The following is a 56051-nucleotide window of genomic DNA, read 5'->3' on the forward strand; positions in this document are numbered from 1 at the left end:
GGAATGAAGCGAGTCTACCATATTCTGCTAGGAACGTAATCGACTCCTCTCCCTTTGCACCCCGCATTCTACCGCATGGGCGCGTAAAAAACACACGGCGGGCGCGGCCGTGGTGGTTGGGGAAGTACGGAGGGGAGGGGACGACCGGAGCCTTCTGCGCCACCTCCACACTTGTGAGAATTTTGCGTGGAATCGCCGCCTATGATCACGGCGATGCTGTCACATCTCACACAACTGGTCGCGGACGTGGACGGAGCCTGGGCGGCGGCCATCGGCGGGCTGGACGGGCTGCTGGTGGAGGGCCACGCGGCGGCGAACACCGACCTCAACCTGCTGGTGGCCGAGCACGCGGGGCTGATGCGGGCCTCGGGCGCGGCCTACGGCGACACGCTGAACGGCGGCAACGTGCGCGAACTGTACCTGCGCGGCGAGCGCCTGAGCGTCTACCTGCATCCCATCACGTCCGCCTTTTTCCTGCTGCTGGCGATGGACGCCCGCAGCAACCTCGGGCAGGCCCGGCTGTACGGCCGCGCCGCCGCCCACCGTCTGGAGGCCCTGCTGTGAGCGCCCGTTTCGATGCCCTACGGTCCCTGCCCGGTGTGGTGGCCGCCGCCCTGGTCGGCCCCGACGGCCTGCCGATCGAACTGCTGGGTGAGGGCGGCGACGCCCTGGCCGCCGAACTCACCGCCCTGCGCGTCAGTCTCGACCGGGTGTGCCGCCGCCTCGGGGCGGGGGAGGTGACCCGGCTGGCCTTTACCAGCGAGCGCGTGGAGGTCGTTGCCGTCACCAGCGGCGACTTCGTCCTCGGCGTGGCGCAGACGCGCGGCACCGACACCCGCGCCGCGCAGCAACTCCTCGCCCGGCTCGCGCTGGAGCTGACCGATCTGCCCCGGCCGGAGTTCGCGTGATCTCCGAACTGCTGGAGGTGCGCGGGGTCCGGCACGTCGCCCTGCTCGACGCGGCGGGCAAGGTCGTGACGAGCGCGGGTGCGGGGGCCGACATCACTGTCGTACCCCCTGCCCGCGCGGTCGTGGGCAGCCTGAAGGCCGCGCTGGGCACGGGCGAGTGGCAGGACCTGCTGCTCGACTTCGGGGATGGCCCGGTCCTGCTGACCCCCCACGGCGACGGGGTGCTGCTGACCGCCTTCGACGAGGTCGCCAACCTCGGCCGGGTGCGCTTCGCGGTGGGGAGGCTGCTGGGGTAGGGCGGGTGGTGTAGGGGAGTAGCCTGGTGAGGGCTTACACGCCCGGCTCCTCCACGCCTTCGCCCCCCGGCACCCCGTCGAAGAGGCCCCGCAGCGGGTAGCGGGCGATCGGCGTGCGCGTGCCGCCGATGCTGAAGCCCTCGGTCCCGAGCATGCGGGTTTCCATTTCGGCCCGTTCCTCCGGCGTCATGCGGCCCAGCAGGCTCTCCGCGCCCGTCTGGGTGCCGTGGGCGGCGAGGGCTGCTTTCTTGTTCTCCGCGTAGGCGGCCACGTTCATCCGAACAGCCACCGTGTCCGGCGAGACGCCGTAGACCAGCGGATCGAGGTCCTGCCCCATCCGGGCGATGCCCTCGGCCGCCTCGTGGGACATCGCGGTGTAATACAGGCGCTGCGGGCCGCCCCCCGGCAGGTGCCCGGTGCTAAAGAAAGCGGCGGTCGTCGCCCGGTGAATCTGGAGGTGGTCCACATGCCCGTAGCCGCCGTGCGGGTCGAAAGTCACGATCACTTGCGGCTGGACCTCCTCAATCAGCGCCCGCAGTTTGACCTCCACGTCCAGCGGACTCACGTTCATCAGCGCGAGCGGATCGTCATGGCGGGTGCGCTCGTAGCGGCCGGAGTCGTGGTAATCCAGAAAGACCGGCTCCCCGATTTCCAGCGCCCGGCACGCCTCGCGCAACTCCTGCTCGCGCTGCTGTCCGAGGTCGTCCACGGTCATGCCCGGCACCGTGATCTTGCCCGCCTCGCCCCGGGTGGCGCAGGTGAGAACCACCCGCACCCCCCGGCGGGCATAGTGGGTCAGCGTGCCGCCGACGCTGAAGGCCTCGTCGTCGGGGTGAGCGAACACGGCGAGCAGGGTGGGCTGTCGGGTGGCAGTCATGGGCGGCAGTGTACGGCGGGGCGGGAACGTGGGGCACCTGCGGGGCGTACTCTCTGCCATGCGAGCCGCCCTGCACAGCCTCTGGACGGTCATTCGGGAACTGTTCCTGGGGGCCATCGGCCAACCCCGGCCCGGAGCAAGTGCGGCGGACCGGGCACGCCTCGCGGCGAAGCGGGAGCGGGTGGGGAAGGCCCCGCCGTCCGGCCCCCTCACTGCTTTGAAAACCCTACTGCGCGAGGCTGCCCTCGGATTGCTCGGTCAACCCTCGCCCAACTCGTCCCGCAGGCGCAGGCCCCGCCGGTAGAAGTCCCAGAACTCGTCCGGCCAGGTCGCGTACAACCGGCGGCGGTTGCCCAGATCGGCGGCCTCCAGGGCTGCACCCAGCGCCCGGTAGAAGCGGCTGCCCTGCTCCTGCATGGCCCGCGCGGTCCAGTACACCTCGGCGCTGAGGAGGGTGGCGAGGCGGTCCTCAGTCGGGTGATCGGGCATGGAGCCAGTCTAGGGTCAGGTCCGCATTCTGTCCCCGGCGTACTCAGGTATCATCGGCCCCGATGACGGCGGCGCCCACCACCCCCCAGCAGCAGGCCCTAGACGTGCTCAAACGCGTCTGGGGGTACGACGCCTTCCGGGGCGTGCAGGCCGACATCGTGCGGACGGTGGCGGGGGGTGGCAATGCGCTCGTCCTGATGCCCACGGGCGGCGGCAAGAGCCTGTGTTACCAGGTGCCCTCGCTGCTGCGGCCCGGCGTCGGCATCGTCGTGTCGCCCCTGATCGCGCTGATGAAGGACCAGGTGGACACCCTGCGGCAGCTCGGGGTGCGGGCTGCTTTCCTGAACTCCACCCTCAGCCTGGAAGGGGTGCGGGAGGTGGAATCGGCGCTGCTCGCAGGCGAGTTGGACCTGCTGTACGTGGCCCCCGAGCGGCTGCTGCTCCCGCGCACGCTGGAGTTGCTGGGACGCGCCCCGGTCGCCCTCTTCGCCATCGACGAGGCGCACTGCGTCTCCCAGTGGGGACACGACTTCCGGCCGGAGTACGGGCAACTGGGCGTGTTGCCGGAGCGATTCCCCCATATCCCCCGCCTCGCCCTGACCGCCACCGCCGACGAGCGCACGCGGGCGGACATCTTGCGGGTGCTGGGGCTGGAGGGGGCGCCGCAGTTCATCTCGTCCTTCGACCGCCCCAACATCCAGTACCGGGTCGCGGCGAAGGAGGGGCCGAAGTCGCAACTCCTCGACTTCATCCGAGGTGAGCATCCGGGCGACTCGGGCATCGTCTACTGCCTGTCGCGCAAGTCGGTGGAGGAGACGGCGAAGTGGCTCCAGGCGCAGGGGGTGGACGCGGTGCCCTACCACGCGGGCCTCTCGCCGCGTGAGCGCAACACGGCGCAGGAACGCTTCCTGAACGAGGAGGGGCTGATCGTGGTGGCGACGGTCGCCTTCGGCATGGGCATCGACAAGCCCAACGTGCGCTTCGTGGCCCACCTCGACCTCCCCAAGAGTCTGGAGGGCTACTACCAGGAGACGGGCCGCGCCGGGCGCGACGGGCTGCCGAGTACGGCGTGGATGGTCTACGGGCTGGCTGACGTGGTCAACGTGCGGCGGATGCTCGCGCAGAGTGCGGCCCCCGAAGACGTGCGCCGGGTGGAGGCCGCCAAGCTCGACGCCCTACTGACCTATTGCGAGGCCGCGACCTGCCGCCGTCAGGTGCTGCTCTCGTACTTTGGAGAGACGCTGCCGGAGCCGTGCGGCAACTGCGACGTGTGCCTCGCCCCGCCGCGCGTGCGCGACGCCACGCGCGAGGCGCAGATGGCGCTCTCGGCGGCGATTCGCACCGGGAACCGCTTCGGGGCCGCCCACCTCACCGATGTGCTGCTGGGCCGTGACACCGAGAAGGTCCGGGCGATGGGGCACCACCAGCTCCCCACTTTCGGCGTGGGCCGGGCACACGACGAGAAGACGTGGCGCGGGCTGCTGCGCCAGCTTGTCAGCCTGGGGTACCTCGCGGCGGGCGAGCACCACGGCCTGAGCGCGACGGCCAAAGCCCGCCCCCTGCTGCGCGGCGAGGAGACGCTGCACCTGCGCGAGGACACCCTCGCCCCCCGCCCGGCCCGTGACCGCTCGGCCCGGCCCGGCCGCGCCCCGGTGGACGCGCAGGACCGCCCCCTCTTTGAAGCGCTGCGGGCCTGGCGGTTGCAAAAGGCCCGCGAGCAGGGCGTGCCCCCCTACGTGATCTTCACCGATGCCACGCTCAAGACGGTGGCCGAGCTGCGCCCCGGCAGCCTGCACACCCTGGGCACAGTGAGCGGCGTGGGCCAGCGCAAGCTCGCGGAATACGGCGAGGAGGTGCTGGGAGTGGTGCGGGGGGAGTCGGGCAGCCAGCGGCCAGCTTCCAGCCGTCAGCCCACCGAGGCCGAGCGCGGCGCGGCAGGGAATGCGGCGGTGCTGGGCCTGCTGCGCGGAAGCTCTCAGCCGTCCGTCTCCAGCCCTCCACCCGTCCGTCCCCGCCCGGAGGCTTCACCCTCTTCGCGTCCCGCTGCGCTCTTTCCACAAGCGACAGGCGACGCGCCACCAGCCTCTCCCCACCCCGAGGTTACCGAATCCCTGCGCGAACTGCGCCGCGAACTCTCCCGCGAGACAGGGCACAGCGCCTTCGTGATCTTCCCAAATGCCACCCTGGACGCCCTCGCCACCCGGCAGCCGCGCACGCTGGCCGAGTTGGAAGGGGTGCCGGGACTGGGGCCGAAACGCATTGAGGCGTACGGGGAGCGGATCGTGGACGCGGTGCTGACGGGGCTGGACGGGTAGGGGATGACGCCTGGGGAACGTCTGCCAGGTTTGCTCACCCCCCCATCCCCTCCCGACCTCCCTCTCATGGGGGGAAGCCGGGGAGGAGCAGACTTTCGTTGGCCGTCCTGATGCGGGTTCCTCAATCCGCCGCCCCCGCCTGCACGGGCCGCACCGCCCGCAGCCGCAAGCTCAGCACCAGCCCGCCCGCCACCAGCGCGAGGGCCAGCACGTAGGCCCGTTGCAACCCTTCCGCCAGCGCCGGGCCACCCGCCAGAATCGCGGCCGGGCCGATCAGCAGGGCCATCAGCGCCACCCCCAGTGCCCCGCCCATCTGCCGGGCGAACAGCACGCCGCTCGTCACCGCGCCGAGTTCCTCGCGCCCCGCCCGCTCCTGCGCCGAGAGCAGCAGGCTCAGCATGGCGAAGCCCATCCCCATCCCCACCACGAACCCCAGCCCCGAGGTGACCCACAGCGGTGCGTGGACGGCGAAGGTCAGCGCCGCGAACGTCCCCGTCAGGACCAGAAAGCCCACCTGCGAGAGCCGTGCAAGGGGGACGCGGTTCAGCAGCCGCGCCGCGAGGATGCTCGTCAGCGTCCAGCCCACCAGCATGGGCGTGAGGATGGCCCCCGCACCCGTCGCACTGCCGCCGCCCACCCCCTGCGCGTAGAGGGGGAGGTAGGCGATCACGCCGAAGTAGGCCGCCCCACCCAGCAGATTTCCCGCGAAGGCGATGGCGGTCGTGCGTTGCCGCAGTGCGCCCATCGGCAGCAGCGGTTGGGGGTGACGCCTCTCCACCATCACAGCCGCCAGCAGGATCAGGAGGCCCGCGCCCACCATCGCCCACGCCCGCGACTCCAGGCCCCACACGGTCAGTCCACTGCCCAGCGTGAACAGCGCCGCCCCTGCCCAGTCCAGCCGCGCCGGACGTGGGGTGCCCGTCTCGCGCAGGTGGCGCACGGCGATCAGCAGTGCCGCCACTCCAAACGGCAGCGAGGCATAGAAGGTCCAGCGCCACGAGAGCGTGTCCGTCAACCACCCGCCCAGCAGCGGACCCAGCAGCCCCGAGATCCCCCACACGCCGCTGATGAACGCTTGGACCCGCCCGCGCTCGGCCAGGGAATACGTCTCCCCGATGATGGTCAGGGTGAGGGGGAGTACCGCCCCCGCCCCCAGCCCCTGCAAGGCCCGCGCCCCCACCAGCCAGCCCATGCTCTGCGCGAGGCCGCACAGGGCGCTGCCCAGCAGGAACAGCACCACGCCGGTCAAATACAGCCGCCGCCGCCCCACCACGTCCGAGGCGCGGCCCCACAGCGGGCTGGAAACCGTACTGGTCAGCAGGTAGACCGCGAAGGGCAGCGCATAGAGCCGCTGTCCCCCCAGGTCCGCGATCACGCTGGGCATGGCGGTCGCCACCACGCTGGATTCCAGCGCCGCCAGAAAGACCCCCAGGATCAGCCCGGAGGTCGCCAGTTGCCGCGCCCGCTGCGCCTGCGGGGAAAGGGGGGCCGAATCGGTCATCGGCAGCAGGCTACTCTCCCTGAAGCGCGGGCGAGGGGAGATGAACGCAGGGCCAACAACAACCGCCCTCCGATTCGGGAGGGCGGCTGGCCGGGGGAAAGCGGAGCTTAGCGGCGACCGGGGCCAGGCAGCGTGCTGATCGCGGGGTGCGTGGCGGCGCCTCGCGCACCCAGCCACGAGAGCAGCAGGGTCAGGCCAGCGGTCAGCAGCCAGCCCAGGCCGGTGTTGCGGGCAGCGGTGCGGGCAGTCTGCTCAACGGTGTTGGCGAGGTCCGTGGCCTGCTGCTGCAACTCGTTGACGTTGTTGGAAATCGCGGTACGGACTTCCCCTGCCTGCGCGGGGGTCAGGCCCTGGCGCTCCAGACGGGCCTGGAAATCCTGGCCGGTCAGGGCGTTCTGAATCGCCTGAATGCGGGCCGGGATGGCGCTGCCGAGGTCGGCCAGGTCCACGTTGCCCAGGCCGTAGGTGGCGCGGCGGAAGGTGTTGGTGACCACGTTGGCGGCGGCGTCGACCTGCTCCGTGTTCAGCGTGGGGCTGCTCTCCGCAATCAGGTCCACCACCTGTTCACGGTCGACACCGCTGAGGAAGTTGTTGATGGCTCCCTGAACGGTACCGTTCTGCGCTGCGTTGCCCGCCACGTTGGCGACGCCTCCGGCCACATTGCCCAGGATGTTGGTGGCCGCGCCAACCAGGCTGGCCGCCGCCGTGTAGGCGAGCCAGGTCGTCAGCAGCACCAGCAACCCGCCGGTGATCAGACCGGTCAGCGAGGCGTCTTCGGGGGTCATCGCAGCGATGCCGTCGTCGTTGCGGGTGGCGGGGGCACTGGCCCGCACGGCCGTGCGTCCAGCAGCCCAGGCGCCGACCAAAGCGGCGATGGCCGCCCAGATGATCGCCTGGATGCCGGTTCCCGTCAGGGTGACGCCGGTCAGGGCCGTGATGACGACGCCCAGGGCCAGGATCGTCAGCGTGGTCACCAGGCCCAGCACCAGGCCAGCGAGAACCCCGCGCCAGCTCAGGCGGCGGGACAGCGAATCGGTGTTCAGGGTCATAGAACCTCCTGTGTGCAGGCCGGAGAAGAGAAGTGTCCGCGCACAGACGCCCCAGCCCGCATTGCTCCTACCCTAAGCGCCCGCCTCTGCCCGGTGCGCTCCCGCTCGCTTAATGTCTCCCTCACACCAAATAGGCCCATACCTGAAGCCCATGGCGGCTCCACTGCGGCCCAAAGGCACTTGAGCCGCCCTTCACGCGCCCCGGCCCCCCGGCGGCGGGCGCGTTACTTTGCGGGCATGACGCAGCAGACAGGACCAGGAGAAGGCAAGAGCGCTTTCGTAACCGGGGCCAGCAAGGGCATCGGGCTGGAGGTGGCGCGGGCGCTCGCGGGAGCCGGGTACGCGGTCACGATCACCAGCCGCAAGCAGGACGAAATCGAGGCGGCGGCCCGTGAGATTGGCGGGCAGACGCGGGGCGTGGTGTGCGACGTGCGCGACCCGCAGGCCCTTCAGCAGGCCGTGGACGCCCACGTGGGGGCCTTTGGCGGCCTCGACGTGCTGTTCGTGAACGCGGGCCTGGGGCACTTCGCCAACGTGGAGGACCTGACTCTTGAGCAGTGGCAGGAGGTCATCGACACCAACCTCAGCGGCGCGTTTTACACCGTCAAGGCCGGAATTCCCGCCCTCAAGCGCCGGGGCGGGTACATCTTCACGCTGTCCAGCCTGGCAGGGAAAAATCCCTTCGCAGGCGGCGGGGCCTATAACGCAAGCAAATTCGGCCTTAACGGGCTCTCGGAGGTGCTGACCCTTGACCTGCGGCAGCACGGCATCAAGGTCACCCAGATCATGCCCGGGAGCGTGGCGACCTATTTTAACGGCCATACGCCGAATGAGCAGGACGCCTGGAAGATTCAGCCGGAGGACATCGCGCAACTCACCCTCGACCTGCTGGCGATGCCGGAGCGCACGCTGCCCAGCCGCATCGAGGTGCGGCCCAGCCGCCCGCCACAGAAGTAAAGCTGCCGCTTCCCTCTCGCCCCTGGCCCCGCGCCGGGGGCTTTGCCTTTGTGCCCCGCCCCCTTTCCCGGATTTGCCCTAGAATGCCCCGCGTGTACACGAACCGCCGCGCACACCACGAGTACGAATTGCTGGAGCGCTTCGAGGCGGGCATCGCCCTGACGGGCAGCGAGGTCAAGAGCATCCGGGCGGGCGGCGTGGATTTCCGGGACGCCTTCGCCCGTCTGACAAACGGCAACATCGAGCTGGAGGGGTTGTACATTCCGACCTATACCGAGGCCACCTATAACAACCACGAGCCCCGCCGCGCCCGGCGGTTGCTGCTGCACCGCGAGGAGATCGGCAAGCTCAGGCGGGCGCTGGAGCAAAAGGGCCTGACGCTGGTGCCCACCAAGCTCTACCAGAAGGGCCGGGTCTTCAAGGTGGAGCTGGCCCTCGCCCGCGGCAAGAAGCTGCACGACAAGCGCCGCGCCGAGGCCGAAAAGACCCTGCGCCGGGAGCTGCGCGAACTGTGAGGGGGCCGCGTATCAGCCGGGCGCTGGCCCGTCCGCTGCTGCTGTCCGCCGCCCTACTCATGGCGGGGCTGGCGGGGGCGCAGATCGCCTTCTCGCGCCTGAACCTCGCCGGGCAGCAGGTTCAAAGCGTGAACCTCTACGGGGCTGAGTACGCCAGCCAGAGCGTGCTCGACCAGGTGGTGCGCATCAGCCGCGAGGGGCCGATTATCCGGGTGGAGGGCTACGGGCACGTGCTGCTGTTCCCCCTTGACGAGGACCCGCAGCGGGCCGCGACCGACTTCAACACCGTGCAGCTCGACACCACGCGGGTCAAGGCCCGCACCGCCACCCTGCTCAACGGCAACCTCTACCTGCCGCTCGACACGCTGGCGCGGGGACTGGGGGCGGAGTACCGCGCCGGGAACTTCCGGGTGGTTCCGGCCCGGCTTCAGGGCGTGAGCAGCCGGGCGGGGGCGAGCAGCGACCGCCTCGTGCTGGACCTCACCCGCGACGTGAGCTTCAGCGACGAGTTGCGTGGCACCACCGTCACCGTGACCCTGGAGGAGGTGCAGGGCGAGGCGCGGCGCTACACCACGCGCGGGGCCTTCGTGCCACGGGCGCAGGTGGCCCGCGACGGGGAGGACCTCAAGCTCAGCTTCACCCTGCCGCCCGGCAGCGGCTACCGGGTCTACCGGGTGGTGCGGCCCGGCGGGTCGCGGCTCGTCGTAGACGCGGGACCGGGCATTCCCTACACCAGCCCGGCACTGCTGGAGCGCATCTCGCGCCCCTTGATCGTGCTGGACCCCGCCCGCGTGGAGGGGCTGGGGCGTGACGTGACGCTGGACGTGGCCCGCCGCGCCGCCGAGCTGCTCAGCCAGGCGGGGTGGCAGGTGCGCCTGACCCGCGACGGCCAGAGTGCCCTGGGCCTGAACCAGAAGCTCGCGCTGGCGCGGCGCAGCGACGTGTACCTCGCGCTGGACCTCGGCCGTTTCCCCGGCACCGACCGGGGCGGCGTGACCGTGTACGAGCCGACGGGCCGGGCGACCGCGCAGATCGTGGAGGCGGTGCGCTCGGGCGGGAAGGCCCCCTACATCGACCTCGCCATCGGGGGGTCGGGGGGAACCAAGCGCCTCAGCGAGCTGCTGCGGGGCGAACTCAAGGGCGGCGGGGTGACCGCGCAGGCCGAGACGGTCAGCCGCACCCTCACGCTGGGCGAAGCGCCGCAGGCTGCGCTGCTCCTCGAACTGGGCTGGGTGGGCAACGAGGACGACCGCGCCGACCTCGCTTCGGCGGGGCACCTTCGGGCGATGTCGGTGGCGGTGGCCCGCTCGGTGGCGACCTACCTCACCGCCCGCGCTGCGAATGCCGGGCGCACGGTGTCGGCCACGCCCGCTGCTGACCCCCAGGCGAGCGCGGGACAGGGGGCGGGGCAGTGAAGCGCCTCTTTTCGCTCTTCAACGTGGTGAGCCTGGCCCTGCTGGGAGCCGCCGCCTACGCCTATACGGAAGTGCAGCGGCCCCCCGAGACGCCCGAGGCCCCCCGGCTCCAGCTTCAGGAACGGCAGTCCAAGCCCGTCAAGGTCTACTTCAGCGACGCGCAGGTCCAGACCATGAAGCCCGAGACCCGCTCCGTGCAGGTCACCCAGGACACCCCCTCGGCCACCGCGCAGGCGGCGCTGCGGGCGTGGGCGAACGGGCCCCAGACCCAGGGGTCGCTCCCGGTCGTGCCCAAGGGCAGCCCCGCGCCCAACGTGTGGCTGCGCGGCACCCACGTCTACGTAGACCTCCCGGAGAGCTACCAGCGCCTGCGCTACGGGACCAGCGGCGAGCGGATGCTGCTGTGTACGCTGACCCGCACCCTGCTGGAGGTGGGCGGGCAGGACGTGACCTTCCTGGTCGGCGGCAAGAACGTGGAGACGCTGTGGCACCTCGACCTGCGCGAGCCGTACCGCGCCCAGGACTGCACCGACCAGTGACCCGGCCCGCGTAACCCATGCTCCGCAGCATCACCCTCCACGGCTTCAAGAGCTTCGCCGACCGCACCCGGCTGGAGTTCGGCCCCGGCGTCAGCGCCGTCATCGGGCCGAACGGCAGCGGCAAGAGCAACGTCGTGGAGGCGATTCGCTGGGCCACCCACGGGGCACGCGCCCGTGAGCTGCGGGCCGGGCGCGGCACCGAGCTGATCTTCCACGGCAGCGGCGGCAAGGCTCCGCTGGGGCTGGCGGAGGTCGAACTCGAACTCCAGACGCCGGAGGGACGGGTCAACCTCGGCCGCCGGGTCTACCGCGACGGGACCGCCGAGCAGGACCTGGGGGGCCGCCCCGCCCGCGCCCGCGACGTGCAGTCGGCCCTGCGCGGCACCGGGCTGGGACCGGGGGGCCTCGCCGTGATCGGGCAGGGCGAGGTCAGCGGCGTCGTGCAGGCCGAGGGGCGCACCCTGCTTGGCTACGTGCAGGAGGCCGCCGGGCTGTCCCGCGCCGTGAGTGCCCGGCTGGACGCGGCGGCCCGGCTGCGCGAGGCCGGGGAGCATCTGGACCGATTGCGGCTGGTGCAGGGCGAACGGGCGGCGGCGGTGGAACGGCTCGCGCAGGCTGCTCAGGATGCCCGGATCCACCGGAGCCTCAGCGCTCGCGTCCTGACCCTGGAGGACGCCCTGCGCCGTGAACGTCAACTCGCCCTTGCCCGCGAGATTGCGGCAGCGCGGCAGGAGGCGGACACGCTGGAGGCCCGCTCCGCCGCCCTCGCCGGGGAGGTCGCGCGGGGAGCCGAACGGGTCGAAGCCGCCCGCGACGCTGCCCATGCCGCCCGCGCCCGTGCCGAGGCCTTCGCCGGGGCACTGGACGCGCTGCGGGCCGCCCGCGACGCGCACGCCCAGGCCGAGCGCTACGCCGCTCACCTGGGCACCGAGGCCGGGCGGCTGGAGGCCGAACTCGCCGCCCTGCCCGCTCAGGCCCCCGCCGAGCCTGCCCCCGACCTCCCCTCCCTGGAAGCCGAGGTCGCCGCCGCCCGCACCCGCGTCGAGGCCGCCGAGCGCCGCGCCCGCACCCTGGAAGCCGAGCTGACCCGCGCCCAGGCCCAGGCCGCCCGCACCGCCGAAGCCGCCGCCCGCCTCGACGCCAGCCGCGAGACGCTGACCGCCGAGCTGGAGCGGGCCGAGGGCAATCTGGACTCGGCCCTGGAGTCGCTGGCCGCTGCCCAGCACCGCCTGACCGCATTGACCGCCGCCCGCGACGAGGCCGAGGCCGCTTACGCCGCCCAGGCCGCCGGAGTCGCGCAGGCCCAGGCCCACGCCCGCTACCTGGAGGGCGAACTCGCCCGCCTGAATGCCGGACTCGCCCCCCTGCGCCGCGAGCGCGAGCGATTGGAAGCGGCCCTCAACTCCTACGCCCGCTACGGCGAGGGCGCCCGCAACGCCCTGCGCCTGGACCATCCCGGCATCGTGGGGTCAGTGGCCGACCTCCTGACCGTACCCGCCGAGTACGAGACGGCCGTGACCGCCGCGCTGGGCCGCCGCCTGGAGCAGATCGTCGTTCACTCCGGCGAGGATGCCCGCACCATCATTGAAGAACTCAAGCGGACGGGGGGCCGCGCGACCTTCCTGCCGCTGGACCTGATCCGGCCCCGACCCCGGCGCGATGGGGGGCTGCTGCGTGAGGCAGGCGTGGTCGGTAACCTCGCGGACCTGTGCCCGACCGACCCGCCCCTGGTGGGCGAGGCGATTCTGGCCGACACGCTGATCGTGGAAGATCTGCGGGCCGCCAACCGCCTCGCCCGTGCGTATCCGAACCGCCCCCGCCTCGTGACCCTGGAGGGTGAGTTGCTGGAAGCCGGGGGCGCGATCACGGGCGGGCGCCTGCGCGACAGCGGGAGCAGCGTGCTGGCCGACCAGCGCCGCTTTCAGGAGCTGGATGCCGAGCTGGAGGACGCCGAGGGGCGCGCCGCCCGCCTGCGGACCGAACTGGAACGGGTGCAGGCCGGGCTCTCTGGAACCGGGACCGGCCCCTCTCCCCTTCAACTCACCCGCGACGCTGCCGTCCGCGAGGCCCGTGACGCCGAGCGCCGCGTCACCGAACTGGAGGCCCAGGCCCGCAGCCTGACCGCCCACCGCGACCGCCTGAGCGAGCGGCTGGAGGCGTCGGCCCCATCTGCTGCCTCCCAGCCCACCGATCCGCCTGCCGATCCCACCGCGCTAGAGGCCGAGTTGCTCGCCGCCCGCCGCGCCGCCGAGGAGGGCCGTGCCGGGGAGCGCACGGCGCTGGAGGTGCTGGCCCTGGCCCGCGAACTGGACGCCGCGTGGCGGGCCTACCGCAGCGCCCACGCCCGTGCCGCCGACCTGCGGGAGCGCCTGAGTGCCAACGCCGCCGCCCGGCACACCCAGGGGACGCACCTCGCCGGAGCCGCCGCCGAGGTCGCCCGCCGCGAGGCCGCCCTGGGGACCCTGGACGAGCATGAACTCGCCCGCGCCGAGGCCGGGCGGGAGGCCGCGATCCAGGCTTACACCTCCCTGATTGGGGAGCAGAACAAGGTTCGCGCCCGGTTGGAAGACCTGCGCCTGCTCGTCGCCCGGCGCGAGGGCAGCCTGGAACCCCTGCCCGACGGGTGCAGTCCCCCCGGCACCCCCCGTGAGTGGACCGCCGAACTGACCCGCGTGCGCGGCGAGCTGGAGCGCCTCGGCCCGGTGAACGCCCGCGCAGAGGCCGACCACGCCGCCGAGTTCGCAGAGTTAGAGCGACTCTCCGCCGAACTCGGGGACGCCGAGGCCGCCGCCGCCGAGTTACAGGCCCACCTGACCGGGCTGGAAGGGGCCGAGGAACAGGCCACCCGCGCGGCCTTCGGGCGGGTCAACACCGCCTTCCGCGAATACTCCACCGAACTGCTGGGCGGCCAGGGTGAACTGGAGATGGAGGAGGACGCGGCGGGGCGCCTGACCGGACTCCGCCTCGCTGTGCAGCCGAAGGGCAAGCGCACCCGCTCCATGACCCTCCTCAGCGCGGGCGAGCGCACGATGGCGGGGCTGGGGTTTCTCTTCGCGCTGAATCATGCGGGCGGTGAAGGCGGGGCGGGCGGCCTGCCCCTCGCTGTGCTAGACGAGGTGGACGCGCCGCTGGATGAGGCGAACATCCGCCGCTTCACGGCCTTTCTGGAACGCTTCTCGGCGCGGGGTGCCCAGTTCCTGCTCGTCACCCACCAGAAGGCCACGATGGAAGTCGCCCACGCGCTATGGGGCGTGACCACCGATGCGTCGGGGGCCAGCCGCGTCCTGAGCATCCGCCAGGGGGACGAGGCGCCCGCGCGGTCCTCGGCGGTTTGACGGGGGTGCGGGTAGGCCAGTCGCCGGATACCCTTTCTCCCCGCTCCACGCCATTCTTCTCGCCATGACCGAGCAGACGCCCCCCGAAGTGCTCGCGGGCATCCTGGCCCGCTGGCAGCGGCGGGAGTATGCCGAACTCGCCCGCTGGCTGCCCGCCTCTGGTGTCCGGCCCGACCCGTGGCGCACGCCGACGGGCCGGGAGGTGAAGGCCGCCCGATTGCACTACCGCCGCCAGCCCCTGCGCGACTTCCGCATCCTGACTGCCACCGACACCGACCCCGCCGCCGCGAACGTCGTCGCGGACCTGTTCTGCGTGGTGGAGGGCGAACTGGAGTGGCAGCGCCGCCGCTACCGGATGATTTACCTCGGGCCGGACGGTCGGCCCCTCCCGCGCGACTGCCCGGAGGGGCTGTGGGTGCCCCTCGCCGTGTACGTGGTGGCGCTGCCGCCCGGCCTGCGGGCCTGATCTACTCCCGCACGTCCTTCCAGATCAGCGCTTCCCCTGCCGCACACAGCGGGCACTCCGCCGCCGCGAAGGTCCGGAAGGGCGGCTGGGTCAGTGTGACCAGCCGCTCGCCCTCCAGCCGCGTCCGGCTGAGCCATGCACTGACGCCGAGGACCGTGTGCCCCGCGTCCCGCAGGAAGGCCAGGACCGCGCGGGCGTCCGTCCCCGTGCAGATCAGGTCGTCCACGTAGACCACCCGTTCGCCCGGCTGGGGGATGTGCATCCGGTGCCAGCCGGTTCGCTCGCCCGTCAGGACGTAAGCGACGGGCAGGCCGAGGTGCCGCGCCACGAAGGAGGCCAGCACCGCCCCGCACGCGGGCGCTCCCACGAGCAGGGTCGCCTCGGGGAACGCGGCCCGCAGCGAGGCGGCCTGCTCCGCCGCCACCGCATCCAGCGTGGCCGGGACGCGGACGATCTCGCCTTTCTCAATCCAGCCGTCCGCGTGCAGGCCATTGCGAAAGGCCGTGTGGCCGGGGCGCAGGGCACCGCTCACGTGAAAAAGATCAGGCAGGCTCACGCTGGGTCCTCTCCCCCAGCGCGTCGGCCAGCAGTGCCCCTCCAATCGGTCCCGCCAGCCACGGCAGGAAGCGGAGAACCTCGGCCGGGGAGACGGCAGCCCGGTGGCGCGTCTCAAACGTGGGCGTGAAGGCGTCCAGCCGCACCCGTGCCCGGTACCGCAGTTGGAAGTACGGCTGCGGCGTCAGCCCCTCCACCCGCACGGCCCCCAGCAGGCGGCAGGCCAGCACCTCCGCGCAGGCTTCTTCCCGGACCTCGCGCCGCAGCGTCGCCTCCCAGTCCTCCCCGGCTTCCGGGTGACCGCCGGGCAGACTCCACGCCTCGCCGTCCTCCAAAACCAGCACCACCCGGCCCTCCCCGGTCAGGCAGACGCCGCTGACCTGGGTCACCACTTCGGCGGGAGCGGGGCAATACCCCGGCTGCCACGTCAGCATGGTCGGGCGACCCTCCCAGGTAGTGCGCTCAGTGACCTCGCCCCTCATCCGTCCAGCCGCTGTACGCTGCTTCCGGCCACGCTCTTGGTCACCAGCAGGCGGCTGGGCAGGCGCTCGGAGAGGCTTTCCACGTGCGTCACCACGCCCACCATGCGGCCCTGGGTGCGTAGGTTTTCTAGCGCCCCGGCGACCGCTTCCAGCGCCTGCGGGTCCAGGGTGCCGAAGCCCTCGTCCAGAAAGAGCGCCCCCAACACCTTGTTTCCGGCGAGGTAGTCGCTCAGGGCGATGGCGAGCGACAGGCTGGCGAGGAAGGTTTCGCCGCCCGAGAGGGTCTTGACCCCGCGTGTCTCGCCCGCGTTCCAGAGGTCCTGCACGACGTACTCGCCGTTTTCCAGCGCGAGGCGGTAGCGACCGTCGCTGATGTCGTGCAGCAGCGTTCCCGCCCCGGTCAGGAGTTGGGCCTCGACCTCGGACAGCAGGTAGCTCTGGAACTCGTTGGCCTTGAGGGTATTCGTGAGGGTCTGCCAGGTGTCCACCTGTTTGGAAATCTCCCCCGCCTGCCGCTCAATTTCGGCCTTGCGCTCCAGCCGCTCGCGGGCCACCCGCTCCTGCTCGGCGAGGCTCCCAGCCCGCTCGCGGGCGGTGGTGAGTGCGGCGTCCGTCGCGGTGAGGTCGCGCTCGGCCTGACGCAGGTTGGCTGGGTCGAAGGGTTCGAGCCCGAGCTGCCGCTCCAGCTCCGCGAGCTGTGCCCGCAGGTGGCCGACCTGCGCGGTATGGGTCCGGGCCGCCTCCTCCAGCGCCGTGATCTCGGCCTCGGGAAGGGCGGCGGCGCGGGCTTGTGTGGCGTCCAGCCTGAGTTCCGCCAGGACCGAGGTCAGCGCGGCACTCGCCTCCTGCGCTTCACGGGTGCGGCCCGCTGCCGCCGCAGCCGCCGAGCGCAGGGTCGCTGCTGCTGCGGCGTGGGCGCTCTCGGCGCGGGCGAGCGTGGCCTGCGCCTCGGTCAGGCGTGCCCGCACCGTCTTGATCTCGGCCAGCAGGCGCTGGCGCTCGCGGGCAGGATCGGCCCCAGCCTGCCGCACCCGCGCCGCCAGCCCCGCGACGAGCCGCGCGGCGGTGTCGGCGGGGTCGCCCGCGACGTGGCCCTCCAGCACCCGCAGGTCGGCCTCCCGCTGGGTGAGCTGCGCTTCCCAGTCGCGCAGTTCGGCGGCCCGCTCCTCGGTGGACTTCTTCAGGCTGGCGAGTTCCAGCCCGATTTCCTTGTAGCGCAGGCGGCGGCCCTCCAGATCGGCGGTGAGGGCCGCCACGCGGGTTTCCAGCCCGGCGAGATTGTGTGCGGTGGGCGGCGGCAGGGTCTGCACTACGCCCTCGCACAGCGGACACGGTTCCCCGAGGTGCAGGTGCGAGCGGTAGGCAGCGAGGCCCGCCTCCACCCGTGCGGCTTCCAACTCGGCCTGTGCCCGGTCCAGCTCGGCCTTGGCCTGCTGGCCCTCGCGTTTGGTCCGGGTCTGTTCCCCGGTCAGCGCGTCGTACTGGGTCAGTTCGGCCCTTTGACGCTCACGGCTGGACTCCAGCGCGGTCTTTTGCGCCTCCAGTTGCACCCGCTCCTGCCGCAGCTTGTCCAGCTTCTGCGCTCCCTCGCGGGCGGCCAGGAAAGCGTCCTCGTCCCAGGGCAGGGGGGAGGCGTGGGTGCTCTGCGGGGTGCCCCCGGCGCGGCGCAACCGGGCGGCATCGGCCTCGGCCTCGCGCAGGGTGTCGGCCTTCGCTTCCAAGTTGGGGATGCGTCCTTCTGCGAGCGCGGAGGCTTCCAGCCCCGCCTGTGCGGACTCCACGGCTTGCCGGGCGGCCGCCTCCGCGCTCGCGGCCCGGTGGCGCTCGCTCTCCTCGCGCTCGGCGGCGATGCGGGCACGTTCGGCGGCGTCCAGTAGCGGCAGGACCCCGGCCACCCGCCGCGCCCGCGCCGCGCGTTCCGCGCCCTCGCGCACCTGCCCGGCGCGGGCCTCCAGAACGTCCAGCCGCCGGGCGGTGTCCTCGCGCTCACGCCACACGCCTTCCAGCGCCCGTAAGCGGTTGACCTGCCCCTGAAGGCGCTCGCGGGTGTCGGTCAGCCGCTCGGCCTCAGCGCTGACGGCCTCGCGCTCGGCCCGCAAGGTCTTGACCGTCTCCACCGTCACGCCCGCGTATTCGCCCTCCAGCAGGGCGTGCAGGCTGCCGAGCTGGTGCTTGAACCCCTTGGCGCGGTCTCCAGCAAACCCGTGCATGGCCTTGACATGTTCCAGCCCCATCAGCTCGCCCAGCAGGGCCTGCCGCTCGCGCCCGGTGCCGTGCAGCAGCCGCGAAAACTCGCCCTGCGGCAGCAGCACGCTGCGGGCAAAGGTCTTGAAGTCCAGCCCGACGACCCGCGCGATGCGCTCGCCCACCGCCCGCGTCCCGCCGTCGCTGAGGCTGACCCAGCGGTCCCCTTCCCGGCGCTCCAGCCGCACCTCGTTCTCGGCCTGCCGCCGCCCCTTGGAGCGGGCGACCCGGTAGGTCTCGTCCCCGACCTCGAAGGTAAGGCTCACCGACAGCCCCCGTTCCCCCTGCGAGATCAGCGCGTCGAGGCCGGTCGCCCCCAGCCGGGGCGTGGTGCCGTACAGAGCGAAGGTCATCGCGTCGAGCAGGCTGGACTTGCCGCTCCCGGTCGGCCCGACGAGGGCGAACAGCTCGAGGTCCGAGAAATCGAGCGTGGTGTGCTGCCGGAAGGCGGTGAAGCCCTGGAGTTCGAGGTGAAGGGGCCTCACGCCACCACCCCTTCTTCCTCGCCCCGTGCGGCCTCGTCCGCCTCGCGGAAGGCGTCGCGCAGGTCACCCGGCAACTCGCCGCGCCGCTCCTGGTGAAAGCGCTCGTAGAGGTCCATCAGGCTCAGGCCCTCGCGCCGCTGCTCGGGGAGGGCGAGGTCTTCTTGCACGGCGTCGAGTTCCACCGCCAGCGTGTTGGGCAGCCGCCGCAGCACCCGGTCCTTGAGGCCCGGCAGCGCGGTGCCCGACGGTGCCCGTACGACCACCTTCACCAGACCGGGAAAGCCCTCCAGCGCCGCGAGCCGTGCATCCACGTTGTCCAGCGTGACCCGCACGGTCCGCAGTTCGCGTCCGCTGGCGAGCGGGATGGCCGTGACGCGGGCGGGGCGGCCCGGCTCCACCTCCACCAAGTTGACCTGCTTCTTCTCGCCGCCCTCCCCGAAGTCAAGTTGGACCACCGAGCCGGGATAGTGCGCGAGCGGCATCTCCGAGTTCTGCTGCGGCTTGTGGACATGCCCCAGCGCCACGTACTGCGCCGCCGCCGGAAGTTGCAGCGGCGAGAGCGTGTAGGCGTTGAGCAGGTCAAACTGCATGGTGCGCTCGGAGCCGCTGGGGACCGCGCCGTCCATCGTGGCGTGCGCCATCAGCATGTTGACGCTCCCCGGCTGGAAGCCCTCGGCGAGCCGCCGCAGGAAAAAGCCCATACCCTCACGGTACTTCTGCCGCCACGCACCCACGTCGCCGCCCAGCACGTCGGCCGCCTTGACCAGCCGCCGCTCGGACAGGAAGGGGAGGGCACCGACCGTCAGCGTCTCGCCGCCGCGCGTGACTATGGTGCGGATCATCTCCAGCGGGTTGGCGGTGGGCTGCGCCACGAGCTGCACGCCCACCCACCCCAGCAGCCCCGCGAGGCTGTGCAGCCGGGCCGCGCTGTCGTGGTTCCCGGCGATGGCGACGGCCGGAATGTTCGCGTCGCGCAGCCGCAGGAAGAAGTCAAAGACGGCCGCCTCTGCGTCGGCCGAGGGGTTCACCGTGTCAAAGAGGTCGCCCGACACCAGCACCGCGTCGGCACGCTCGCTGCGGGCCAGCCCCGCGATCTCGGTCAGGGCCTGCTGAATCTCGGGGGTCCGGTCAAAGCCGCGCAGATTCCGCCCGGCATGGAAATCGGCGGTGTGAAGTACGCGCATGACGGAAAAAATAGCACGGGGACGGCATCGGCACGGCTCAGTTCGTCACGGTGGCCCTACACCTCCAGCCGCTCCGGAAAGCCCGGCGGCAGGTCCGTCGCCACGACCCGCTCCCCGATGCGGTCCACGAACACCAGCAGATTCGCCTCGCCGGGCCGCAGCTTGCTGGGCGCCCGCACCGCGTCAAAGCGCCCGGATTCAAAAGCGGTCCGTCCCAGCCGCTGCGTGGGCGCGTCCTCGCCCTGTTCGTTCAGGAACTGCCAGTCGCCCGTCAGTTCCTGCAAGGAAGTCCCCACCTGCTCGCGCACCCCCGCGTCCGTCAAGTCCAGCACCCGTTCGGCCTTGACCCACAGGCTCAGGCACGTCGCGCCGCGCAGGTCAGCCGGGGTCGGGGGCGTCGGGGACTGCCGGAACTCCATGCCCGCCACCTCCCACCCGTGCGAGGTGTACAGCACGCGCAGGTCCTCGCCCCGGCTGTAGCGGCCCGCCTTGGTGAGATTGCACAGATTCTTCTGTACCTCGTCCGCCGTCACGCCCTTCACGCAGCGGAAGACCTGGCCTTCCCAGGCGCCGGTTGACAGTGCTGCAAGCGCCTCTCGTAATTCGGTGTCCCTGAGCATGGGCTGACCCTAGCGGGCCTTGCCGCCGGTCGGGTTGAGGTCCCGTTGAGCAACTTCGCCATTGCCCAAGGACTCTGCTGAAGAAGATGAAGCCGCGCCGCTCACCCCGGATTCTGCCCCCAACAGAACCGATTGGGCCGCGCTATTCTCTCCCCCATGACCGCTCAGCCCCCCACCGAGCCGTTTCGCGTGACGGGCGGCGTCAACAAGGTGCGCTTCCGCTCCGACACCGGCTTTACCGTGATGACCGCCCGGTTGCGTAACTCGGAGGGCGAGGACCCCGACGCCACCGTGATCGGCGTGATGCCCCCGCTGGACGCCGGGGACACCTTCAGCGCCGAGGTGCTGATGGAGGAGCACCGCGAGTACGGCTACCAGTACCGGGTGCTCAACATGGTGCTGGAGGCGCAGCCTGCCGACCTCACCGAAGCGGGAGTCGCCGCTTACCTGGAGGCGCGGGTGGGCGGCGTAGGCAAGGTCCTCGCCGGGCGCATCGCCAGGGCGTTCGGGGCAGACACCTTTGACGTGCTGGAGCAGGACCCCGAGAAGCTGCTCCAGGTCCCCGGCGTCACCCAGAGCACCCTGCACAAGATGGTGTCCAGTTGGAGCCAGCAGGGGCTGGAGCGCCGCCTGCTCGCGGGGTTGCAGGGCCTCGGTCTCTCCATCTCCCAGGCGCAGCGGGCGGTCAAGCACTTCGGAGAGGCGGCGCTGGAGCGCCTCCAGGCCGACCTCTTCGCGCTGACCGAGGTGGAGGGCATCGGCTTCCTGACCGCCGACAAGCTGTGGCAGGCGGCGGGTGGGGCGAACGACGACCCCCGCCGCCTCACCGCCGCCGCCGTCTACGCACTTCAGCAGGCCGGGCAGCAGGGCGGGCACTCCTTTCTGCCGAGGGCGCGGGCGGAGCGCGGCGTCCTGCACTACACCCGCGTGTCGGCAGAGCAGGCCAAGCTCGCGGTGGAGACGGCCACCGAACTCGGCCGCCTGTGCGACGATCCCACGGGAGACGGGGAGAGCCGCATCTACCTCCCCCACGTCCTGCGGGCCGAGAAGAAGCTCGCCAAGCTCATTCGCACCCTGCTTGCCACCCCGCCCGCCGGGGACGAGTGGACGGTGCCTGCGGGGGCGGCCAAGGGGCTGTCGGCGGAACAGGCTGGGGTGCTGGGTCTGCTGGAGGAGAATCGTCTGGTCGTCCTGACGGGTGGCCCCGGCACCGGGAAAAGCACGACCACACGGGCGGTCGCGGACCTCGCGGAGAAGCTGGGGCTGGAGGTTGGCCTCTGTGCCCCCACTGGCAAGGCGGCCCGCCGCCTGGGAGAGGTGACCGGGCGCCCCGCGTCCACCATCCACCGTCTGCTGGGGTACGGCCCGGCGGGGTTCCGGCACAATCATCTGGAGCCCGCGCCCTACGACCTCCTCATTGTGGACGAGGTCAGCATGTGTGGCGACGCGCTGATGCTCTCGCTGCTGGCCGCCGTGCCGCCGGGAGCGCGGGTGCTGCTCGTGGGCGACACCGACCAGCTTCCGCCCGTGGACGCGGGCTTGCCCCTGCTCGCCATCGCGCAGACCGCCCCCACCGTGCGCCTGACCACTGTGTACCGCCAGGCCGCCGAGAACCCCATCATCCGGGCGGCGCACGGCCTGCTGCATGGGCAAGCGCCCGAGTGGGGCGACCCCCGCCTGGGTCTCACCGAAACCGAGCCCGACGTGGGTGCCCGCCGCGTTGCCTTGATGGTGCGCGAACTCGGCGGGCCGGGGCAGGTGCAGGTGCTCACGCCCATGCGGAAAGGACCGCTGGGCGTGGAGCTGCTGAACACCTACCTCCAGAGCCTCTTCAACCCCGGTCATGGCGGCGTCCGCATCGGGGACGGCGAGGCGCGGCCCGGTGACGTGGTCGTGCAAACCAAGAACGACTACCAGAACGAGGTCTTCAACGGCACTCTGGGCACAGTCCTCAAGGCCGAGGGCAGTCGCCTCACCGTGGACTTCGACGGCAACATCGTGGACCTCGGCGGGGCGGAGCTGTTCAACCTGCAACTCGGCTACGCCCTGACCGTTCACCGGGCGCAGGGCAGCGAGTGGCCGACCGTCCTCGGCGTGCTGCACGAGGCCCATATGCCGATGCTCTCGCGCAATCTGGTGTACACGGCGCTCACCCGTGCCCGCGACCGCTTCTATGCGGTGGGGTCGGCCTCCGCCTGGGAGAAGGCGGCGGGGCGCCAGCGTGAGGAGCGCAATACGGCATTGCTGGAGCGGGTGCGGGGGCGGTAGGGGAGGGCCTGTGCCCCGGACGTGCTACCCTGTAATTCCGGAGGCCGAGCGCCCCGGTTTTTTGTTTTGGCTCCCACAGTGTTACCGGATTCGGGGGCCAGGCGCTCGGGTTAGGCATGAAATACATCTTCGTGACAGGCGGCGTGGTCAGCAGCCTCGGCAAGGGCGTGGCGAGTGCTTCGCTGGGCGCCCTCCTACGAGCGCGGGGCTACAAGGTCACGGCGGTCAAGATCGACCCCTACATCAACATCGACGCGGGCACCATGCGCCCCTACGAACACGGCGAGGTCTTCGTCACGGCGTCGGGGGCCGAAACCGACCTCGATATCGGCAACTACGAACGCTTTCTCGACCTCGACATTCCGCCGGGCAGCAACATCACGACCGGGCAGGTCTACCTCGAAGTCATTCGCCGCGAACGGGCCGGGGATTACCTCTCGCAAACGGTGCAGGTCATCCCGCACGTCACCGACGAGATCAAGCGCCGCATCCGCGCAGCAGGGGAGAACGCGGGCGCCGAGATCGTCCTGATCGAGGTGGGCGGCACGGTGGGCGACATCGAGTCGCTGCCCTTCCTCGAAGCCATCCGGCAGTTCCGTTTCGACGAGGGCGACGAGAACGTCCTGTACCTGCACCTCACGCTGGTGCCGTACCTGGGCACGTCGAACGAGTTCAAGACCAAGCCCACCCAGCACTCGGTCGCCACCCTGCGCAGCGTGGGCATCAGCCCCGACATCGTGATGGTGCGCTCCAAGGAGAAGCTGCCGCCTGAGATCACCCGCAAGATCGCCCTCTTTACCAGCGTGCGGGAAAACCGGGTCTTTTCCAGTTACGACGTGGGCCACGTCTACGAGGTGCCGCTCGCGCTGGAGGAGCAGGGCCTGGGCAAGGCCGTCGAGGACCTGCTGGGGCTGGAGCGCACCCACCCCAACCTGGGGGTGTGGCAGAACGCGGTGCGGACGATCAAGCACCCGGCAAACGAGGTCACCATCGCCCTGGCGGGCAAGTACACCGAGATGCCCGACGCCTACCTCAGCCTGCTGGAGTCCCTGACGCACGCGGGAATCGCCAACGACGCCCGCGTGAACATCAAGTGGGTGAACGCCGAGGAGCTGACGGACGGCGACCTCGAATCGCAACTTGGGGACGCCGACGGCATTCTCGTTCCGGGTGGCTTCGGCATTCGCGGCATTGAGGGCAAGATTCGCGCCGCCGAGTACGCCCGCATGCGCGGGGTGCCGTACCTGGGCATCTGCCTGGGCATGCAGATCGCGGTGATCGAGTACGCCCGCCACATGGCCGGGTTAGAGGGAGCCAACTCTGCCGAGTTCGATCCCTACGCGCCGCACAAGGTCGTGGACCTGATGCCCGAGCAACTGGAGGTGGGGGGACTGGGCGGCACCATGCGCCTCGGCGACTGGCCGATGGACCTCCGCGCCGGGACGAAGATCGCCGAGCTGTACGGCGTGCCGGGGGGCGGCACCGTCAAGGAACGCCACCGCCACCGCTACGAGGTCAATCCCGCCTACGTGGAGCAACTTCAGGCCGCCGGGCTGACAATCAGCGGCGTGACCCCCGGCGTGGCGGGGCGCGGGGCCGGACTCGTGGAGAGCATCGAGATCGCGGACCACCCCTTCTTTGTGGCACTGCAAGCCCACCCCGAGTTCAAGAGCCGTCCGATGCGGCCCAGCCCGCCCTTCGCGGGGTTCGTGGCGGCGGCGCTGGAGAGCGGTCAGCGGCCAGCGGCCAGCAGCCAACCGGAGAAGGCCGAAGCCTAATCCGACAGGAGCAGAAAAGCCTCAGCTCAGGCTGGGGCTTTTCTCTTGCCCGATGCCCAGCGCGGCCAGTGCCCTGTCCACCTGCTCGGCCAATGCCCCCAGCTCTCCACCGTTGTCCAGCACGACGGTCGCCCGCCGCCGTTTTTCCTCGGCGGGCATCTGGCGGGCGTCCCGCGTCAGCACCGCCTCACGGCTCAGGCCGGAGCGGGCCATGACGCGGGAGACGCGCACCTCCAGCGGAGCATCCACGACGAGCACGGCGTCCATTTGCCCCTGCAGCTCGCCCTCGAACAGCAGGGGCACGTCCTGCACGATCCACTCCTCCCCACGGGCGGCGGCCTCCTGTTCCAGCGCCCGCATCCGCGCCCGCACGCGGGGATGGGTGATGCCGTTCAGCACCGCGAGGCGTGCCGGGTCGCCAAATACCCGCTCCGCGAGGGCCGCCCGGTCGAGTTCGCCGCCCCGTACCACGCCGGGAAACTCGGCCTCGATCTCGGCCAGTACGGCTGGGTCGCGGGTCACCTCGCGGGCGACCTCGTCGGCGTCGAGGACAGTCAGGCCGCGCCCGCGCAACAGGGCCGCCACCGTGCTCTTGCCCGCGCCGATGCTGCCGGTCAGGCCCAGTCGGCGCGGCTGGGCAGGGGAGGGAGAAGGCATGGGGGCAGTCTAGGGCCGCCGTGGCCGGGCCGTCAGGTGCCCGTCACCCGGCGCTCCTACGCTGCCGGGGACGATGCCTCTGCCCTCCTCGACCCCGATTTTGCCCTCTCACACGGGCTTCACCCCGCTTCTGGCGGGTCGCCCTATGCTGGGCGGATGCGGTCCCGCCTGGCCCCCGACTCCGGCTTGCGCCCCCCTGACGCCGGTGTTAGCCTCACCCCTGGAGGTTTCTGAGTGAAACGACGTACCCTCGGCCCGCTGCTCGCGGCGGCCACCCTGTCTGCGGCCCTGGCCCAGACCCAGGCGCCCCCGACGCAGACGCCTCCGGCGGCTCCCGCCTCGGCGCAGCCCGCGGCCCCGGCGACTCCCCAGGCGGCCCCGCTGCCTGCCGCGAACTACGTGGCGCTGGGCAACTTCTACTACGGCCGGGGCAACTTCGATCAGGCCTACGTGGCCTTCCGCGCCGCCGCCGAGATCGACTCCCGCAACAGCGACGCCCTGCTGGGCCTGGGCCGCTCGCAGGTCAAGCTGCGGCTCTACGCGCCCGCCATCGAGACGCTGCGGCGCCTGACCACCCAGGACCCCCGCAACCTCAGCGGGCACCTCGCGCTCGCGCAGGCGTACCAGCAGCAGTTTATCGGGGCGGGGGACCGCGCCAGCGTGTCGGGCAATCTCGCCCAGGCGCTGGGCGTGCTCACGCAGGCCGAGGCCCTCGCGCAGGCGACGCCCGAAGCCGAACGCAACCTCAACCTCAGCAAGGTCTGGAACGAGCGTGGCAACGTGCTGCGGCTTCAGGGGGCGGCGGGACAGGCCATCGAGGCCTTCAAGCAGGCCAGCGCCCTCAACCCCGAAAACGGGCTGATCCTGTTCAACCTGGGCGATATGTACTACGCCACCGGAAATCTCGTGGCGGCGCTCGACAGCCTGCAGCGGGCGGTCATCACCGACCCCGCCGACGCCTACAACCGCGCCTACTACGCCAAGCTGCTCGCTCTGAGCGGCAACGTCACGGCGGCCAAGCCCGAAGCGGCGCAGGCGGCCCGCCTCGCTCCGAGCAACCCCTACGCGGTGGGCCAGTACGGCGTCGTGAGCTACCTCAGCCGCGATCCGGTGACGGCGCGGGCGCAGCTCACACAGGCGGTGCGGCTCGACCCCCTGCGTTATCCCGAGTTCTACTACTACCTGGGGCGCCTTGACCTTGACGCGGGGGACCTGCGGGCGGCCCGCGAGAACCTGACGCGGGCGGCCGCGCTCGGCAGCACGACCGCCGAGTATGCCTATTACCTAGGCCTCAGCTACGAGCGCGGCGCGGGGACCATCGCGCCCGACCGCCTCAAGGCCCGCGAGAACTACGAGCGGGCGCTCAAGCTCAATCCAGGCTACGCCCTGGCCCGCGAAGGCCTGACGCGCGTCCGCTGACCTGGCCCCTCCTTCCAACCCCCTTCCGCGCCTGGGAGGGGGTTGTTGCTGGCACCTGAACTTTCCCTTAAGCCCGGCGGGGGGGACAGCACAGCTAAGATGAGGACTGTTGCCGTCCCCCGCCCACCGTGGGCGGGTGGGTTCCGGCCTGAAAGGAGCATTTCCATGGCTTACCAACTGCCCTCCCTGCCCTACGCCTACGACGCCCTCGAACCCCACATCGACGCGCGGACGATGGAGATTCACCACACCCGGCACCACCAGACCTACATCGACAACGCGAACAAGGCGCTGGAGGGAACCGGGATGGAGGATATGGCGGTCGAGCAATTGATCCAGCAGCTCGATCAGGTCCCGGCTGACAAGAAGGGCGCCCTGCGCAACAACGCGGGCGGCCACGCCAACCACAGCCTCTTCTGGCAGGTTATGACCCCGAACGGGCAGGGCCAGCCGCAGGGCGAACTCGCGGGGGCCATCGAGCAGGCCTTCGGGTCCTTTGACGCCTTCAAGCAGAAGTTCGAGGACGCGGGCAAAACGCGCTTCGGCTCGGGCTGGGCCTGGCTGGTCGTGCAAAACGGCGAGCTGGCCGTCGTCTCCACCGCCAACCAGGACAATCCGCTGATGGGCGAGTCGATTTCCGGCACGAGTGGCACCCCGATTCTGGGCGTGGACGTGTGGGAGCACGCCTACTACCTGAACTACCAGAACAAGCGCCCCGACTACCTCGCGGCCTTCTGGAACGTCGTCAACTGGGACGAGGTCGCCCGCCGCTACACCGAGGCCAGGGGCCAGTAAGCCCCCCCTCCCGGCAGCCCCAGGTCACGCGCCTGGGGCTGCCGACTGTTGCTCCAGCCCCGCCAACCACGCCTCCGCGTCCTCCGGCCCCAGCAGCCGGGCCTCTCGTTCGGGGCCAAACCACGCCAGCAGCGCGAGAAGGTCGCCGCCGTGATGCTCCTCCAGACTCCCGAAGATGACCTTGTGGTCGCCGTCCGCGAGGTGCAGCAGTCCGGCGGGAGGAAGGGTCAGGCGGGTGCCCACCGCCAGGGGCTCACCCAGCCACACCGCGTCCACGTCGCTGCCGTCGGCGGGGTTGAGCAGGCCCGGCAGGCAGCCGTAGTTCACCGGGGCGGCCCAGGGTTCCTGGCGATAGGGCACGACCTCGCCGCCGCGCCACACCCAGCGGTCCAGGGTGCCGCGCGACCACTCCACCACGCCCCCCCACTCGCGGGGAGAGGTCATGGCCGAACCTCGTACAGCTCAAGCTGCCGCAGCACGGTTCCGCTGAAGCTCAGCGCGGCGCGGTAGGCGCCCTGGGCGGGGGCGGCCAGCGTGAAACGGGCCTCCCGCTGCGCGGCGTCGAGGTACACGCTGTCGCGCCCCAGTTCGCGGGGGCCGTCGAACCAGACGACCTCCAGATAGCCCGGCTCGAAGCGGCCTTCCACCCGCGCCCGCAGTTCCAGTTCCTGCCCGGCCCGGCGCAGGCTGGCGTCCGTGACGCGGGCAGGCAACTCGACCTCGACCTGCGGGGGGATCAGCGGCACGAAGTTGTACCGGCAGCCCGCCAGGGCGGGGGCCAACAGGAGCACGGACAGCAGGAGGCGGGGGGACATGGGGGCATTGTAGAGAGGGGGCGTGAGGGCAGGCCCTGCCTACACCCCGGTCGCCACGATCGCCCCCAGCAGCGCGACCGGGGCCGTCTCCGCCCGCAGGATGCGTGGGCCGAGGGTGACGGCGACCGCGCCCCGTGCGGTCAAGGCCGCGACCTCCGCGTCCGAGAGGCCACCCTCTGGTCCGGTGAGCACCGTGACGGGGGCATTCCAGGTCAGGTGCTCGGTCAGGCGTTCCCGGCTGCCGGGTTGGGCGACGAACAACTGGCCCTCCCAGGTGAGGTCGGCCAGCCCGACGGGGTCGAGCACCTCCGGCGTCACCGCCCGGCGCGACTGCTTGCTGGCTTCCTCGGCGACCCGGCGCAGGCGCGTGAGCTTCTGGCCGCCGATTTCGCGGGCGTCGGCGTGGCGGGTGACGAGCAGTTGCACGCGGGCCGCGCCCAGTTCGGTGGCCGCCCGCACCACGTCCGCGAGCTTGTCGCCCTTCAGCAGCGCAACGGCCAGCGTGACGGGCTGCGGCGTCTCGGCGGCGCCCGCCACCCGCTCCCCCAGGGCAAGGACAGCGCGGGTGTCGTCCAGTTCCTCCACCGTTGCGCTGGCCTCGGCCCCCTGGCCGTCGAAGACGCGCACGGGGTCGCCGGGCCGCAGCCGCAGCACATGCAGGTGCCGGGCCTCACGCGGCCCCAGGATCATCTGTGGAGCCAGGGCCGGGACACGGACGCGGTGCTCGGCCATCTCAGGCCCTCACTGCGGCAGGCGGGCGGTCACCAGCGCCCACTCGCCGTCCACCGTCTCGCGCACGTCGTCAAAGCCCTCCCGCGCCAGCGCCTCCCGCACCAGTTCCAGCTTGCCCGTCAGGATGCCCGTCAGAATCAGGTCGCCCCCCGGCACGAGGTGCGCGGCGTACTCCCCGGCGAGCAGGTCGTGCAATTCGGCGTAGAGGTTCGCCACGACCACGTCGTAGGCGTCTACCCCCTCCTCCGGAAAGGTGAGCGCGTCCAGCCCCAGCGTGCCCTCCTCGAAGCGCACCTGCGAGGCGGGCACGCCGTTGATCCCGGCATTCTCCCGCGCGATGGGCACGGTCACGGGGTCGATGTCCACCCCGAAGGCGAAGCGGGCACCCAGCAACGCCGCCGCGAGCGCGAGGACGCCGCTGCCGGTGCCCACGTCCAGGACCCGCGCCCCCGTGCCCCTCGGCCCGCGCGTGTCCAGCCCCAGCGCAGAGAGCGCCTCCACCGCCAGCCGGGTGGTCGCGTGGTGCCCGGTCCCGAAGGCCATGCCGGGTTCGATGACAAGCGGAAGTTGCCCCGGTTCCACCTCCTCCTGCTGCCACGGGGCCACGATGGTGATCCGGCCTGCCCGCACCGGGCGCAGGGTGCGGCGGAACTCGGCCTGCCAGTCCTGATCGGCTTCCTCGTGCCACTCGCCGTCCGAGACGGAGGGGGGCAGCGGCACCCGCCCGTCGAAGTACACGCGGAGGGTGCCCGCACGTTCCTCCAGCCCGGTCGCGCCCGCCTCCCACAGGGCGTCGAGGTCGGTTTCGCGGGTCTGGAAGGTGCCGGGAAGGTGGTACACGAGCATGGGGGAGAGTGTAGCGGGCGCGGCGCCACGGCTGGAGGCGGGTCGCAGGCGGACACGCCCGGCGCCCTCAGCCTCTACACTCTCCCCCATGAAACTCGCCATCGTCGGCGTCGGGAAGCTGGGTCTGGCCCTGCTGGAAGGGGTCTTGTCGCGCGGGGTGATGGCGCCGGGAGAGATCGGGCTGCTGGACGCGAACGCGGGGCGGGCCTCCGACCTGGCCTCGCGCACGGGGGCGGCGCTCATCGGAGCGTCCGACCTGCGCTTCGCCGAGCGGGTGCTCGTCAGCGTGCAGCCGCGCGTCTTTCCCGAAATCAGCGAGTGGCTCGCGCAGGAAAACGCCGGGTACATCAGCACGATGGCCGGAGTCAGCACGAATACCCTCTCCCGCCGCCTGGGAACCAAGCGGGTGGTGCGGGTGATGCCCAACCTCGCGGCGACCATCGGCCGGAGCCAGACGGCAATCACCGCCCCGCGCGAGGCGGAGCTGTCGGGTGACCTCGAGTTCGCCCGGTCCCTCTTTGGCGCCGTGGGCGACGTGTACGACCTCCCCGAGCACCTCTTCAACGCCTTTACCGGCATGAGTGCCTCCGGCCCCGCCTATGCCGCGCTGGTGGCCGAGGCTCTGGCCGACGGCGCGGTGCGGATGGGCCTGCCCCGCGCCCTGGCCCACGAACTCGCGGCCAAGGCCCTCGTGGCGACGGGTGAACTCCTCCAGCAGCGGGCGCATCCCGGCCTGCTCAAAGATGAGGTCGCCAGTCCCGGCGGCACCACCATCGCCGGGCTGGAGGTGCTGGAGGCGGCGGGCGTGCGCGGCGCGGTGATGCGGGCGGTCGTGGCGGCGACGCGCCGGGGCAGCGATCTCGGGAAGGATCAGGAGTAGGGTGAGGGCGTTCCGGGTGGGCTGACCGCTGGCCGCCCCTATACTTCCCCCCGTGCCCGGCCCCGAAGTCCTGCTCTACGGCATTCCGCTCGCGTTCCTCGCGGGATTTATCGACGCGGTGGCGGGCGGCGGCGGCACCATCACGTTGCCCACGCTCTTTTTCATGGGCCTGACCCCTGCGCAGACGGTCGCCACCAACAAGCTGCTCGCCATCTTCGGGTCGGGGAGCGCCACGGTGCAGTACTGGCGCAAGGGGCACGTGGAGCGTGGGCTGGTGCTGCGGCTGATTCCGCTCGCGCTGGTGGGGAGTGCGCTGGGGGCTTTTCTGGTGCGCTTCGTGGACCCGGACGCCTTTCGCACGCTGGTCGGCGTGGTGATCCTGGGGGTGGGGGCGCTGGTGCTGGCGAACAAGCGCTTCGGCCTGGAGGACCGTTACCCCGGCCTCACCGCCCGCACCCTCGCGCTGACGCTGCCGGGTGCTTTCATCATCGGCATCTATGACGGCTTCCTGGGGCCGGGGACAGGCACCTTCCTGATGTTCCTGTTCGCGCTGGCGGGCTTCAATCTGGTGCGATCCAGCGGCAATGCCCGCACGATCAACTTTGCCACCAACGTCGGGGCCTTCCTGTTCTTCCTGATCGGGGGACAGATGGTGTGGTGGATCGGGCTCCCGATGGGCGTGGCGAACGCGGCGGGCGCCTTCGTGGGGGCGCGGATGGCGATGCTGCGCGGCAGCGGCTTCGTGAAGGTGATCTACGGGGTGATCGTGGTGCTCGTCGCAGCGCGGCTGCTGTTCGCGTAACGGGACTGCCCAACCGTGCCCCGGCGCCCCCTCCCCCCGGCCCGCACGCGGCAGAATCCAGGCATGACCTCACACAGTGGCGGACAGACCGAGCAGGCGATTCTGGCGGGCGGGTGCTTCTGGTGCACCGAGGCCGTGCTGAAGGACGTGCGCGGCGTCCTGGGGGTGGAAAGCGGCTACATCGGCGGCCACACCCCCAACCCCGACTACCGCAGCGTGTGCAGCGGCACGACCGGGCACGCCGAGGCGGTGCGGGTGACCTTCGACCCCGCGCAGGTGAGCTTCCGCGATCTGCTGACGCTCTTTTTCGCCACCCACGACCCCACCAGCCTCAACCGCCAGGGGGCCGATGTGGGCACCCAGTACCGCTCGGCGGTCTTTCCGCTGACGCCGGAGCAGGAGCGGACCACCCGCGAGGTCATGGCCCACCTGACCGCGCAGGGCATCTTTGACCGCCCCATCGTGACCACGATTGAACCCGCGACCGTGTTCTATGTCGCCGAGGACTACCATCAGGACTACTACGCCAACAACCCTCGCCAGCCTTACTGCATGGCCGTGATCGCGCCGAAGGTCAGCAAGCTCCGCAAGGAGTACGGCGACCGCCTGCGGGCCTGAGCTGCTGGCCTAGGGGCGCTCCCAGACGTAGGGCGTCGTCGTCGTGACGGGCCGCAGGCCACTGCGTTCCAAAATGGGCCGCGAGGCGTCTGTACTGTCGCTGTGCAGGTAGCGGACGCCCCGGCCCAGCGCCGACTGGGCGCGGGCGGCGGTCAGCGCCCGGTAGATGCCCTGGCCGCGCCACTCGGGTAGGGTTCCGCCGCCCCACAGCCCCGCGAACTCCGTGCCCGGCACGATGTCTAGGCGACCGACGCAGACGACCTCGTCGGCGGCTTCCGCGATCCACAGCTCGGTCTGCCCCTGGCCCCTCTCCAGCCGCCGCATCAGCTCCTCGGGCCGAAAGAGGAAGCCGAACACGCGGCTTTGCGTGTGGGCCGCCCGCGTCACGTCGGGGAGGGGGTCGGGCTGGTCGTCGATGCGGCGCACCCGGACGCCGCTTGGCAGGGTGACTGGCCATGCAAGGTGCCGAGCCTCGCCCACCATGACGGTTTCCGGCTCCTCGGGCTGGAAGCCGTGCTCCCGCAGGCGTTCGGGGAGGTTGGCGGGCTGGTCGTGCCCCCGCGTCTTCCACTCGGCGGAGGTGATGGTGGGGTCGGCGGTGTAGTGCTCCAACGTCCGGGCGATCAAGTCATCCAGCGCCTGCCCGGTCAGGCCTTCCAGCGAGCGGTAGGAGACGAAGCCCCGTGCCCCGAACTTGCCGCGCCACAGCGGTCCGTCGCGGTCGTGGCTCGTCGCGCCCGACATCTCGGCCTGCTCGCGCAGTTGCACGTCGTACGCGGCCAGCAATCGGCGCCGTTCGTCCTCGTGTGGAAGGGACATGGGGTCAGCCTCTCGGAGAGGACGCGGGGTTTGGCCCGTCCTGGGTGGCGAGAAGTTTCTCCAGGTCCCGCCGCAACCGCCGCGCCAGGGGGTAGGTCAGCCACCGCTCCAGCTCCTCGCGGGGCGGTCTGGGGGCGAAGCGCAGGTCAAAGGTCTGTGCGACGGTGGGCGCTCTGGCGGGGCCAGGCTCGCGGGTCACCCGGTCGCCTGCGCCCACGTCGCCGCCCTCCAGCACGCGGACATAGAAGCCGGGACGGCGGGCCGCCGCAAACTGCTTGACGAAACCCGCGTCCCCCATTCGTGCCCCCAGCGTCGCGCAGGGAATCCGGGCGGCGGTCACCTCCAGCAGCACGCCCCCCACCCGGAACCGCTCCCCGATGGTGACCCCGGCCGACTCCAGCCCCCCCAGCAGCAGGTTTTCCCCGAAGGTGCCCGGCTCCAGTGGCCTGCCCAGGACCTCCTCCCAGTGGGCGTAATCCTCTCGGGTGTAGACGTAGACGGCCTGATCGGGGCCGCCGTGGTGCTTGCGGTTCATGACGTGGTCGCCGTCCAGGCCCGCCGCCGTCACCGCCACGCGGCCGGGCACCGCGTGCTTGCGAATACCGCTGACGATCTGGCGGGGGCCGACCTGCACGGCGGTGGGCTGGCCCACGTGGACGCTGAGAAGCTGCATATGGGGGCAGGCTAGCGCCCCGGCGGGGGTATGGTGCGCGTTCTCCCGGTGCCCCGTGCGCCGGGCGGGGTAGGCTGCGGCCCTATGCGCCCCCGTCTGCCCCGGCCCCTGCTCGGCGGCCTGATCGCCCTCCTGACATTGCTGGCGGCCCCCGGTGCGGAGGTAGCCGCGCAGCCCCTCCAGGCCCCCGGCCCGCTGGGGCTGAACCTCCCGCCGCCGGACCTCGCCGCCCTCGACGGCCTGGGGCTGAACACCTGCCCTGAGCCGACCGCCCGTCTGGACCGCCTGCTGTACGGGCGCCTCCGGGGCCAAGGCGCGGCCCTGAGCTGCGGCAACCGGGTGGAGGGGCTGCTGCATCTGCCCCAGGCCGACCCCGCCTACAGCGCCCAGCCACGTACCCCGCAGGGCGGCTACGACGCGCTGGTGGCCGAGCTGGGGCAAACCCGGCGCGAACTGGTGATCGCCAACATGATCTGGGACGAGGGGCCGGACGCGCCGGGGGCGTCGGTCGCGCTCGCCATCGCCCGGCTGCGGGCCGACCTCGCCGCGCACCCCGAGCGGTACCCGGCGGGGCTGACGGTGCGGCTGATGTTCGGTAACACGGTGCGGGCGAGTGCGCCCCTGGACCCCCGCGCCAACATCTACGCGGCGGCCGAGCATCTGCTGGCAGCGGGCGTGCCGCTGACCGGGGACACGGTGCCCGGCTGGCGGCTGGAACTCGCCAGCTACGCCTACACCTACCCGCACAGCCACATCAAGGTGATCGTGCAGGACGGCGAGCGGGTGCTGGCGGGGGGCTTCAACATCAGCATCAACCACCTGCCGGGGGACGCGCCGGGGGGCCGGGGCCTCGACCTCGCGGATCAGGGAATCTGGGTGCGCGGTCCGGCCGCGCGGCACGCCCTCGCCGCCGTGCGCGACACCTGGGAACTGGGGCGGGCGCTGACCTGCACCCGCCGCCCCCGCCCCGGCCTGCTGCGTCAGGACTGCACACTGGCCGCCGGGCCGTCGCCGTGGCCGCTGATCTGGCCGACCCCGGCGGCCCCGGCCGGGGAGGCGCACGTCTACCCCCTCTACCGGCGCAACGGCTACGCGGGAACCGACGAGGCGCTGACCGAACTGGTGGGTGCCGCCCGCACGCGGCTGGACATCGTGCAAGCGCAGATCGGGGGCACGCTGGGCTGCGTGGGCGACCTGTCCGAGCTGGCGGGGTGTGCCCCGGAGCGGCAACTCCCGGTCTGGCGGGCGGTCGTCGCGGCCATCCGCGACCACGGCGCCCGCGTGCGGCTGCTGCTAGACTACGACCCCGCCCTGCAAGCCGAGACGCTGGGATTGCTGCGTGCCCTGCGCCTCGAACTGCGCGGGCTGGGGCTGGACGACCATCTCCAGGCCCGCTGGTACGGCACCCAGGGCGGCGCCCACACCAAGATGGTCGTGGTGGACGGCGAGATGCTGGTGGTGGGCAGCCACAACCTGCACTTTTCCTCATTCGGCCGCACGGGTCTGGCCGAGTACTCGCTGGCGACCAGCGACGCGGCGGCCATCGCGGAGGCGCAGGCCCTCTTCGAGTTCGAGTGGGCGCGGGGCACGGCCATCCGGACGCCGTGGTGGCTGCCCGCGTTGCCGGGCGGGGTGTAGGGGAAGCGTTCAGCCAAGGCGAAAGGCCGGGTTGGGATGCCCGGCCTTTGCTGTGCCTGTCCCCATTCACCGCATCGTGCGCGGCAGTTCCTGTGTGGGCAGGATCTTTTTCGGCTCGCGGAACTCGATGTTCTCCCACTCGCCCTCCTCCACGACTTCCAGCGCCGGATTCAGCGCCCGGAAGTGCGCGACCACCTCCTGCACGAGGTCGTCGGGGGTGCTCGCCGCGCTGGTGATGCCCAGCGAGCGGATGCCCGTGAGGTCCAGCCCCGCGAGGTCCGCCGCCGTCTCCAGCCGCTCGGCCCGGCCGCACAGGTCGCGGGCGAGTTCTAGCAGGCGCATGCCGTTGCTGGAATGCGGGCTGGTGAGTACCAGAAAGGCGTCCACCTGTGGGGCAATGGCCTTCACCGCGTCCTGGCGGTTCTTGGTGGCGTAGCAGAGGTCCTCGCTGGGAGGGATCACCAGCGCCGGGAAGCGGGCTTTCAGGATGTCCACCGTCCGCCGCGTGTCGTCCACGCTCAGGGTGGTCTGGGTGAGCACCACCACCCGCTCAGGGTCGGGCACCTCGACCGTGTGGGGGTCGTGCAGCCCCTCACCCGTCTTGCCCAGCACGCCCACCACGATGGTCTGCCCCGGGGCCTCGCCGCGCGTGCCGATCACCTCCTGATGCCGGGCGCTGTCGCCGATCAGCAGGATGGTGTAGCCCTCGCGGGCGTACTTCTTGGCCTCGGTGTGGACCTTGGTCACCAGCGGGCAGGTCGCGTCGATGGTGGCGAGGCCCAGCGCCCGCGCCCGCTCGCGCACCGACGGACTGACCCCGTGGGCGCTGAACACGACCGTCTCGCTGCCCTGCGGCAGGGCCGAGATGTCGTCCAAGCTTTCCACGAACTGCACGCCGCCCTGCCGCTCCAGGCGGTCCACGACGGTGTGGTTGTGGACGATGGAGTGGTAGACCGTCAGCGGCCCCGTCTCCTGCCGGGCGGCCTTCTCCACCGCCCCGATCGCCATGACGACCCCCGCGCAAAAGCCGCGCGGCTTGGCGAGGTGAATGCGTTCAATCATTGGGGTGGCCTCCCATCGGGGTCAGTGTAGGCGGGCCAGGGCCAGGGGAGGGTGCGGGAAGTCCCGGTGAGAGCTTCAGTCCACCACCTCGAATCCCAGCCGCTCCGCCTGCTCCACGAAGAAGTTGATGTTCTCCGTCAGCGTCTGCGGCCCCAGGCTCTTGCGGTGGTGCTCGCCCGTCGCGGCGATGATCAGCGTCTCCGCGAGGCAGGCGGGCACGGCGCCCTCGCCGAACTGAAGGTCGATGTTGCTCGTCATTCCGCCGGGGGGCCGCACCACGCCGCCGGGAATCAGGCGCACGCCAGGCACGTCCAGCACGCTCTCGTGGGCGTCGGCGGGGCGGCCCTCGTCGAAAATCCAGGCCCCCGGCTTGACGTGTTCCGGGAAGATCACCGGATTGGGGTCGGAGGTCGCGCTGAAGATCAGATCGGCCTCGCGCAGGGTGTCGTAACTGGTGGTGGTGACGATCTCGGTGTCTTTCGCGGCCCGGCGCAGGGTGTTCGCGCTGCGTTCCAGCCGCTCCATGTCGCGCCCGATCATGATGACCTTGCCGACCTGCGGGGCGATGGTCCGCGCGATGCCGAAGGCGACCACCCCGTTCGCTCCCACGATGCCCGCCGTGGCCTGCCGCAGATTGCGGCCTGCCCCCTCGAAGTGCCGCAGGATGCCAGGAATCGCCGCCTTGATGGTGCCGCTGGTGTACGCGCCGCCGTTCGTGATCGTGAGGTCGGGCACCGCCGCCTGCACGTCCACGCCCTTGTTGCCCACCACGCTCCAGAAGGCCCCCAGCCCGAAAACCTCGGCCCCCAGCTCCTGCGCCAGCCGCGCCCCCTCGATGGCCCGCCGGGTGGCGAGGTCGGGCTGGTCGCGAAACACGTCGGGCAGGAGGGGGCTGCTCAGCAGGTAGCAGCGAATCTCCTTGCCCTCATTGGTCTTGATGCCGTGCAGTTCGCCCACCTTCATGGGGCGCAGGTTCTCGGCCATCCGGCGCACGCTGGCCTCGCTGATCACGCCCCGGTCCACCAGCGGCTTCATCCAGGCGAAGCGGCGCGACTGCCAGAAGTTCTCCAGCGTCATGGGGTGAATCATGAAGGCCGTGACGACCTGATCGGCCCGCTTGCCCGCGACCGGCACGTCGCCCAGCGAGTGCGGCTCGGTGCCGTCCACGATGCGCCCCAGGTTTTCCTTGAAGCGCCACCCCGCCGCCACCAGCAGCCCCAGCGCCCCCAGCTTGGCCGGAATGCCCAGCGGCGAGACGGCCACGAGCACGGCAAAGGCCAACAGCCCCAGCAGCGTCGCCCCGCTCGCGTAGCCCCAGTAGCCCAGGGCAGCGGCGTACACCATCACCGGAATCACGGTGAGCCACAGACTCAGGCCGGTCACCGACAGCCCCGCCAGCACCCCCAGCAACACGAGATTTCCCCGGCCACGCGGCGGCGTGTCGCCGTACAGGAACCGGGGCGGGTTGAGGTGCCCCAGGTAGGCCGCCAGCCCCGCGAGCACGCACACCTCCGGCGACCCCACCGCCGAGGCCATCAGCACCGCCAGGAAGCCCTTGGCCGCGTCCAGACCCGCGCTCGCCGCCGCCGGACCGGGACCGACGCGCCGCAGCACGTTCTCCACGCCGAGGTTGTAGGCGCTGTTGACACGGGGATCCACGCCCAGCCGCCGCAGCAGCCAGTAGCCCAGCGGCAGGCTCCCTACCAGAAATGCGAGCACGAGGAGCAGGGCCGACAGAAACGCCATGCGGGGCATTCTAGCCGGGTTGGTGAGAGGAGCAGGGGTCGGGGGGTGGGGAGAGAGCGTCACCGCAGTGGCGCGGAGGACGAAGGCGCAGTTCAGAATCAGCCCAGTGGTTCAGATCGCCCCGACGGGAACGAGCTTTTCTCCCTCCCTCCTTGTGGGGGAGGGCCGGGGAGGGGGGAGCGGGCGAAGCTCGTCCTCATCCCAGACGAACGAAGCGGCTCTAGCAGTCTCCTCGCTTCAGCCCTCCGGAGTGGGCCGGGCCGGATACCCCCCCTTCTCGCTGCTGTGGCCCGGCCGGACCTTCAATTCCGGGCGGACGTGGTGCGCGGCGTGGTTGGCGGCGACGGCCGCCTGCGCGAAGGCCACCGACAGCAGCTTGAAGTCCCCCCCCGACCGGGCGAGGTCACCCACCACGTACACGCCGGGCAGGGCTGTCTCGCCGCCCGGACCGTCGGGGACATACTCCCCCTGCCAGTCCAGCGGCCAGCCCGCGAGCGGGGAGAGGTCAGGGAGATAGCCATTTAAAACGAGCACCGTGTCGGCCTCCACCTCCCGCGCCTCACCCCCCAGGGTCAGCACCGCGCCCGTAGGGGTCAGGCGGTCCAGCACGGCCGGGGCGAGAACCTCCAGCGTGCCCGCTGCCCGCCCCGCCTCCAGCGCCGCCAGTGTCCCCGGATCGCCCCGGAATCCCGCCCGGCGGTGGGTCAGGGTGACCTGCGCTCCCGCCGCTGCGAGTTCGGTCGCCGCACGGGTCGCCTGCGGCACACCGCCCACCACCAGCACCCGCCGCCCCGCCAGGCTGGCCGGGTCGGGCAGGTCGGCCCGCACGTCAGGATGGGTTTCGGCCCCCGGCACCCGCACCTCACGCGGGAGGAGTGCCCCCAGCCCCGCCGCCAGGAGGACCGCGCCCGCCCGGTAGGTGCCCCGGTCGGTGCCGACCAGCCAGCCGCCCGCCGGGTCTGGGGTCAGCGTCCGCGCCAGCTCGCCCAGGCGCACGTCCACGCCCAGCGGCGCGAGTTGCGCCTCCAGCGCCCGCACGAGGTCCCCAGCCCGCGTCTGGGGACTTCCCGGCGCGTCATACACCACCTTGTCGGGGTAGAGGGCCGACAGTTGCCCGCCCAGCTCTCCCCGCGCCTCCAGCAGCCGCACGCTCAGGCCGCGCCAGCCCGCGTAGAAGGCGGCGTACAGCCCCGCCGGACCCCCGCCCACCACCAGCACGTCCATCCGCGCCCCCCGCTCCCCGTTCACCCTCGGGAGTATGGCAGAGCGCGGTCTCGCTGACAGCTCCGGTGCTTGCCATCCAGCACGAACAAGAGAAGAGGCCGGGCACCCCCCTCGGCCCGGCCCCTCCCGTCCCACCGTCAGAAGAAGCGGCTCACGTCCCGCACTACCACGAACACCATCAGCAGCATGACCAGTGCGAAGCCCGCGAGGTTGATCGCCTGCTCCTGCGAGAAGGTCAGCGGGCGGCCCCGCAGCGACCCCACCAGCACCAGCAGGATGCGCCCGCCGTCCAGCCCCGGAATGGGAATCAGGTTGAAAAAGGCGAGCGACAGGTTGAGCAGCGTGGCGATCTGCACCAGCGCCCAGAAGCCCACGTTGGCCGCCTGGCTGACGATCTCGGCGGTACCGATGGGACCGCTGACATTCTCGTCGCGCGAGAGGTCCAGCGTGAGGAAGCGGGCGAACAGCCCCCCGAAGGCCCGCAGAATCTGCGGCACGGCCTCGGTGGTGGTCGTGACGGCGGTGGTGAAGGCAACCGGCACGGACGCGTCGTCCACGTCGGGGCCGTAACCGATGCCCAGCAGTTGCCGCTCGCCGCTGACCTGGGCCTGCCAGTCGAAGGCCACCTCGCGCGTCTCTCCGTCCCGGCGCACAGTCAGCGTCTTGGGACCGCTGGTCGCCAGGAAGTCACGCAGGCCCTCCCAGCCAGGGCGGGTCTGGCCGTCCACGGTGCGCGTCTCGGGAATCGCCTCGCCGTTCAGGGCCACGATCACGTCCCCGGCCCGCAGCCCCAGCGCCTCGGCGCGGGAGTCTGGCTGCACCGATTCGATGCGGGCGCGGTCGAGCGCGGGCACCCCCTGCGAGGCGAAGGTGGCCGTCATCAGCCCCAGCGCGAGCACCAGATTCATCAGCGGCCCGGCCAGCAGCACGGCGATCTTGCCCCAGGCGGGCAGCGCCGCGAAGCCCCGCGTGGCTTGCCGGTAGCCACCCTGCCCGTCCTCCTCGGGGGCCATGCCGTCGATCTCCACGTACCCGCCGATGGGCAGGAGGCTCAGCCGCCACTCGGTCCCGCGCCAGGGCCGCTGAACGAGGACCGGCCCCATCCCCACGCTGAAAGACTTCACCGCCACCCCCTGCCACCGCGCCAGCGCGTAGTGCGCCAGCTCGTGCAGGAAGGTCGCCACCCCGATGATCAGCAGCGTCCACAGCAGGCCCACCGGCGTGAGGGCCGCGGCGATGCTCTGGAACACATTCACGCCCGGACCCCTGCCGTCAGCTCCTGCGCCCGCGCCGTCGCCCAGCGGGTCGTCTCCTCCAAGGCTTCCCATGTCAGTTCGCCCTGCGGGGTCTCGTTCAGCACCCGCTCAATCAGCCGGGGAATGTCGGTGAAGCCGATCTGCCCGGCCAGAAAAGCGGGGACGGCTACCTCGTCGGCGGCGTTCAGGGCGGCGGGCAGCAGCCCTCCGGCTTCCCCCGCCCGGTACGCCAGCCCCAGGCAGGGAAAGCGGGCGTGGTCCGGCTCGCGGAACTCCCACGTGCCGGTCAGCGGCCAGCCCCGGTGCCCGGCCACCTCTGGCCCGCGCCGCGCCCCCTGCACGTCGCCGGGGCGGGTCATTCCGGTCGGCGCGGCGTCAATCGCGTACGCGATGGCGAGCCGCATGTCGGTCGGCCCGAACTGCCCCTTGAGGCTGCCGTCCTGGAAGCGCACCGCCGCGTGCAGCACGCTCTGCGGATGGACCACCACGCCCACCCGCGAGAGCGGTAGGCCGTACAGGGCCGCGCACTCCATGACCTCCAGCCCCTTGTTCATCAGGGTGGCCGAGTCGATGGTGATCTTCTGGCCCATGCTCCACGAGGGATGCTTGAGCGCCTGCTCGGGCGTGACCGCGCTCAGGTCCGCCGGGCCGTCGCGGAAGGGGCCACCTGACGCCGTGAGAATCAGCTCGGCCACGTCGTCCAGATGCTCCCCGGTCAGGCACTGGAAGACGCCCGTGTGCTCCGAGTCGATGGGCACCAGCCGCCCGCCCCCGCGCTGCGCTGCCTCCCAGATCAGGTCCGCCGCCGTGACCATCGCCTCCTTCGTCGCCAGGGCGACCGAGCGCCCCGCCTCCAGCGCCGCGCGGGTGGGGGAGAGGCCGGGCAGCCCACTCATGGCGTTGACGACCACGTCGGCGGGGAGGGTCGCCACCTCGGCCGGGTCCGCGATCACGCGCACCTCCCCGAACCGGGCGCGGGCCTCTGCGTACGCTTCCGGCGCCACGCTGACCACCTCCGGGCGGAACTCGCGCACCTGCGCCTCCAGCAGCTCCAGGTTGCGCCCCGCCGCCAGCGCCCCCACCCGCCAGCCGCGCTCCCGCGCCACGTCCAGCGTCTGCGTGCCGATGCTTCCCGTACTGCCCAGAACCGTGAGCTTCACGGCCACAGCATGGCGCACGGCGGGGCAGGCGATAGTGGGAAGTGGTGCGTGGGGGTCAAAAAAGGGGAAGTGGGAGTCCCGGCCCAGGACTCCCACTCCCCAGCCCCGATCTATCTTGGAAACAGGCTGATATTCAGAAACAGATAGGTTGCCGGAACCGCGAACAGCAGCGAGTCGAGGCGGTCGAGGAAGCCCCCGTGCCCCGGCAGACTGCTGCCCGAATCCTTGGTCTTCAGCGCCCGCTTGATCAGGCTTTCCGACAGGTCCCCGAGCTGCGACGCACTCGCCACCAGAATGGAAAGCAGCAGGGCGTCGAGCGGCGAGCCGATCTGGGTGAGCTGGGTCATCGCCAGGACGATCACGAAGCTGAAAGCCAGGCCGCCGATGGCCCCCTCCACCGTCTTGCCGGGGCTGACCTCGGGAGCCAGCTTGCGCCGCCCGAAGAAGTGCCCGCCAAAGTAGCCGCCGATATCCGCCGCAAAGGTCGCCAGCAGCGGCAGCGCGAAGTACAGCAGGCCCGTCTCGCCGTCCGGGGTGTAGCGCAGGAGCAGGAAGTATCCCAGCAGCCAGGGGACATACAGCAGCCCGAACAGCGAATACACCACCCGCTCCAGCGGGCGCTCGCCGGGGCGCATCACCTCCATCACGAGGATGTACCCCAGCGCTGCCGTCAGCACGACCTCGCGCCACGAGCCGCCCTCCCACGGCGGCGCCGGAATCATGGGGAGGCTCGCCACGATAATCGCCGCCCCGAAGACCCCCAGTGAGACCCGCCGCACGTCGATGTCGTTGCGGTCGAGCATCCGGATGTATTCAAAGAGGCCCATCACCGACAGCACCACGAGGGCGGGCAGCAACGCCACCCACCCGATCCACACGATCGCGCTGACCACCGCGAACCCCACCACCGAGGTGAGGACGCGGGTGCTCAGCGACTCCACGGCTGCCCCCAGCAGGCTCGCCGCTCAGGGCGTGGGGCGCGGAGCCACCCGGCGGTCCACACGCCCCACGCCACCGGCCCCGAGCCGCTCACCCGAGGATTTCCTGCTCCTTCTTGTGGAAGGTGCTGTCCACCCGCGCGATGAACTCGTCGGTGATCTTCTGAATGTCGGCCTCGCCGCGCTTGATGTCGTCGTCGCCCACGCCCTCAATCTTCTTGACCTCGTCCATCGCGTGCTTGCGGATGCTCCGCACGGCCACGCGGGCCTCCTCCGCGTAGTTCCGGGCGTTCTTGACGAGGTCCTTGCGCCGCTCCTCGGTCAGCATGGGCAGGCTGATGAAGATGGTGTCCCCCTTGTTGTTGGGGTTCAGTCCCAGGTCGCTGTCACGAATCGCCTTCTCGATGGGGTTCAGGGCGCCTCTGTCCCACGGGGTAATGACTAGCGTGCGGGCGTCGGGCGTGGTGATGCTTGCCACCTGGTCAATGGGCATGGTGGAGCCGTAGTAGTCCACCAGCACTTTCTTGAGAATGCCGGGGTTGGCGCGGCCCGTGCGCAGCACCGAGAGGTTGTTTTCCAGCGCCTCGATGGCCTTGCCCATGCGTTCGCGGGCGTCGGCCTGAATGGTTTTCATGTCTGCCATAGGAATGTCTCCTTTGCGGGGGATTCTAACGGGCGAGAGCGTCAGCGGCACCGTCCGTGAACGTACCGTCCGTAAAAGTGAGGTGACCGTGCCGCGTCCGCTCAGGCGCTCTGAATCAGCGTCCCGACCCGCTCGCCCCGGAACAGCCGCGCGAGGTTGCCTTCCTCGAAGAGGTCAAAGACCACGATGGGCAGCCCCCGGTCCATGCAGAGGGTGATGGCGGTGGCGTCCATAACCTCCAGCCGCTGCTCGACCACATCCCGGTGGGTCAGCGTGTCGAAACGGCGGGCGTCGGCGTGCTTGCGGGGGTCTTTGTCGTACACGCCGTCCACCTGGTTCTTCGCCATCAGGACGACCTCGGCGCCGATTTCCAGCGCCCGCAGGGTGGAGGTGGTGTCGGTCGTGAAAAAGGGCGCCCCGTTGCCGCCCCCGAAGATCACCACCCGGCCCTTTTCGAGGTGACGCATCGCCCGGCGGCGGATGTAGGGTTCGGCCACGGCCTGCATCTGGATGGCGGACATCACGCGGGTGGGTTGCCCGGCCCGCTCCATCGCGTCTTGCAGGGCCATCGCGTTCATCACGGTGCCCAGCATGCCGATGTAGTCGGCGGTTGCGGCGTCCATGCCCGCCCCGTTGCGGGCGCCGCGCCACAGGTTGCCGCCCCCGATCACGATGGCGAGCTCCACGTCCGTTCCGGCGCGGGCCTCCACGATTCGCCGGGCGAGCGCCGACGCCTCCTCGGGGTTGATGCCGAAGCCGGACTCGCCTGCCAGGAACTCACCGGACAGCTTGAGCAGAACGCGTTTGAACATAGAGAACCTCGGAAAAACTTCTGGTGAGTCGGAGACGACCCCAAGTGAAACGGGAAGAAGTCGGGCAGGGATGGCCGGGAAGGAAGCTCAGGCCGGGGCCGCCCCCTGCCAGGCGAAGGGGAGTCCAGCAAAACGCCCAGCCAGGCCGGGAGGGGCCGCTGGGCGTGGGAAGGGAAAAAGCAGGGGCAGCCCGGAAGGAAATCCAGAACAAGGGCGGCTTTGATCGCCGCCCCCTCTCACCTTTACGCGCCGATCTCGAAGCGCACGAAGCGCTTGATCTGGGCACCGTCCAGGTACTTCGACACCGTGAGGCTCTGGTCCTTGACGAACTTCTGCTCGGGCAGCACCTTTTCCTCGTAGAACTTGCCGATCTGGCCGCCCACGATCTTTTCGACGATCTGCTGGGGCTTGCCCTCGTTCAAGGCCTTGTTGGTGAGGATCTCGCGCTCCTTCTCGATGTCTTCCTGGTTGACCTCGTCACGGCTGAGGTACTGGGGACGCTCGGCGGCCACGTGCAGCGCCACGTCCTTGGCCTTCTGGGTGTCGCCGCCCGCGAGGTCGACGAGCACGCCGATCTTGCCGTTGGAGTGGACGTACCCGGCGACCGTGTCCCCCTCGACGTAGGCCACGCGGTTCAGGACGAGGTTCTCCCCGATCTTGCCCGCCGCCGCCGCGACGGTGTTTGCCACGGTGTCGCCGCTCTCCAGCGTGAAGTTCTTGAACTCCTCCACGTCGTTGGTCCCGGCCTTCAGGGCGGCCTGCGCGAGGCTCTCGACGAGCGCCTGGAAGTCCGAGTTGCGGGCCACGAAGTCCGTCTCCGAGTTCACTTCGACGATGGCGGCGCGGTTGCCGTCCACGACGAACTTCACCAGGCCTTCCTTGGCTTCACGGTCGGCCTTCTTGGCGGCCTTCACGATGCCGCGCTCGCGCAGCAGGGCGACGGCCTTGTCCTCGTCGTTGCCCGCGTCGGCCAGGGCCTTTTTCACGTCCATCATGCCCGCGCCGGTGAGTTCACGCAGCTTCTTGATCGATTCCATCATGGTGGGTACCTCCTGAGAGTGGATTGGCTGTTCTGAGAAGGGGGGGCGGGCCGGGAGCCCTGCTCCGAACCGCCCCCGGTGCTGCGGTGAGCTTCCGGCTCAGCCCGCGCGGCCCTGGGTCGAGGTCAGCTGGCTGGTGTCGCCCTCTTCGCCCTGCTCGGCCGCCGCGATGTCGGCGTTGCCCTCTTCCACGCGCCCGCCGGACACGTCCTCGCCGCCGCCACGCGCCTCGACCACGAGGTCACCGATGCGGTGCGTGATCAGCTGGATGCTGCGGATCGCGTCGTCGTTGCCGGGCACGATGTAGTCGATGACATCGGGATCACTGTCGGTGTCGGCCAGCGCGATCACGGGGATCCCGAGCTTGTTGGCCTCCTGCACGGCGATGACTTCCTTGGTGGGGTCCACCACGAAGATCGCGTCGGGCAGGCGGGTCATCTTGCGGATGCCGCCCACGAAGCGCAGCAGGCGCTCGCGCTCGGAGCCGAGCTGAATGCGTTCGGCCTTGGGGCGGTCATTGATGCGCCCGGACTCGAACAGGTCGTCGAGTTCGTTCAGGCGGTCGATGCGGGTGCGCATCGTCTTGAAGTTGGTCAGCATGCCGCCGAGCCATCGGCTGGTCACGAAGGGCATCCCGGTGCGGCGGGCTTCGAGTTCCACGATCTCCTGCGCCTGCTTCTTGGTGCCGACGAAGAGAATCACGCCGCCGCGCTCGGAGAGGTCCTTGATGTAGTCAAAGGAGCGGTCGATCTGCTTGAGGGTCTTTTGCAGGTCGATGATGAAGATGCCGTTGCGCTCGGCGAAGATGAAGCGCTTGAACTTGGGGTTCCAGCGCTTGGTCTCGTGGCCGAAGTGCACGCCCGCTTCGAGCAGCTGCTTCATGGAGATGTACGACATGGGGACTCCTGAACGTTGGTGGGAAAAGTTTGCCGTCCTCGTGCCAGCCTTCCGTCTCGGTGACGTTCTTGCGGCCAGGCCCATCCACGACGTTCTAGCGTGGGTGGGCAGGGGTCACGGGGGCACCCAAACGGGAAGTGTAGCAGATCAGAGGAAGGCCGAAACTGGGCGGTGTGGAGCATGGAACCGGCTAATGCTCGGTGTATCACCAAAAAAGCCCAGATGAGAAGTAAAGTGAAATATGAAAAACTTCACAGAAAGTGGGGCGTGGGGTGGCCTTCAGCACAGCTGGCTGCTCGGGGTGGTCGTCGCCTTGGGGGGACTGAGCGCGTGTGGGTCAACGCCCTCCGAGCCTCCGCCTGCCACCTGTGAAGTGACGGGCACCTGTCCGCCGCCTCAGCCGCCGCCTGCTTCCTGTGTCGTGACCAACACCTGCCCGCCCGCGAGCATCAATGAGATTTTGAGGTCGGGTCCCCGGCCGCCCAAGAACGTCAATCTGTTTCCACAGAGCGTTTATCCAACTGCTATCGCAGAGGAAATTCCTAGCGGCATAAAAACCGAGGCTCAAGTTCTTGTGGAGCTGAAAAAGTTCCTGAGCGATGAGTTTCCTGGCGATATGCAAGCCCAGAAAGAGATGCTGAATCTGTTTAATACTGTCAAACTGCGCCAAAAAATAGGTGATCCTTTGCTGCGAGCAGGACTAATCTCTTATACCGCCATTATGCAAGACTACAGGCTAATTGATTTCATTCTGAATGCTAAGACAGAGGCGGGCCTGGAAAAGGTAACTAACATGTCTTTCGTAGACTATGGGGCGGATGAGTATACTCCAGGTGCCGAAGTATTTGTGAACAATCAGGGGCAGATGATGGTAACCTTCAACAAGCGGTATCGGCAATCAAGTCCGACCAGTTTTGCCGAACTTTTTCGGCATGAAGTATTTCACCAAGATAAGCCGGTGAGTGTGTGGGAAGAAAGAATTGCCAATTTAGATGCAGGAGCCACGCAATTCTACATCCTGAAAACACACCCGGCGCTGGTAACCGACAATACAATATTGAGTCGCGTAAACAATCTACACGCTGCTCTTTTATTGAATAGTCGAAGCCGTGAAACCGGGCAATTGGACGTGTTTGCCGAGCAGGGCAAGCAACTTATGCCAGGTAGTACCTTGCCAGCTACCCGCTGGATCGACCGTGAACTGATAAAACGCAACGAGAACTTTGCGGAAACATCGCCGGGAAACGCTTTGGTACAGGCGCGTTATCCTATGTGCGATATGAGAGAGTTCAACGAAGCAACCCTGAGGTGCGTCAACGCCAACGTGATGAAAGTTTATGGCTTGACAGCAGAGGACCTAATTAGGCTTATGGGCATTCTAGAGCTGGACCTTGATATTACTAAGTAAGACTGTAGACCTTGGGGCGGCGCGAGGGAATAAGATTATTGATCGCGGCATAGATTTGCATTCATAAGCTGCTGGGGCAGGCGGATGTACCGAACACGCTGCCACGCCCCTCGGAGCTTCTCCTTCAACGCTGCGACAGAGCGAGCACAGAAGTTCCCTAGCACATTCCGTTTGACATACGCCCACACCAGCTCAATGGGATTCAACTCCGGGGCGTACGGCGGGAGAAAGACCAAGGACAGGCGTTCGTGGAGCTCCACGAACGCCTGAGTAGCTTTGGACCGGTGAATGCCCGCGTTGTCCAGCATCACCACGATCTCTCCCTGGATCTGACGCAGCAGATGATGGAAGAACCGGCCCACGTCTCCACTGCGAATCGCCCCGGACTTCGTGTGCTGGAAAAATCGACCGTCCGAGGTGATGGCCCCAATGGCCGAGAGCTTCTTCCAGTTCGCCGGGAGCGTGACCAGGGGCGTCACGCCCCTGGTCGACCACGTCCGCCTCCGCACGCCTTTCAGCGAGAACCCGACCTCATCCAGGTACACCAGCGTCTTGCCCTCAGCGACCTTTTTTTTCCAACTCCGGCGCGACCTGTTCCCGCCAGGAGGCAATCCGGAGTTCATTGCGCTCCACCGCACGTCCATCCGGCAGTTGAGGTGTGAACCCCAACTGGCGAAGGATTCGGCGCACGTGGTCGTGGTGGTACCACACATCGAAATGTCGGCCAATCAGATCCGTGACCCGCCGCGTCGTCCACGTCGGATCGGGAAAGCCGTGCTGCAAAGCACCCTCCCTCAGGAGGGTGCGAAGGTGCTCGTGTTGTGCGGAGGTGAGTCGCGCAACAGCGCCACCGGCAACGGTGGCTTGAAGGCCACCGTTGCGCCGCAGTCGAGCTTTCCAGGTGTAGACCGTATGCACGGAGACACCGAAATGATCTGCAATCTCTTGGTTTCGGTGGGTGCCGCGCTCGATCCATTCCAGAGCGGCCATGCGGCGCTCCTCAAGCTGAACGCGTGAGTAATGGGTCGGCTGCCAGCCAGGCATACGGCAAGCTTATCAATTCGTACCTACGCCGTGATCAATAAAGTGCGTCTGAAAACCGTCAGGGTGGGCCTTTGGCCAGGCGACGCACCATCAGCCGAATCATGACCTGGTAGACCAGGTTCTCGGCAGTTTCGACGAGTGCCTCGTAATCCTTGGCCATGCGCCTGGACTTTCCCAACCACGCGAACGTCCGCTCCACCACCCAGCGGCGCTTCAGCACTACAAACCCTTTCGGCACCTCCACGGGTCGTGGAGGTGCGTCTTTGGGCGCCCAGGTGCCCTGCCAGCCAGCCCAGGGATGCTTGATGATCTCCAGCGTCCAGCCCAGGTGCGTGTGGATATCCCCAGCGAGCTTCCCGGTATAGCCGGCATCGGCCCACAAGTGTCCCATGCGCGGAAAGACGTTCGGCAGATCCCGCAGGAGCAGGACCGCACCGGTGCGGTCCTGGATGTCCGCTTCATGCACCTTGATGGCCATGACCAGCCCCAGCGTGTCGACGAGCAGGTGACGCTTGCGGCCACTGACCTTCTTGCCGCCGTCATACCCGCGGGGTCCACCAGCCTCAGTCGTTTTCACCGATTGGCTGTCGATAATCGCGGCGCTGGGGGTCGCCTCGCGACCTTCCCGGAGACGGACCCATTCCCGCAGTGTGGTGTGCACGGCTTCCCAGACGCCCTACAGCCTCCCCAGCCGGTGATAGTGGTAGATCGTCTGCCAGGGGGGAAAGTCATGGGGCATCGCCCGCCAGGCGATGCCTCCACGCAGCAGGTAGAAGATGCCATCCAGGATTTCCCGCAATGCCCACTTCCGGGGGCGGCCAACTGGGGCGTCTGGAGGGAGTAGCGGACGAAGGACGTTCCACTCGGCATCCGTGAGATCGTTTGGGTACGCAGGCCGGGTCATGGGCGCACCACCTCCGCCTCATCGTGCGCGTTCGATCACGCGGGAAAACCATGCGCCAGCACGGTTTTCAGACGCACTTTAAATAGGAGTCCTGGCATTCCCCTTACTCCCGCGCTACACTCGCACCAAGTCCGCTGCCGCGGTCCGCGCCACGTCCAGCACGGGTTCCGCCTCATCTTGCCTGCCGTCCTCCAGCCACCACGAGGCCGAGAGGCCCGCGTAGGCGAGGACCCATTGAAGGAGGCGGGGTCGCTCCAGTTCGGCTGCTTCCGCGACGACGTCCACCTGCCGTGCGAGCCGTCCGGGCTGGGTCGCCGTTTCAAGGTCCGGATTACAGAGGATGTTGGCATAGTCGAAGCCGCGCTCCCCGATCAGACCTTTGGGGTCAATCGCTAGCCACCCCCGCTCGCAGCTGTGCAGGACGTTGCCGTGGTGCAAGTCGCCGTGGAGGGGCCGCACGCCTTGCGGGTGGGCGAGGAGGTGCCGAGCCGCTTCCAGTGAGAGCGTGAAGATGCCGCCGTACTGGGGTGCCACCTCCTCCAACGAGCGGAACCAGCGGGTCAGAGGCGTCAGTTCGGGCCACGGCTGCGGGCGGGGCGTGTGCAATTGCCGCACAACACCGCACAGCACCCGGCTCGCCTCGTCGTCTCTCCCAGCCCGCACCATCTCGGTCAGGGAGAGATCGCCCTCGGCTCGTTCCAGCAAGGTGGCCTCGTCTTGATGCCTCATCACGCAGGCTGCCCCCTCGCCCCCGAACCAGACCATCAGGCGGTGACCGACCCGCTCCTCGTCCACCCGCGTGACCTTGAGCATGGCGGGTTGGCCCTCAAAGCGCACGGGCAGGAGGTCGCTGCTGTGGGTGCGAATGGGGGCACCGTCGGGCGTGAGGCGCCAGCGCCGCAGCCAGGGCAAGAAGGGGTGACTTTCGGAGGACGCGCCCGCCCCGTCCTCAGGTGTTAGGCTCCGCCCCGACATGGATTGGTTCTACGCCATCATTTACGGGATCGTCGAGGGCATCACGGAGTTCCTGCCCATCAGCTCGACCGGCCACCTCATCCTCACTGGCAACCTGATGGGCGTGCCGTGGAGCAAGGAGGTCAAGGACGCCTTCGAGGTCGTCATTCAGGGCGGCGCGATCCTCAGTGTGCTGGTGTACTACTGGCGGGACTTCCTGAAGGTGCGCGACATCGGCCGCGACCGCGAGCAGCAGACGCTGTGGACCGGGGTGGTGGTCGCCACGATTCCGGCGGTGGTGCTGGGCCTGCTGTTCGGGGACCTGATTCAGGCGAACCTGTTCAATCCGACTGTGGTGGCGTGGGCCTTGATCGTGGGCGGCGTGCTGATCTGGCTGATCGAGAGCCGCCGGGTCCAGCCCGCCGTGCATGCCATCGAGGACATCGGGATTCGCAAGTCGTTGCTGATCGGCGTGCTGCAATGCCTCGCGCTGCTGTGGCCGGGCTTCTCGCGCTCGGCCAGCTCGATTCTGGGCGGCATGGTGCTGGGCCTCGACCGCCCCACGGCGACCAAGTTCAGCTTCTACCTAGGCGTGCCCACCCTGGGCGGCGCGGCCCTGCTGAACCTGATTCAGGACCGCGAGGTGATCTTCGGGGAGATCGGCCTGCTGAATGTGCTACTGGGCGCGGCGACCTCGTTCGTGGTGGCCTACCTCGCCATCGGCTGGCTGCTGAAGTTCGTGTCCACCAACAACTTCAAGGGCTTCGCGGTCTACCGGGTTGTGGTGGGCGTGATCATCCTGCTGCTGGTGGGAGCCGGGCGGCTGTAGCACAATCAAGCTGTGTTCCCCAGCCCGCCGACCGTTTACCGCCCCTTTCTGGAGGGCGTGTACCGCGTGTCGGCGGGCCTGTTTCGTCTGGGAGTGCAGCCGGTGCCCTGGCGAGAGGATGGGCAGGCCGAGGGGCATACCTTCGCCCTCGACCGCGACTATGCCCGCTTCGTCGCCAGCAAGGTCGCCGCGCACCGCCGAGGGGCGCACGAGTACGGGGGCGAGGCGGGGCTGACGCCGGAGTTGCGGGAGGCGGCCCTGGACTTCGTCGCCCGCACCCTCGCCGCCGAGAGCGGGGGCGTGATGACCTGGGACGGGCGACGCTTCACGAACGTGGCACTGGGCTGGGCTGCCGACCTCGGTCTGCGGTGGGGGAGCATGGAGGGGCTGACCCGCTTCGACGCTCCGCTGGCCTCGCTGGTCGCCGGGCTGACGCCCCTGAACGCGTTGGATTTCCTGGGCCTGAATGCCCCCGAGGACCTCGCCATGATCGCCCGCGATCCGGAGGGAACTCGTGATTGGCTGGCCGCCGCGCACGTCCTCTCGCCGCAGCACTGGGACCCACGTGACAAGTTGGGGCGGGACTTCGTGGCGGTCCATACCCCGGTCGCGGGAAGTGGCCCGCTGAACGCCACCGCGCCCCGGTTGGTAGAGGCTGTCATCGCCCGTGGTCCCTTCGTGCGCTTCGCGTGGGGCGTCGCCATGAGTGACCGCCTCGACCACCATCCCGCCGCCCCCCCGGACGAGGACCGGGCGGGGGAGACCCGTTTCGACCCAGCCCGCGCCTTCCTGCGGGTCGAGCGGCAGACGCTGACGGGCTTTCCGGCAGCGCACGGAGCGCTGTTCACCATCCGGCCTTACGTGTATCCGCTGCGGGAGGCGGTCGCCACCCCGGAGCAGGCCCGGCCACTCGCTGCCGCGCTGCGCTCCATGACGCCGGAACAGGTCGCGTATAAGGGGCTGACCTACCTCCTGCCCGACTTGCTGGCCTGGCTGGACGAACAGGGAACGTTCAAGGGGTCGCGGGGCGGCCCTGCCCTACACTCCGGAGCGTGAGCCTGCGCCGTTTCGTGTCCCTGGGTGCCCTGCTGGTCGCCGCCGCGCTGGCCGGGTGCGACGCGCCCGCCTCTGGCCCGCAGATGGGCGGGGAGCCGGTGGCTGCCCAGACCCGCGCTCCGGCCCCGGCCCGGCCCGCCCGTGATCCGGTCAGCGGCCTGCCCTGGATCGAGGCCCGCGCCCTGCCCCCCGAGGGACGGCACACCCTGACCCTGATCGCCTCGGACGGCCCCTTTCCGTACCGCAAGGACGGCAGCGTGTTCGGCAACCGCGAGCGCCTGCTGCCCCAGGGCACCTACCGCGAGTACACCGTGCCCACCCCCGGCGAGGACGACCGGGGAGCGCGGAGAATCGTCTGTGCCGAGCGTGAGCCCCCCACCGCCGAGTGCTACTACACCGCCGACCACTACGCGTCTTTCCGGCGGATCGCCCCATGATCAACGTTTTTCAGGAGTCGCCGCAGGGCATCCAGACCGCCCCCCACGACCCGCGTATCCTGGCCGCCGGGCATCAGGTGGCGCTGCGCGAGGTCAATTTCAGCGAGGTGCGTGACAAGGACAGCCTGATGCTGGCCTTCCTGCGCGGCCTGGCGCTCACCGAGAGCTTCGGGCGCAACTGGGACGCCCTCTACGACGTGCTCACCGACCCGGAGGCGCGGCCGGAGCGCTTCGCCATCCTGCTCACGGACTACGCGGCCTTCCGCACCCGGCAGCGTCAGCTCGGCCCGTACCTGGAGGGCGTCTTGCTCGACGCCCAGGCCGAGGTCGCCCGGCAGGGGCGCTCGCTGTGGTTGCTCGCGGAGGAGACCGGGTACGACCCACGGGCCTGGTGACCCTGGCGGCGGTGCGGCCCGCCGCCCCCTGCTATCCTCCCCCGCGATGAACGCCCGCCCCACCCGCATCCTCGGCATCGACACCTCCTGCGACGACACGGGGGTGGGCGTGGTCGAACTCGCCCCGGACGGCGGGATACGGGTGCTCGCCAACCGGGTGTGGTCCCAGACGATCCACGCGAGTTACGGCGGCGTGATGCCCGAACTCGCCAGCCGCGAGCATGTCGAGCGCATTGACGCGGTCACCGGGGACGCGCTCGCCGAGGCCGGATTGACGGTGGAGGACGTGGACGTGGTCGCGGCGACCTCCGGCCCCGGCCTGGTGGGGGCACTCCTCGTCGGGCTGATGTACGGCAAGGGGCTGGCGCAGGCGCTCGGCGTGCCCTTCTACGCCGCCCACCACCTCGAAGGCCACATCTTCGCGGCGGCCTCGGAGGCCGAGTTGCGCCCCCCCTACCTCGCGCTGGTGGTGTCGGGCGGGCACACCCACCTCTTCGACGTGCCGCGTGAGGGCGAGTACGTCCTCGTGGGAGCCACCCGCGACGACGCGGCGGGCGAGGCCTTCGACAAGATCGCCCGGCTCGCGGGCCTGGGCTACCCCGGCGGCCCCGCCATCAGCGAGGCGGCCCAGCGCGGCGACCCGGAGGCGGTGCCGTTCAAGGAGCCGCTCAAGGGCCAGAAGGGCTTCGACTTCTCCTTCAGCGGTCTGAAGACGGCGGCCCTGCTCGCCCACCGCGCGGGGGCGAGGCCCGAAGACCTCGCGGCGGGCTTCGAGCGGGCGGCGGTGAGCTTTCTGTTGAAAACGACCCTGCGGGCGGCTCAGGCCCACGGCCGGGACACAGTGGTGGTGTCGGGCGGGGTGGCCGCCAACCGGGCGCTGCGCGAGGCGTTCGCGGCCAGCCCCGTCCGCGCCGTCTTCCCCGGCCAAGGCCTGAACACCGACAACGGGGCGATGATCGCGCTCGCGGGGGCGGCGGCACTGCGAGCGGGGCGTCCCCCCAGCCCCCTGTCCGAGGGCGCGGTCGCCTATGCGCCGCTTGCCAATGCCTGAGCCTGACCCGCTCAACTTTCTTACAAGCGACTTACTGAACTCTGGCGATAGGTGAGCCCCTCACGCGCTATACTCGCGTGTCATGTTCCGTGTCCTGAACAAAGTGTTTGATAACAACCAGCGCGACGTGGCGCGAATCGTGAAGACGATCGTGCAACCCGTCAACGCGCTGGAAGAAGAAACCCAGAAAATCGAGAACCTCGCGGAAGCCTTTATGGCGCTGCGAAAGCGCGTGCAGGAGGGCGGCGAGACCCTCGACGACGTGATCATTCCGGCCTTCGCCCTGATTCGGGAAGCGGGCCGCCGTTCCATCGGCAAGCGGCACTACGACGTGCAGCTGATCGGCGGGGCCGCCCTGCACCAGGGCCGCATCGCGGAAATGCGGACCGGTGAAGGCAAGACGCTCGTGGCGACGCTGGCCCTCGCCCTGAACGCGCTGGAGGGCAAGGGCTGCCACCTCGTCACCGTGAACGACTACCTCGCCCGCGTGGGCATGGAGGAGATGGGGCTGCTGTACCGCACGCTGGGCCTGACGGTGGGCCTGGCGAGCCGCGACCTCCAGCCGCACCAGAAGCAGGCCGCCTACGCCTGCGACATCACCTACGTCACCAACTCGGAACTGGGCTTCGACTACCTGCGCGACAACATGGCCCAGAGCCGCGAGCAGCTCTCGCTGCGGGCCGACACACCGCTGCACTTCGCCATCGTCGACGAGGTGGACTCCATCCTGATTGACGAGGCCCGCACCCCGCTGATCATCTCGGGCGCGGCCGAAAAGGCGACCGACCAGTACTACCTGTTCGCCAAGCTGATTCGCCGCCTCCAGAAGGGCGAACCCGCCGAACCCGGCAAGCGGGCCGAGCCGACCGGCGACTACACCATCGAGGAAAAGGGCAAGCAGGTCCACCTCACCGAGGGCGGCATCTCCAAGATCGAGCGGCTGCTCTCGCTGGGCGACCTCTACAGCCCCGAGAACATGGACAAGGCGCACATGATCGTGCAGGCGATCCGCGCCAAGGAGCTCTACCACCGCGAGAAGGACTACATCATCAACGAGGAAGGCGAGGTCGTCATCATCGACGAGTTCACCGGCCGCTCCATGCCGGGCCGCCGCTACGGCGAGGGCCTGCACCAGGCAATCGAGGCCAAAGAAGGCGTCAAGATCGAGAACGAGAACCAGACGCTCGCCACGATCACCTACCAGAACTTCTTCCGTCTGTACAACAAGTTCGCCGGAATGACGGGCACTGCCAAGACCGAGGAAAAGGAATTCCTCGACATCTACGGCTCGGACGTGCTGGTGATTCCCACCAACCGCCCCATCCTGCGCAAGGACGCCGACGACCTCGTGTACCGCACCCGCATGGGCAAGTACGCCGCCGTCGTGAACGAGGTGCAGGAGATGCACGCGGGCGGGCGCCCGATCCTGATCGGCACCGCCAGCATCGACACCAGCGAGCAGCTCAGTGCCCTGCTGTCGCAGGCCGGGATCAAACACGCCGTCCTGAACGCCAAGTTCGAGGCGCAGGAGGCCAGCATCATCGCGCAGGCGGGCCGCTCGGGGACCGTCACCATCGCCACCAACATGGCGGGGCGCGGCACCGACATCATGCTGGGGGGCAACGCCGAGTTCATCCTGGGCGAGGCCATCGAGCAGAACTTCGGCATCAGCCGCTTTGCCCCCGAGGCCGAGGCCTTTATCAAGGCGATCAGCCGGGGCGATCCGGAAGCCGAGCGCCTGGGCATGGCGATTCCCGGCATGGTGCCTGACTTTATCCGGCAGGCGCAGAAGCTCCAGAGCGACACCGTGGCCGACCGCCAGCGGGTGCAGGAACTCGGCGGGCTGCACATCATCGGCACCGAACGGCACGAGTCCCGGCGCATCGACAACCAGCTCCGGGGCCGCGCCGGGCGTCAGGGGGACCCTGGCTCCAGCCGCTTCTACGTCTCCTTCGAGGACGACCTGATGCGCCTCTTTGCCAACGACCGCGTGGTCGCCATGATGGACCGCCTGGGGATGGACGACACCCAGCCCATCGAGGCCAAGATGGTCACCGGCGCGATCGAAAAGGCGCAGGCCCGCGTGGAGGACCGCAACTTCGGCATCCGCAAGCAACTACTGGAGTTCGACAACGTGATGAGCGTGCAGCGCGACACCATCTACGCCCAGCGCCGTGAGGTGCTGCTCGGCAGCGACGAGGACGTCGAGGAGTCGACCGAGGG

The 56051-nt window shown here is 69.9% G+C and carries 53 protein-coding genes and 1 pseudogene (1 of these 54 running past the window's edge); 25 read left to right on the plus strand and 29 right to left on the minus strand.

Going from position 1 to position 56051, the window contains the following annotated elements; translation table 11 throughout:
• Positions 1–213: 213 nt before the first annotated feature.
• Genes F8S09_RS02500 through F8S09_RS02510 form a run of 3 tightly spaced genes read left to right on the plus strand, consistent with a single transcriptional unit; the run spans position 214 to position 1204 of the window.
• Positions 214–564, plus strand: coding sequence for a roadblock/LC7 domain-containing protein (locus F8S09_RS02500; RefSeq protein WP_152868642.1), 351 nt, complete (start codon positions 214–216; stop codon positions 562–564).
• Positions 561–908 carry a roadblock/LC7 domain-containing protein gene (locus tag F8S09_RS02505; protein WP_322618454.1) on the plus strand — a complete coding sequence of 116 codons (348 nt, stop codon included), beginning with the start codon at positions 561–563 and terminating at the stop codon, positions 906–908. The genes F8S09_RS02500 and F8S09_RS02505 overlap by 4 nt, the downstream gene beginning before the upstream one ends.
• Positions 905–1204, plus strand: coding sequence for a roadblock/LC7 domain-containing protein (locus tag F8S09_RS02510; RefSeq protein WP_322618455.1), 300 nt, complete (start codon positions 905–907; stop codon positions 1202–1204). The genes F8S09_RS02505 and F8S09_RS02510 overlap by 4 nt, the downstream gene beginning before the upstream one ends.
• A 34-nt stretch (positions 1205–1238) precedes the next feature.
• Here the strand turns inward: F8S09_RS02510 and F8S09_RS02515 are convergent, their stop codons facing one another.
• Entirely contained in the window at positions 1239–2081 is an 843-nt protein-coding gene (locus F8S09_RS02515; protein WP_152868645.1) for a PIG-L deacetylase family protein, read from the minus strand.
• Between the two features lie 258 nt (positions 2082–2339).
• Entirely contained in the window at positions 2340–2570 is a 231-nt protein-coding gene (locus F8S09_RS02520) for a hypothetical protein (RefSeq protein ID WP_152868647.1), read from the minus strand.
• A gap of 62 nt (positions 2571–2632) precedes the next feature.
• Here F8S09_RS02520 and recQ point away from each other — a divergent pair, with 62 nt between their 5' ends.
• Entirely contained in the window at positions 2633–4885 is a 2253-nt protein-coding gene (gene recQ / locus F8S09_RS02525) for a DNA helicase RecQ (RefSeq protein WP_152868649.1), read from the plus strand.
• Positions 4886–5006: 121 nt separating this feature from the next.
• On the opposite strand, the gene F8S09_RS02530 is transcribed toward recQ, so the two are convergent.
• The gene (locus F8S09_RS02530; protein ID WP_152868651.1) at positions 5007–6386 is read right to left on the minus strand and encodes an MFS transporter; all 1380 of its coding nucleotides are present in this window, start codon (positions 6384–6386) and stop codon (positions 5007–5009) included.
• Between the two features lie 107 nt (positions 6387–6493).
• The gene (locus tag F8S09_RS02535; RefSeq protein WP_152868653.1) at positions 6494–7435 is read right to left on the minus strand and encodes a hypothetical protein; all 942 of its coding nucleotides are present in this window, start codon (positions 7433–7435) and stop codon (positions 6494–6496) included.
• A gap of 237 nt (positions 7436–7672) precedes the next feature.
• Here F8S09_RS02535 and F8S09_RS02540 point away from each other — a divergent pair, with 237 nt between their 5' ends.
• The 6 genes from F8S09_RS02540 to F8S09_RS02565 all read left to right on the plus strand — a co-directional run bounded on the left by F8S09_RS02540 (position 7673) and on the right by F8S09_RS02565 (position 14662).
• The gene (locus F8S09_RS02540; RefSeq protein ID WP_152868655.1) at positions 7673–8392 is read left to right on the plus strand and encodes an SDR family oxidoreductase; all 720 of its coding nucleotides are present in this window, start codon (positions 7673–7675) and stop codon (positions 8390–8392) included.
• Between the two features lie 83 nt (positions 8393–8475).
• Positions 8476–8907 (plus strand): SsrA-binding protein SmpB, encoded by a 432-nt coding sequence (smpB, locus tag F8S09_RS02545; protein WP_152868657.1) that lies wholly within the window; start codon positions 8476–8478, stop codon positions 8905–8907.
• Between the two features lie 59 nt (positions 8908–8966).
• A complete protein-coding gene (locus F8S09_RS02550) occupies positions 8967–10322 on the plus strand; it encodes an N-acetylmuramoyl-L-alanine amidase family protein (RefSeq protein ID WP_152869969.1) in 1356 nt (451 codons plus the stop codon).
• Positions 10319–10861, plus strand: a complete 543-nt coding sequence (locus tag F8S09_RS02555) for a GerMN domain-containing protein (protein ID WP_322618456.1) — start codon at positions 10319–10321, stop codon at positions 10859–10861. Before F8S09_RS02550 ends, F8S09_RS02555 begins: the two co-directional genes overlap by 4 nt.
• 17 nt (positions 10862–10878) lie before the next feature.
• On the plus strand, positions 10879–14196 hold the full coding sequence (locus F8S09_RS02560; protein WP_152868659.1) for an AAA family ATPase: 3318 nt from the start codon (positions 10879–10881) through the stop codon (positions 14194–14196).
• A 64-nt stretch (positions 14197–14260) separates the two neighbouring features.
• Positions 14261–14662: a hypothetical protein gene (locus tag F8S09_RS02565; RefSeq protein ID WP_152868661.1), complete on the plus strand. Its 402-nt coding sequence runs from the start codon at positions 14261–14263 to the stop codon at positions 14660–14662.
• Between the two features lies 1 nt (position 14663).
• Here the strand turns inward: F8S09_RS02565 and F8S09_RS02570 are convergent, their stop codons facing one another.
• Genes F8S09_RS02570 through F8S09_RS02590 form a run of 5 tightly spaced genes read right to left on the minus strand, consistent with a single transcriptional unit; the run spans position 14664 to position 20232 of the window.
• Complete coding sequence (locus F8S09_RS02570) at positions 14664–15218, minus strand: type I phosphoribosyltransferase (RefSeq protein WP_322618457.1); 555 nt, start codon at positions 15216–15218, stop codon at positions 14664–14666.
• The gene (locus F8S09_RS02575; protein ID WP_152869975.1) at positions 15205–15651 is read right to left on the minus strand and encodes an NUDIX hydrolase; all 447 of its coding nucleotides are present in this window, start codon (positions 15649–15651) and stop codon (positions 15205–15207) included. The genes F8S09_RS02570 and F8S09_RS02575 overlap by 14 nt, the downstream gene beginning before the upstream one ends.
• Positions 15652–15695: 44 nt before the next feature.
• Positions 15696–18428: an SMC family ATPase gene (locus F8S09_RS02580; RefSeq protein ID WP_322618458.1), complete on the minus strand. Its 2733-nt coding sequence runs from the start codon at positions 18426–18428 to the stop codon at positions 15696–15698.
• On the minus strand, positions 18425–19612 hold the full coding sequence (locus F8S09_RS02585; protein ID WP_152868663.1) for an exonuclease SbcCD subunit D: 1188 nt from the start codon (positions 19610–19612) through the stop codon (positions 18425–18427). Before F8S09_RS02585 ends, F8S09_RS02580 begins: the two co-directional genes overlap by 4 nt.
• Before the next feature lie 56 nt (positions 19613–19668).
• Complete coding sequence (locus tag F8S09_RS02590) at positions 19669–20232, minus strand: RES family NAD+ phosphorylase (protein WP_152868665.1); 564 nt, start codon at positions 20230–20232, stop codon at positions 19669–19671.
• A 156-nt stretch (positions 20233–20388) separates the two neighbouring features.
• Here F8S09_RS02590 and recD2 point away from each other — a divergent pair, with 156 nt between their 5' ends.
• Positions 20389–22500 (plus strand): SF1B family DNA helicase RecD2, encoded by a 2112-nt coding sequence (gene recD2 / locus F8S09_RS02595; protein ID WP_152868667.1) that lies wholly within the window; start codon positions 20389–20391, stop codon positions 22498–22500.
• Positions 22501–22616: 116 nt separating this feature from the next.
• Entirely contained in the window at positions 22617–24278 is a 1662-nt protein-coding gene (locus tag F8S09_RS02600; RefSeq protein WP_152868669.1) for a CTP synthase, read from the plus strand.
• 21 nt (positions 24279–24299) lie between these two features.
• On the opposite strand, the gene coaE is transcribed toward F8S09_RS02600, so the two are convergent.
• Positions 24300–24935, minus strand: coding sequence for a dephospho-CoA kinase (coaE, locus tag F8S09_RS02605; protein ID WP_152868671.1), 636 nt, complete (start codon positions 24933–24935; stop codon positions 24300–24302).
• A 234-nt stretch (positions 24936–25169) separates the two neighbouring features.
• Between coaE and F8S09_RS02610 the strand changes: the two genes are divergently transcribed.
• Both F8S09_RS02610 and sodA read left to right on the plus strand, forming a co-directional pair.
• Positions 25170–26354 carry a tetratricopeptide repeat protein gene (locus tag F8S09_RS02610; RefSeq protein ID WP_322618459.1) on the plus strand — a complete coding sequence of 395 codons (1185 nt, stop codon included), beginning with the start codon at positions 25170–25172 and terminating at the stop codon, positions 26352–26354.
• A 165-nt stretch (positions 26355–26519) separates the two neighbouring features.
• The gene (sodA, locus tag F8S09_RS02615; protein WP_152868673.1) at positions 26520–27149 is read left to right on the plus strand and encodes a superoxide dismutase [Mn]; all 630 of its coding nucleotides are present in this window, start codon (positions 26520–26522) and stop codon (positions 27147–27149) included.
• Positions 27150–27173: 24 nt separating this feature from the next.
• On the opposite strand, the gene F8S09_RS02620 is transcribed toward sodA, so the two are convergent.
• From F8S09_RS02620 to F8S09_RS02635, 4 genes are read right to left on the minus strand one after another with little or no spacing between them, the layout of a single operon-like run.
• Positions 27174–27593, minus strand: coding sequence for an inorganic pyrophosphatase (locus F8S09_RS02620; RefSeq protein ID WP_152868675.1), 420 nt, complete (start codon positions 27591–27593; stop codon positions 27174–27176).
• A complete protein-coding gene (locus F8S09_RS02625; RefSeq protein WP_152868677.1) occupies positions 27590–27964 on the minus strand; it encodes a hypothetical protein in 375 nt (124 codons plus the stop codon). Before F8S09_RS02625 ends, F8S09_RS02620 begins: the two co-directional genes overlap by 4 nt.
• Before the next feature lie 39 nt (positions 27965–28003).
• Positions 28004–28696 carry a 16S rRNA (uracil(1498)-N(3))-methyltransferase gene (locus F8S09_RS02630; protein ID WP_152868679.1) on the minus strand — a complete coding sequence of 231 codons (693 nt, stop codon included), beginning with the start codon at positions 28694–28696 and terminating at the stop codon, positions 28004–28006.
• Between the two features lie 9 nt (positions 28697–28705).
• Positions 28706–29542 (minus strand): 50S ribosomal protein L11 methyltransferase, encoded by an 837-nt coding sequence (locus F8S09_RS02635; RefSeq protein ID WP_152868681.1) that lies wholly within the window; start codon positions 29540–29542, stop codon positions 28706–28708.
• An 88-nt stretch (positions 29543–29630) separates the two neighbouring features.
• Between F8S09_RS02635 and proC the strand changes: the two genes are divergently transcribed.
• The 3 genes from proC to msrA all read left to right on the plus strand — a co-directional run bounded on the left by proC (position 29631) and on the right by msrA (position 31842).
• Positions 29631–30422, plus strand: coding sequence for a pyrroline-5-carboxylate reductase (proC, locus tag F8S09_RS02640; protein WP_152868683.1), 792 nt, complete (start codon positions 29631–29633; stop codon positions 30420–30422).
• A gap of 52 nt (positions 30423–30474) precedes the next feature.
• On the plus strand, positions 30475–31224 hold the full coding sequence (locus tag F8S09_RS02645) for a TSUP family transporter (RefSeq protein WP_322618460.1): 750 nt from the start codon (positions 30475–30477) through the stop codon (positions 31222–31224).
• Positions 31225–31287: 63 nt separating this feature from the next.
• The gene (msrA, locus tag F8S09_RS02650; RefSeq protein WP_152868687.1) at positions 31288–31842 is read left to right on the plus strand and encodes a peptide-methionine (S)-S-oxide reductase MsrA; all 555 of its coding nucleotides are present in this window, start codon (positions 31288–31290) and stop codon (positions 31840–31842) included.
• A 9-nt stretch (positions 31843–31851) separates the two neighbouring features.
• Here msrA and F8S09_RS02655 read toward each other — a convergent pair whose 3' ends face one another.
• Positions 31852–32661, minus strand: coding sequence for a GNAT family N-acetyltransferase (locus F8S09_RS02655; RefSeq protein ID WP_152868689.1), 810 nt, complete (start codon positions 32659–32661; stop codon positions 31852–31854).
• A gap of 4 nt (positions 32662–32665) precedes the next feature.
• A complete protein-coding gene (locus F8S09_RS02660) occupies positions 32666–33334 on the minus strand; it encodes an MOSC domain-containing protein (RefSeq protein WP_152868691.1) in 669 nt (222 codons plus the stop codon).
• Between the two features lie 84 nt (positions 33335–33418).
• On the opposite strand from F8S09_RS02660, the gene F8S09_RS02665 reads away from it, so the two are divergent.
• Positions 33419–34972, plus strand: coding sequence for a phospholipase D-like domain-containing protein (locus F8S09_RS02665; protein ID WP_152868693.1), 1554 nt, complete (start codon positions 33419–33421; stop codon positions 34970–34972).
• Between the two features lie 66 nt (positions 34973–35038).
• Here F8S09_RS02665 and ispH read toward each other — a convergent pair whose 3' ends face one another.
• The 10 genes from ispH to rpsB all read right to left on the minus strand — a co-directional run bounded on the left by ispH (position 35039) and on the right by rpsB (position 45750).
• Positions 35039–36034 (minus strand): 4-hydroxy-3-methylbut-2-enyl diphosphate reductase, encoded by a 996-nt coding sequence (ispH, locus tag F8S09_RS02670; RefSeq protein WP_152868696.1) that lies wholly within the window; start codon positions 36032–36034, stop codon positions 35039–35041.
• Positions 36035–36109: 75 nt separating this feature from the next.
• A complete protein-coding gene (locus F8S09_RS02675; RefSeq protein ID WP_152868698.1) occupies positions 36110–37780 on the minus strand; it encodes a glycerol-3-phosphate acyltransferase in 1671 nt (556 codons plus the stop codon).
• 237 nt (positions 37781–38017) lie between these two features.
• The gene (locus tag F8S09_RS02680; protein ID WP_152869979.1) at positions 38018–39004 is read right to left on the minus strand and encodes an NAD(P)/FAD-dependent oxidoreductase; all 987 of its coding nucleotides are present in this window, start codon (positions 39002–39004) and stop codon (positions 38018–38020) included.
• A gap of 137 nt (positions 39005–39141) precedes the next feature.
• On the minus strand, positions 39142–40260 hold the full coding sequence (locus tag F8S09_RS02685) for a M50 family metallopeptidase (protein WP_322618461.1): 1119 nt from the start codon (positions 40258–40260) through the stop codon (positions 39142–39144).
• Positions 40257–41420, minus strand: a complete 1164-nt coding sequence (gene dxr, locus F8S09_RS02690) for a 1-deoxy-D-xylulose-5-phosphate reductoisomerase (RefSeq protein ID WP_322618462.1) — start codon at positions 41418–41420, stop codon at positions 40257–40259. The genes F8S09_RS02685 and dxr overlap by 4 nt, the downstream gene beginning before the upstream one ends.
• A gap of 110 nt (positions 41421–41530) precedes the next feature.
• A complete protein-coding gene (locus F8S09_RS02695) occupies positions 41531–42361 on the minus strand; it encodes a phosphatidate cytidylyltransferase (protein ID WP_322618463.1) in 831 nt (276 codons plus the stop codon).
• A gap of 88 nt (positions 42362–42449) precedes the next feature.
• Positions 42450–43001 carry a ribosome recycling factor gene (frr, locus tag F8S09_RS02700; RefSeq protein WP_152868704.1) on the minus strand — a complete coding sequence of 184 codons (552 nt, stop codon included), beginning with the start codon at positions 42999–43001 and terminating at the stop codon, positions 42450–42452.
• Between the two features lie 101 nt (positions 43002–43102).
• A complete protein-coding gene (pyrH, locus tag F8S09_RS02705; protein ID WP_152868706.1) occupies positions 43103–43813 on the minus strand; it encodes a UMP kinase in 711 nt (236 codons plus the stop codon).
• A 242-nt stretch (positions 43814–44055) separates the two neighbouring features.
• On the minus strand, positions 44056–44853 hold the full coding sequence (gene tsf / locus F8S09_RS02710; protein ID WP_152868708.1) for a translation elongation factor Ts: 798 nt from the start codon (positions 44851–44853) through the stop codon (positions 44056–44058).
• Between the two features lie 99 nt (positions 44854–44952).
• Positions 44953–45750 (minus strand): 30S ribosomal protein S2, encoded by a 798-nt coding sequence (gene rpsB / locus F8S09_RS02715; RefSeq protein WP_152868710.1) that lies wholly within the window; start codon positions 45748–45750, stop codon positions 44953–44955.
• A gap of 241 nt (positions 45751–45991) precedes the next feature.
• Between rpsB and F8S09_RS02720 the strand changes: the two genes are divergently transcribed.
• Entirely contained in the window at positions 45992–47158 is a 1167-nt protein-coding gene (locus tag F8S09_RS02720) for a hypothetical protein (protein ID WP_152868712.1), read from the plus strand.
• A gap of 35 nt (positions 47159–47193) precedes the next feature.
• Here the strand turns inward: F8S09_RS02720 and F8S09_RS17560 are convergent.
• From F8S09_RS17560 to F8S09_RS02735, 3 genes and pseudogenes are all read right to left on the minus strand, one after another.
• Positions 47194–48202, minus strand: a protein-coding gene (locus F8S09_RS17560; RefSeq protein WP_407643649.1) for an IS630 family transposase whose coding sequence is annotated in 2 segments (ribosomal slippage) — positions 47194–47730 and positions 47732–48202 — 1008 coding nt in all. Because the reading frame shifts where the segments join, the coding sequence is not laid out codon by codon here.
• Positions 48203–48260: 58 nt separating this feature from the next.
• Positions 48261–49106, minus strand: a pseudogene (locus F8S09_RS02730) (IS5 family transposase).
• A 114-nt stretch (positions 49107–49220) separates the two neighbouring features.
• On the minus strand, positions 49221–50081 hold the full coding sequence (locus F8S09_RS02735; RefSeq protein WP_152868714.1) for an aminoglycoside phosphotransferase family protein: 861 nt from the start codon (positions 50079–50081) through the stop codon (positions 49221–49223).
• On the opposite strand from F8S09_RS02735, the gene F8S09_RS02740 reads away from it, so the two are divergent.
• From F8S09_RS02740 to secA, 6 genes are all read left to right on the plus strand, one after another.
• Entirely contained in the window at positions 50080–50889 is an 810-nt protein-coding gene (locus F8S09_RS02740; RefSeq protein WP_152868716.1) for an undecaprenyl-diphosphate phosphatase, read from the plus strand. The two genes, F8S09_RS02735 and F8S09_RS02740, sit on opposite strands and share 2 nt — an antisense overlap.
• Positions 50890–50901: 12 nt before the next feature.
• Positions 50902–51945: a heme-dependent oxidative N-demethylase subunit alpha family protein gene (locus F8S09_RS02745; protein WP_322618464.1), complete on the plus strand. Its 1044-nt coding sequence runs from the start codon at positions 50902–50904 to the stop codon at positions 51943–51945.
• Positions 51942–52382, plus strand: coding sequence for a ribonuclease domain-containing protein (locus F8S09_RS02750; RefSeq protein ID WP_322618465.1), 441 nt, complete (start codon positions 51942–51944; stop codon positions 52380–52382). The genes F8S09_RS02745 and F8S09_RS02750 overlap by 4 nt, the downstream gene beginning before the upstream one ends.
• Complete coding sequence (locus F8S09_RS02755; RefSeq protein ID WP_152868718.1) at positions 52379–52777, plus strand: barstar family protein; 399 nt, start codon at positions 52379–52381, stop codon at positions 52775–52777. Before F8S09_RS02750 ends, F8S09_RS02755 begins: the two co-directional genes overlap by 4 nt.
• A gap of 46 nt (positions 52778–52823) precedes the next feature.
• Positions 52824–53828: a tRNA (adenosine(37)-N6)-threonylcarbamoyltransferase complex transferase subunit TsaD gene (gene tsaD / locus F8S09_RS02760; protein WP_152868720.1), complete on the plus strand. Its 1005-nt coding sequence runs from the start codon at positions 52824–52826 to the stop codon at positions 53826–53828.
• Between the two features lie 82 nt (positions 53829–53910).
• On the plus strand, positions 53911–56051 hold the 5' portion of the coding sequence (secA, locus tag F8S09_RS02765; RefSeq protein ID WP_152868722.1) for a preprotein translocase subunit SecA. The gene runs 475 nt beyond the window's last position; only the first 2141 of its 2616 coding nucleotides appear in the window; the start codon lies at positions 53911–53913; its stop codon lies beyond the right edge, outside the window.

The sequence above is a fragment of the Deinococcus terrestris genome, from assembly GCF_009377345.1.
GTDB classification, from domain to species: Bacteria; Deinococcota; Deinococci; order Deinococcales; family Deinococcaceae; genus Deinococcus; species Deinococcus terrestris.

Excerpts from the sequence above, each read along its gene's own strand:
- F8S09_RS02675 (WP_152868698.1), bottom strand. The coding sequence starts at position 37,780 with ATGGCGTTTCTGTCGGCCCTGCTCCTCGTGCTCGCATTTCTGGTAGGG.
- F8S09_RS02540 (WP_152868655.1), top strand. The coding sequence starts at position 7,673 with ATGACGCAGCAGACAGGACCAGGAGAAGGCAAGAGCGCTTTCGTAACC.
- F8S09_RS02565 (WP_152868661.1), top strand. The coding sequence starts at position 14,261 with ATGACCGAGCAGACGCCCCCCGAAGTGCTCGCGGGCATCCTGGCCCGC.
- F8S09_RS02740 (WP_152868716.1), top strand. The coding sequence starts at position 50,080 with ATGGATTGGTTCTACGCCATCATTTACGGGATCGTCGAGGGCATCACG.
- msrA (WP_152868687.1), top strand. The coding sequence starts at position 31,288 with ATGACCTCACACAGTGGCGGACAGACCGAGCAGGCGATTCTGGCGGGC.
- F8S09_RS02755 (WP_152868718.1), top strand. The coding sequence starts at position 52,379 with ATGATCAACGTTTTTCAGGAGTCGCCGCAGGGCATCCAGACCGCCCCC.
- tsaD (WP_152868720.1), top strand. The coding sequence starts at position 52,824 with ATGAACGCCCGCCCCACCCGCATCCTCGGCATCGACACCTCCTGCGAC.
- F8S09_RS02620 (WP_152868675.1), bottom strand. The coding sequence starts at position 27,593 with ATGACCTCTCCCCGCGAGTGGGGGGGCGTGGTGGAGTGGTCGCGCGGC.
- F8S09_RS02560 (WP_152868659.1), top strand. The coding sequence starts at position 10,879 with ATGCTCCGCAGCATCACCCTCCACGGCTTCAAGAGCTTCGCCGACCGC.
- F8S09_RS02530 (WP_152868651.1), bottom strand. The coding sequence starts at position 6,386 with ATGACCGATTCGGCCCCCCTTTCCCCGCAGGCGCAGCGGGCGCGGCAA.
- F8S09_RS02735 (WP_152868714.1), bottom strand. The coding sequence starts at position 50,081 with ATGTCGGGGCGGAGCCTAACACCTGAGGACGGGGCGGGCGCGTCCTCC.
- F8S09_RS02500 (WP_152868642.1), top strand. The coding sequence starts at position 214 with ATGCTGTCACATCTCACACAACTGGTCGCGGACGTGGACGGAGCCTGG.
- recQ (WP_152868649.1), top strand. The coding sequence starts at position 2,633 with ATGACGGCGGCGCCCACCACCCCCCAGCAGCAGGCCCTAGACGTGCTC.
- F8S09_RS02520 (WP_152868647.1), bottom strand. The coding sequence starts at position 2,570 with ATGCCCGATCACCCGACTGAGGACCGCCTCGCCACCCTCCTCAGCGCC.
- coaE (WP_152868671.1), bottom strand. The coding sequence starts at position 24,935 with ATGCCTTCTCCCTCCCCTGCCCAGCCGCGCCGACTGGGCCTGACCGGC.
- F8S09_RS02665 (WP_152868693.1), top strand. The coding sequence starts at position 33,419 with ATGCGCCCCCGTCTGCCCCGGCCCCTGCTCGGCGGCCTGATCGCCCTC.
- F8S09_RS02720 (WP_152868712.1), top strand. The coding sequence starts at position 45,992 with ATGAAAAACTTCACAGAAAGTGGGGCGTGGGGTGGCCTTCAGCACAGC.
- F8S09_RS02575 (WP_152869975.1), bottom strand. The coding sequence starts at position 15,651 with ATGCTGACGTGGCAGCCGGGGTATTGCCCCGCTCCCGCCGAAGTGGTG.
- F8S09_RS02680 (WP_152869979.1), bottom strand. The coding sequence starts at position 39,004 with ATGGACGTGCTGGTGGTGGGCGGGGGTCCGGCGGGGCTGTACGCCGCC.
- smpB (WP_152868657.1), top strand. The coding sequence starts at position 8,476 with ATGCCCCGCGTGTACACGAACCGCCGCGCACACCACGAGTACGAATTG.
- F8S09_RS02625 (WP_152868677.1), bottom strand. The coding sequence starts at position 27,964 with ATGTCCCCCCGCCTCCTGCTGTCCGTGCTCCTGTTGGCCCCCGCCCTG.
- tsf (WP_152868708.1), bottom strand. The coding sequence starts at position 44,853 with ATGATGGAATCGATCAAGAAGCTGCGTGAACTCACCGGCGCGGGCATG.
- F8S09_RS02515 (WP_152868645.1), bottom strand. The coding sequence starts at position 2,081 with ATGACTGCCACCCGACAGCCCACCCTGCTCGCCGTGTTCGCTCACCCC.
- ispH (WP_152868696.1), bottom strand. The coding sequence starts at position 36,034 with ATGATTGAACGCATTCACCTCGCCAAGCCGCGCGGCTTTTGCGCGGGG.
- F8S09_RS02550 (WP_152869969.1), top strand. The coding sequence starts at position 8,967 with ATGGCGGGGCTGGCGGGGGCGCAGATCGCCTTCTCGCGCCTGAACCTC.
- F8S09_RS02585 (WP_152868663.1), bottom strand. The coding sequence starts at position 19,612 with ATGCGCGTACTTCACACCGCCGATTTCCATGCCGGGCGGAATCTGCGC.
- F8S09_RS02600 (WP_152868669.1), top strand. The coding sequence starts at position 22,617 with ATGAAATACATCTTCGTGACAGGCGGCGTGGTCAGCAGCCTCGGCAAG.
- F8S09_RS02655 (WP_152868689.1), bottom strand. The coding sequence starts at position 32,661 with ATGTCCCTTCCACACGAGGACGAACGGCGCCGATTGCTGGCCGCGTAC.
- recD2 (WP_152868667.1), top strand. The coding sequence starts at position 20,389 with ATGACCGCTCAGCCCCCCACCGAGCCGTTTCGCGTGACGGGCGGCGTC.
- pyrH (WP_152868706.1), bottom strand. The coding sequence starts at position 43,813 with ATGTTCAAACGCGTTCTGCTCAAGCTGTCCGGTGAGTTCCTGGCAGGC.
- rpsB (WP_152868710.1), bottom strand. The coding sequence starts at position 45,750 with ATGTCGTACATCTCCATGAAGCAGCTGCTCGAAGCGGGCGTGCACTTC.
- F8S09_RS02660 (WP_152868691.1), bottom strand. The coding sequence starts at position 33,334 with ATGCAGCTTCTCAGCGTCCACGTGGGCCAGCCCACCGCCGTGCAGGTC.
- proC (WP_152868683.1), top strand. The coding sequence starts at position 29,631 with ATGAAACTCGCCATCGTCGGCGTCGGGAAGCTGGGTCTGGCCCTGCTG.
- F8S09_RS02590 (WP_152868665.1), bottom strand. The coding sequence starts at position 20,232 with ATGCTCAGGGACACCGAATTACGAGAGGCGCTTGCAGCACTGTCAACC.
- F8S09_RS02535 (WP_152868653.1), bottom strand. The coding sequence starts at position 7,435 with ATGACCCTGAACACCGATTCGCTGTCCCGCCGCCTGAGCTGGCGCGGG.
- sodA (WP_152868673.1), top strand. The coding sequence starts at position 26,520 with ATGGCTTACCAACTGCCCTCCCTGCCCTACGCCTACGACGCCCTCGAA.
- frr (WP_152868704.1), bottom strand. The coding sequence starts at position 43,001 with ATGGCAGACATGAAAACCATTCAGGCCGACGCCCGCGAACGCATGGGC.
- F8S09_RS02635 (WP_152868681.1), bottom strand. The coding sequence starts at position 29,542 with ATGCTCGTGTACCACCTTCCCGGCACCTTCCAGACCCGCGAAACCGAC.
- F8S09_RS02630 (WP_152868679.1), bottom strand. The coding sequence starts at position 28,696 with ATGGCCGAGCACCGCGTCCGTGTCCCGGCCCTGGCTCCACAGATGATC.